The organism is Microbulbifer aggregans, assembly GCF_020524005.1.
Lineage (GTDB): Bacteria > Pseudomonadota > Gammaproteobacteria > Pseudomonadales > Cellvibrionaceae > Microbulbifer > Microbulbifer aggregans_A.
The window spans coordinates 1-57,671 of sequence record NZ_JAIVKK010000012.1; the positions used below are offsets into that span (position 1 = coordinate 1).

A 57,671-nucleotide genomic window follows, 5' to 3' on the forward strand; every position below is an offset into this window, starting at 1 on the left:
AAGCCAGTTGGCTGGGCGCTCTCGTTATCGCCCGATACCGCCCTAGTTAAAAAGGCGCTTACGATAGCCTACGAATCACGAGGGCAACCGGAAGGCATCATGTTCCACTCGGACCAGGGGTGCCAGTACACAAGTCTCGCATTCCGACAGCTACTGTGGCGCCACAGAATGACACAGAGCTTGAGCCGCCGCGGAAACTGCTGGGACAACGCACCGACAGAGCGCTTCTTCCGGAGCCTCAAGACAGAGTGGGTGCCGGAAACCGGCTACAACTCCTTCCCTGCGGCTAAACAAGGAATCACGAGTTACATCATTGGCTACTACAGCCAAATACGACCCCATCAGAAAAATGATGGGATGCCCCCAAATGCGGCGGAAGAGAAAAATTGGAATGCTCAGAGTTCGGTGGCCAAAAAGAGTTGACCACTACAACTCATATTAGGTGTCCACTTGTTGATAGGTGGACACCTAAATTACAGCGCAGATTTTAGTTGGGAAGACGGGTTTACCGGACGGTTACGACTGAGGTACATCCAAGCACAAGATGACGAGGTAAAAAATGGACAACGCATTAATGGTAATTTTCCCTTACCAATATGAAGGAACTTGGGTTTTTGATGATCCCGACGTTGATTTAGTTAAAGAACCCTTTGTCTTCGGCGTACCCGAGATGATAGACGATTTAGTCTCTAACATACCCGAGGCGCCAAAAGGATTTAAACTAATTTTTTCAAAGAAGGCTTTCCCTGGCCACAAACGTAAACTCAGTTGGGTTCGGGAAGAATGCGAAGGTAATTGGTACACTATCGACGGAGAAGAAGAAGGCTGGCTATGCCCAGCCTTATTTAAATACTTTGATAAAGCGCCACTAAATATTTTTGTAAAAGCTGAGAGCAAATAATTTGCTCTCACTCTCTTGGCTATGCTGTATCTTTTAACCTTAATGGGAACATTTTAAGAATACCCATAAGGGCAAATAACTCCGAACCTGCTGGAGCCCAAATAGATTTATTCACTTTATCCAAACAAAGGATAGTTGCGCTCTTTTTAATATCTTCAGAAAGCCCATCAGTTGAAACCACACTAACAGATTTATCAATTTCATCTAAGGCTGAGGATACTAACTGGCCTTCAAAGAAAGAGTAAATATGCAAAGCACATAAAACCGTCCATTTTTTTTCACTATCCCAGAAAACCAGAACAGGTTTTTCTATTCCAGGAACAGCCTCTTCAATAGCCGCTACGCGGCTATTATCCAGTTCGGAATATTTGATACATGACTTATCAAAAAGATTGTGTTGGTTTGCTCGCCACAATATTCGATCAGTGTACCAATCATCTTTATTCATCATACTAATCACAAATCAAAGTCTATTGTAAAATCAGAGTCTTTAGAGGTGCTGTTTCTGACAGTACCCCCATTAAAAGGCTTACCATCTTGAACTCGTCGACGTAAAAAGGCATCTAGTTTTTCGTTCGCAATAAACCCTGTATCTATCTCCGCTTTACTTGCTCCACGCCCTTTAAATACATCTTTAATCTTATTAATATCGCCTGGATCTAAACTCGAAGATAAATCAATTTTTGCGCGGCCTACGCCATTCGTAACTGAGATTTTATCTAAATCAACCCCAAGTCGTTTGGCTGCATCTGCTGCTCCCTTTGTAAATATATTTTTAGTTTTCTGCTTAACTCCAGACAATAGCACAGCGCCTTCGCCAGCAGTTGCCATTGCGGCCATAACCTCCGCTTGGACTATCGCCTCCTGCTGCCATTGCTGCCCTATAGCTTCGGCACCAGACCTGCTATACGGATCGACTCCCATTGCCTCTCCGGTAATTACGGCCATTTCCTGAGCGCCCAAGACCAACCAAGGGTCTCGTCCGTCTGGATCTATATACTTATACGGGTTGTCATTAGCGTAAGCAAACCGATTGAACATCATTGGATTGCTTTCCGTATGATCCAACGCCGCGGCCGGGTCCATCTGTATAAATCGTCCAAGATCTGGATCATAGGACCGGGCCTTCATATAGGTCAGGCCAGTTTTATTGTCTTGAGTGTGTCCCGTAAAACCTACTGCCGGACTTTTAGACTGTCCGTCAACATGCTTCCTACCATAGGGCAGGTAGCTTTTCCTCCACTGTAGATCCCCGTTCTCATCGGACGCTGCCACCACTGACCCCAATGCGTCTGTGTGTAGGTAGGTTACTGTGACCTCGGCCAGCGACACCGTCGAATAGGTGAGCACAAGAAGAGTGGAAAGTATGACTCTCGTTAGATTCATCATTTTTTAAAACCCAATTACTTGCTTACCGGATCATCGAGATTTCAGTAGTCAAAGAGAGTTGATTACCGCTGATATCGTAGTACTTACTACTCCTGTGATGCTGAATCCAGTAATCGGGTCTTGCATTGACTTCAGAGAGTTCCGAGATCAGAGCAATATCCAGCTCTGATAACTGCTCTTGGGTTAGCCCTTGTATTGCGGTTAGGAATACCCGAACTTCGCTGGTGCCGAACTCTGTGGTAGCCTGCTGCACATTGAAGCTCACATTCGCTGTACCAGGTAGCTTTCTTACTAAGGCCGCAGCAATCTCTTCGCCAGTAGTGGGGTCCACGCCCTTGCTGTGCGGGATAACGAATAAGTGTTCTACTGCTCCGAGCCTGTGTTCCGCTAATTGTCCAGTTACACGCGCCAGCGCCTGTGGCGCGGGCTCGATAACATCCGGCGCAAAGCTGAGCTCGCTTAAATCCTTCGGCGCCCCCAAACCCGGAACTATTTCAAGATTCACAACTTTGTCAGACTCGAAGTATCCAGGGGCACTCAATGTCAAGGTGGCAACACCACTGCTAAGTGCCGGCAGCTCCGATGAGATAGGGTCGACGAGATCGATTGCAGCCATCCACAATGCTGAGGATGCTGCGCTGTTCACTTTACTAGTCGGGTCAGCATAAACCTTGAACACATGCCGCACACGGGTTGCATACTGCTCTCCCGACTGATCTGTAATATGCGAGCTCAGGTATGCGCTGCGGACAATCGCAGTACTAGACAATCCCATTCCCTCGTCCAAGTCATCAGTACTTAACGATACGATCACCGTATCGCCAGTTCGTGCGGTAGCAGTGAGCGCCTCTTCCTTACATGCACCAAGCATAGAGGCTAGGACAGCTAAAGCTAAAACTTTCGCAAATAGAGTTTTCATTTCCTTATTCCCCACTTTCTTGCTTATTCTCTTCATGGCCCATTGCCAGTCGCTCGATAACCACCGCGTCACCCAAATCAATGATCCCATTGACGTTGATATCGCCATGTCCAGGCTCCAGCTGTTCGGGGGAAGCTTGCTCAAGCCCCACTACGATTCGCTTGACGATAACAACGTCCACCAAATCGACGACGCCATCGTTATTCATATCACCACGCAGGTAGTGTGGGTCAGTGCCCCTAGTTGACTCTTCTAGGTTACTGAGCCCATCGCTGTCACTATCTAGTGATGCATCCGCATCACTGTATGGATTGAGCTTGTAAGCGAGTTCATATGTATCCGACATACCGTCACCATCGGAGTCATCTGAACCAACCAATTGTATTTTCGAAGACATGGACGCGCCCTGCGTTGGAGCAGAAATGGTAATGATTCCATCTGTAACTGTATGAGGTATCACTTCGCCCCCGATAATCCCATCTGATAACGCCGCTAGTGGACTAAGCACATCTAAAGCAGCCAAGTTCAAAGTGGTATCTCCCGATTCGGCTAACAGCATGAAGGGAATGCTCGCAAAATGTACCAGTCCGGTTGGGGAATCTTCTGCGGTCTGTGTTGCCGAAATTACCAGCTTTCTTTGTGTTCCCGTGGTATCGATATAAGTCGCCTGGAGATCACTGAACTCTCCTGAACTTCCTCCAGGTATGAAGCCGTTTTCCACTATAGGAGATACCATGGTGTGGTCGTACGTTATCTCAACACGTACAGCTCCAATTGCGGCCGGTACTACGTTGGCATCCTTATCGGTATAGGTAACACCAGTTAGATCTACCCGAACAGGTACCGAAATCAGTGATTGAGACTCCCCTTGCAATCCGGACCCGAAATTGACGAAGGCGGTGCCGGTAAATGGCGATTGCTGCGCCATAGCAGTCATACTAGAAGACACTGCCAAGCAGATTCCCAACAGCTTTGTCCTTTTAAAGGTGTTCATTGGTTGGGTTCCTCCGGTATGTCACTGACAGATAAACTGCCAATCAAGTACTGCTTTAGCCGAATAAGGTCTTCCTGATTGATTTCCGGCGTCATTGATAAGCTATTCAGTCCCTGTTCTTTAAACAAATTGCAAAGTGGTGGATGAAACGCGATCTGTCGCTGGAATTCCGGCTCTGGATTATTATTTATCACCCAATTTAGAAGCAGCTGGTCATAGCTTGTAATCGAGCCACTGAGATTGCAGTCTCCCAAAGAAAAATCGTCCATCGCGATGACCTCACCGCTTCCGCTCACAGCTCCAATTCCTTTATAGGACGTTCTTTTACCGAGAGTCCCACGATAAAGGCGCACTAGGCTCGATTCACCAAAATTCCCTCTTTCAGCCACGTATGAAGAACCTTGAACTCTTAGCAGACTTCCTCCCATATCAGAGTAGAGGTTGTTTAAGTCAATGATCGCTTTCGGCGCCGCCACACCATCACCAACAAAAGCACTGACCGGGTGCTGCGAACCCTCGACAGCAACAATCACAAGGTCGCCCTCGATACCCGTTTCTGTGTCGATCACTAATTGATCATTGATGTACAACTGCGGATTACTACTACCATTTAGAAAAGTATGGAGACCACCTTTATTCGTGGTAACAGCGAGCGATTCTGGATCAACGTCATCACATAGTTCGCTACCCGCGTCTGGACATACAGTGACTTCTCCAGAATTCTGAGCGATGGCTTGCGGCCTTAAATAGTAGGTCGTTTCTGGTTCGAGCCCAGATGCGGAAATTTTCACGATTCCCCGACCTTTGGCGGAATTTACTATGCTCGCTTGGGAATGCTTTCGAAACTGCCCGCTAATACTTGGGTCACCTGTATGTACAGGATAGACATCCATTTCTACGCTAGGTACGGGAATGCTCGCTCCTTCGTCGGTGAAAATCTTCAGTCCTGGAGTCGCGGGCTCAGAAATCGTAAAAATCAGCGACATCGACCGGTCTGAAACATCCGTAACAATCACGTCTGAGATTCTAGTGGTTGCTGAAAAACACTCCGCAGGCATAACCAAAAGAGTAATAATCATATAAAGCGTTCGATTGACCTCTCCCCACTTCCAATAGGCTCTATTCATCATTCCGTGACCTCCACGCTAAGATCTCTGGTTTCCTCAACCAAGACAGCCTGACTTGAATCCTTAAAGGTATATGTTATTGAAAGGTCATAAACACCGGCACTTGCTGACGAGTTTACTGAGACATCAAATTCCAGTATCCACGTCAACTCACTGACCACCGGCGTTAAACTGAGGTTAGATAGCGTCAAGTTATTAATCGCCTGAGCACTCCCTGAATAGTTCAATCCTAGCCCCGCGACCGAGTAGAAATTACTCTGACTCATCACGAATGCTTCGGATGTTCTAACAGTCTCTCCTGGCGGCACAACTAGATCCCCGCCAGATGATTGCGAACTGAGGTTGAGAGTGATCTCATCCGTCGAAGTCAACTGACCTGCCGCTGTCGCTACAACCGAGATTAGGTTCCCACCTTCTGAAAGCGATATATCTGCACTGAAGATGCCTTCGTTGCCTGAAGAAGCGACTACTGTTGCAGGCTGACCATTGACAGTCACCATTGCACTAGCATCAGCGACAGTGCCCGATATCGTCACCATCGGAGTAGTTACTGCTTCCCCGTTGTTATGCGACTCGATCTCTACGGTAGGTGGACCTGGGTCTGAAAGCACCACCTCTATATAGATATCACGTGTGATGCTATGTATCACGCCAGAATCAGCATCAAGAAAATCAAACGTCACTGGTACTGTATAACTTCCCAAATTGGCATTTGTATCAACTTGAATTTCTAGATCCACCTTCCAGTTTAACGAAGCTATATCCTTACTTGACGAATAGTGAGAAATATATATTCCCGTTGGGAGCGATGAGGTTGGAGTTAGCTGAACGCTACTTACGCTATCAAATGTCGGAGAGTCGAGAGTGAAAGTCTCGCCTCTCAAGATCGAAGACCCGGGAATAGTAAAATTCTCATTTGTAACGACAAGATTTACGTTCACAACTTCATTGAATTTAGCATTCGAATCTGCATCCATAAATTCCATATTTATCGGAAAGCTATACGATCCTGCATCCGCTGAATAAGCGAGATCCATCTCCAGAGTCGCTACGATTCTGTTATTTGATAATTTCTCAATACCTACCCAGTCGGCACTTAAACCTGCAGGGGCTCCACTTCCATATGAATAATTTACTGACCATACGCTGGAATAGAGACTAGAGCTAACAGTGAACTCGTGACGGAAATATGCTTTTCCAGATTGTGCTACTGATACTTCTCGAGGTGGTTCACTGCTCTGATAGACCAGGTTCAACGTATGATTAGTAACTTTTCCGTGACTGCCAGGTCCTTTGGCTACGATTTCGATCGCATTACTACCATCAAAAAGATCGAGATGCTCAAATGTGTAGTTGCCTCCGTCTAGCTCAACGTCAAATCCATTTATGCTTAACGACTCTACAGGGTTAGCTACAGAACCAATCAGCACTATTGGACTATCCGTTACAACCTCGCCCTCACTGTGTGAAGACACTATCACAATGGGAGCAGGTGGAGGCATCAGCACTATGGTCCTAGTTGATACTGGCTCCATGTAACCAGGAACATATAGCTCTATTAGATTATTGCCCTCTTGAAGGAGAGGATTACTCCAACTGTAAGTGGTTCCATTTACATCAGGTGAAGATTGCTTGATACCATTCAGGTACATCGTCAGGCCAGGAATGGCTTCCTGCGATTGCACAATCACATCAACAGGATCCGAAGCAATTACTTCGCCCTCTGAATGAGAGGTGACATTTACCTCGGGAACTGGCTGCGAACTGACATTCAATGTGAATGTCTCACTGGATGACAACCCGTTCAAACCTACAGCTTCAACAATAATCGAGTTTGAGCCCTCGCTTAATTCAACAATCGCCGAATACGTGTGATCTGTGTATGGAATATTTCGTATCTCTTCAGCAACGGCTTGTACACCATTGATAGTAACTTCTGCTGCTGAATCATTACTCACTCGAACAGCTATACCCACCGTAGAGCTCGGCATTGTCTCGCCGTCCAGATGTGAATACAGTTCTATATGTGGTGGATCACGGCTTTCCAAAACGGTCAGCCTGATCGGAATGTGCATATATGGAGAGAAGCCACCCATAATTCCGGGCGCCCAATCAATATAGAAGTCATAAACTCCAGATGTGGGTTGATTATATTGAGATTCGCTCAGTTGAATTCCAAATCTATGTCTTAAAGTCTTATACGGAGTTGTAGATTCCGTCCCCAGACTCATACTTTGATTGTGCTGCTGCACGAAATTTGGAGCATTCCTGTACTTAATGTCGTAGGCAGTTATATACCCAACAGATTTTTCTGATGGGAAATTTATCGTTTCTACAGTCTCATTGGAGAAAATTTCACCTGGCGCAAGCGTGACCTCATAAACATGAGTGTTGAAGTTCACCCCTTTAAGAGTAGTCAAATCTGGATTTTCACCTACAGCTTCTACCCGAATGTTTCCGGATGTTAAATCAACGCTATGTGAGAAAATGCCATTTTCAAAGAATTTGGGAGACTCTCCGTTGATTTTAATTTCACTTACCGAATGCGAATAATGTCCGGAAACTAGCCCAGTTGAGTAGTAGATATCCTCCCCTTCAAAAGGCGAATCAATAGTGAACTCGGGAGGTGCGTTAGATACCGGAACCTCATATGTTACGAGCACGTCAACCGTATATAGCTCTAGACCATTTATATCGTAAAACCTTAAGTCGACTGTTCTATCATACCTCCCGGACATGGCGTTCACGACTTCAAAGTCTACAGATGTTTGAAGGTTATTACCTGAAATGGCGGGCATGGTATTCGTGGCGATAGTTCTACTTTCCAGCTGATAAGTTGATATATCTGTATAGCTGATTTGATACGAAGACACCTCGATAATTTTAGATGAGGGAAAAGTAATATTTTCGAGAGACTGAGAGACAACTCCTGGGTTAACCCCTGAAATCACTAAACGTTCGACATTCAAGTGGATCACTTGCGTATCCAGTAAATCCTCTCCGCTAAAGGCTTCTATTGTTAGAGTATGCTGACCAACGCCAAGGTCAAGTCTTTCCTTGTAATCTTTTGAATCACAGTGCGGGTCTTGCACCCCATACTTCGAGTAGCAGTAGAAGCCGAAGCGAAATGACCCACTCTCAAGAGTGGCTGGATCTCCATTAACCAGCACCTTATCAACTGTTGGATGCCGGCTACCGAAAATAATTGGATTACTTTGGCTCGTGGTCTGACCGTCAAAATGTGAAGTGACATTAATTGTTAACGGAGACTGAACGTCTAGAGTTATTTCTGATCTCGTAGTGAGGTTGTCTCTATTGGTTACGATTACTTCGACGCTTTGCATTCCACTTGACAACGGAATGTCGGCAGCAAAGTTCCCGTTTACAACAATAGCTTCAACCCCATTAACAATTACACTTACTGCATCCTGCTCGACTGACCCACTAATTGTAACAAGTGCTTTAAGGTCTCCTTCGATTCTGACTGGGTCTCCCTCCGCGACCTCTCCATTCGAGTGGGAAGTGACTAAGTGACCAGTATAATCCGTTGGCGATTCAACTACGGCTACATCCTGTATTGCATGGACAATAACGGCCTTGTTGTTACTCAGCGGGAAATCTACCCCTATCGGCTGCCCACTTTCCCAAGTAGCAGATTCATATCTACCTTTGGACTGATTGTATCGTTGAACACTGCTGACAACGCCTTCACCTCCGAGGTGTACTAGCAGATCAAATGCACTGAAACCACCCGAGATACATGAGAATCCGATTAAATTAATTCCCGGCTCAAGACTTGAATCTGGGCAAATAATATCTCCATCAGCAATATAACTACTGGGGTTCTCCATATGAACCACGTAGCCGTGTCCTGATTGAATCGAGAAGTCTTCTCCCTGGGGTATTCCATCTACATATTCTGCGGAAATGATAGTGCTACTGGAAGGTTCATATCGTTCGATCTTCAGTACGACGCCATCGCCACCTAACTGATCGAGTAGACCGAAGGCTGAAAGTCCATCCGGGATAGTGAAGGGGTAATGGATCAGGTTTACACCCGGCAAAAGCACTATTTCACTTTTGTAGGGATCAGATCCCTCTGCGACTTCCGCTGCGTTACTTACGCCGTCAAAATCGTAGTCTTCGTCTCCATCTAAAATTCCATCTCCATCTGAATCAGGCAGTGTGGTTTTTGAAGAAAAAGTTTCTTCATCGTTGTCAGCAATTCCATCACCGTCAGTATCGATATGGACTGGGGAAGTCCCAGATAGATACTCATCAAGATTCGAAAGGGTGTCGCCATCTGAGTCCTGCGCGGCATCTGCTCCATCATTATTATCTAGTCCAAATATAAATTCTGCACAGTCTGGAATTCCGTCGGCGTCACTATCTGCAACTGGATCATGGTGAATGTTTCCGTCTCGGCACACATTACCCGACCCATATCTATCTTTTGCAAACTTTGGCCAAGTCGATGCCGCTAAGCCACCATTATCTTCTACAAACGAGAGTATGCGGCCGTTTCTATCACCAATATACAGAGTTCCGTCAACATCTATTGAAGGGGGGCTAAGAAGAATATAACCATCTTCATAACGCCACTTTAGACTGCCATCCCCATTCAACGCGTAAAGATGACCATTTCCTGTACCAAAATAAACAGAGTTGTCAGATGCAATAACGGGAGTGAACGGCGTACCGAGGGGATCAAATATCCATAGTAATTGCCCGGCCTTATCGAGGGCAATTAATTCGCCCTTTGCGGTTCCGGTGTAAATAGTGTCATTTGAGCCTACCACTGGAGACCACCACCAAGAAGTGGTTGTCTCAAATCCGGTGTAATACTTCCACTTTAGTTCCCCTGCCTTGGTTAGAGAGTAAATAAATCCATCATCATCATAAAAATAGACATCCCCGTTTTGCCCAAGAGCAGGAGATGAATTGACACTATTCTCAGTTTGGTAACGCCATTTCACGGAACCATCTGGTGAAAATGCGATCAGATATGACTGATAGTACTCCCTTGTTCCCACATAGACAGTCCCATCGGAACCTATTGCTGGAGATGAAAGAAATCCGTCCCCATTACTCGCGGTATAGCTCCAGCGAAGACTTCCGTCTTCATTCAATGCGTATAATTTTCGATCGTAGGATGCTACATAAATAGTTCCGTCAGCCGCGATACTCGGTGAAGTCTGTATATCCCCATAAGTTTGGAAATGCCATTTTTCAGTGCCATCTGGATTTACGGCATATAGCTTATTATCGTCAGAACCTACATAAATAGTGCCGTCAACGCCAATTGCTGGAGTGGAAAGTACCTCATCCCCGGTTTGAAACTTCCATTTCAGACTGCCGTCCGGATAGTATGAATACAGATAACCATTTCGCGCTCCAACATATAGATTCCCAGTTGAATCGATACTAAGCGCCTTGTCGATAGTGCCAGATGTATCTGTATACCAAGCTAAATCACCGGATATGGGCTTGCCAACTCCTGAGGATAGATCAGACTTAGTTGCACTTTCTTGCCTATTACTAAACCCATCTCCATCTAGATCGAGAACTCCATCAGCAGGATTTAGCGCATCAAGACCAAACTCTATTTCATCTCCATCGTTGATGCCGTCGTGATCTGTATCAGATATAAGTATGTTAAGACCCTCAGAGATTTCTTCTCCGTCATTCAGGCCGTCATTATCTGAATCTGCGACGAGGGGGTCAGTTCCGTGTGTACCATGCTCATCTCCATCGGAAACGCCGTCTCCATCACTATCAATCAAGGATATAATTGTTCCAAGACTTACCTCTTCAGCATTGGTTAATCCATCACCATCTGTATCCAAAGCCGCATCTTGCGGATCGTTCGGATCTAAACCAAGCTGTGTTTCCAAGCAGTCCGAGATGTTATCAGCATCGGTGTCAAGACTCGGCAGGATTGCTTCATCTACTGATTGGGCCACCAATAGATTTCCCATACGGATATAGTTCGTAGTAGAGCACTTGTCGTATTCCTCTTCGAAGAGGAGCGCTCCAGCATTGGTATATACGCTAAAGTTATTCTGATAACTTCCTTTCAGATTTTCCAAGTAGCGATGGCCATTACCATCGTAGAAATATTGCTTGTGTGATCCTTCTGCCTCTGCCCCAATTAACCTGGAGGCATGATCATACCGAAACAACTTTTCCGAATTGCTGCTTACGTATCCACTCGGATCAAGTCCGTACTTGGCTTTCTTTGTCAAATTTCCGAATGAATCAAACTCCATTAGCTTTAGAGTTTCACTATTCTTTAACTTTTTCAATAAACCATTATCGTACACATAGTTTGAATTTACGCCATCAATGGTTTTCGAAGATATATCACCAAATGTGGTGTAACTATAATTTGATAACCCCCAGGGGCCAGACACCTGCCGAAGCCTGTTAACACTGTCATAGCTTTCCGCCTGATTCATAGTGACAGTGTTTGATGAGTTTATGGCGTCGACTATCGAAGTAACATTTCCAGCGCTATCGTAGCTATAGGTCAGATTGACCAGGCCATCTATGGATATAGATTCAGGAAACAATCGTTCATTTACAGCAAACTCTGCGAGCTTTCCATTTCCATACACTAGCGACTCAACTTGTCCTGACGGATGGTAAGTAACACTATTTGCAAAACTTCCAGCTTTGGTAGGACGCCCCAGGTTATTGGGGGCGTAATCAAGATAAAGAGAGTTCGGATAGTTTATACCGGATAGAAAATCTAAATCATTGTAGTCGTAATGAAAACTATAGTTACGGGAAATATTCGAACTTATCGTAAGCACTTCGTCCGTTAGGTTTCCATTATCATCGTAAATATAACTCCAGGCTGAATCGCCAGTTACAACATCTGTCACATTGCCATTTTCATCGTAAGAAAGATCGACATCGAAAGTACCTTCCGGGTAGTCAACAAAATCTAGACGATAAAGGTTGTCATAAACGAACTGTGATGCTTTCTGCCCGTCAATCGATGAAGACTTTAAGTTTCCAACGAGGTCATATGTATAGCTCGTCGTTCCTATTTCTGGCTCAATCTTAGACTCAAGGAAATACTTGCGATTGTATTCATACTCTCGCTTCATCCCACCATTAACACCATACTGATGTATTTCATATGGTTGATCGAGCAGGTTTCGTTTGAATACAGTAGTTATTGACTCCGGCTGCTCGATAGCATAAATGGCTGAACTGCCAAGACCTATGTTTCGATAGTGATAGGTGGTCGTATTACCACGTTCATCTACAACTTCCGTTGTTTCATCATCATAAATATTTGATACAAAAACACCGCCAGGAAATTTTTGTTCGGTCACTCTTCCCAAGGCATCAAATTTATAATTGACTCCACCTACTTCACTATCACTATACGGATATGATTCATATGTGACTCGCCCCAAGGAATCCAGTTCAAATCTCTGAGTGATCGACTCTCCCGTAGACGTATCGTTTCGGACTGTTTTCAACTTTCTACCGAGACTGTCAAACTCATCAATTTGCTGGAATCCGCCTCTCGTCAATGTCCGCTTATTGTTACTATAAGAAATTGAAACGGAAGCGTTAATTGGGAAATTGATCCCCGTTAACCGGTTCATATCATCGTAGGAAAAACTAGTTGTTTTTCCTCTGGCATCAGTTACAGATTCAAGTGTACCGGTTGAATTGACTACTCTGCTAATGGAAGTATCTTCTGGATGATTTTCTTCTTGTGCAATCCCACGCTTATAATTAGAGTAAGAAATTTTATTACCATTTGCATCGATTATACTTTCTACATCACCATTCTCAGTATACAAATAGTCAGTTGCAACTCCGTTTACTGTCTGCTTTTCCAGCTGTCCGAGATCATTGTAGATTTTAGTAATCAGTGACGTGTCTCCATCCATTAGGGATTCTTCTCTAGTAACGTTCCCTAGGATCCACTTGGCTGTATCGTATTCATATTCGTAGAAAGTAGTCTTTATATCGTCGTTTTCTGCGAAGTTATTAAACTCCTGAATTCTTTCTGGATTTCCGTATGCATCGTGCTCAAAGTACGAAACATTTCGAGATACTTTAATTTCTCCAGGCTCAGTAGTAGCTTCACTATCGTATCCATAGCTCTCTTCAACCAGTACGGGGGCATAAGTACCAAAATCAATCCACCAAGTTCGATAGCCACTTCCATGCCACATATTTTCATTGGATATTTTTCTATCTGCCCAATTCTGTAGCCTTGAGAAAAGTAGCTTTCCCTGCTTACTATATTTAAATTCTTTAACTAATAGTCCTACTGCGTAAGGTCGAATAAATTCATACTCTTCGAAAGATACTTGACGAAAATCTTTCCCAAAATGGTAATACTCAGTTACTGCGTCGGGTCCTGTTACTATGGTTTTGTCGTATCTAAGCGACTCCCCATCAATCGGGACACTATGGGGCTCAAATTGGTAAGTCCACTCTCCACTGACAATATTTTGTCCTGAAAGATATTTTGAATCTATTGCTGTTGTTCTTAAGCCGCTACCTTTATCAAACTGAACAAACTGGTATGTGTACTCTATTTCTGCGCCATCTGGATATTTTACTAACTGTAAAGAGTGGCTGCCGACTCCGTCTTCCTGGACCTCGTCATTAGGATCTGGATCTGATGCAATTCCATTGTAGGAATATTCCCAGTACTTATTGTCAGGCCTAATTACCTTTTTAAGGTGGTAAGCGGGAAACATATATCCAGGAATCTCTTCAAATTCATATTTCCACTCCTGACCATTAGCAGTAATCGTACTCAGCAACCAAAGTCCGTCTTCTGTTACCTCGTAGCCAAATACAACTACAGGGGTATTTTCACCTTCCTCACTACGGTAGATCTCTTTTATGTAGCTTGCGCCATTCTCTGCCTCTTCGTAGGAAATAGTGATCCAGTTACCGTTTACATCTTCAATACGTGTCGTATGCCAACTTGGCTCACCCTCGAAGAAGTCGAAGTGATCCATTGTGTACTTGGTTCCATTTGGAGCACTGACCACCATACCCGGCTGACCAGTTACACATTCTGCCCGCCAATTGCTTCTTGTGATTAAACTTCCATCGCTCAATATGGAGTTAAGCGCTAGCAGTTCTCGGCCACCATCAGGCAACTCTAAGGAGGGGTTGTCGCTGGTATTGATTTGCCAAACACCTTGCGCACAAATTTTATCCTGATCACCATTCGGCGCGACTATACGGCCAAAGTTCATTACCCAGCCTACGCCATAGGCTGTACGAATCGGATACTCATTAGTTTGCAGACTGGTATATACACGGTTGACATTGATATCCATTCCGCCATTACCGGGTATCTGGATATCTGTATACTTGAGCTGAAGCGTTCCTGAAAATGGGTCGATGTGCTCATGAAAGTTCTGGTTGATGGCTTCCTTAAATGGGTTTAACCCTGGCTCGGCATAGTAATCCCTAATCTCTTCAGCGAATGACCAAGTCGCAGCAAGCACAAACCCCAGTGCCAAACATATCCTTCCAGCAACTAACCCCATTTTCCACCCCTAGAAAATAAATCGATGATTTGAATGAATAAATTACTTATTGCTGCTTTGCGTAGAGCCCACTTTGTAGCGCCTCACTGCAGATGACTGGACTTTAAATTCAGCCATTTTCGCTATACCTGTGTCCTTTTCCGAGATGGACTTTCGAATTCCAACTGTCTCTTCGCCACCCGCTATGGTCTGCTTTCTGATTTTTACCGACTTGGCATCTACAGCGATGCTTACTTTTCGCTCCATAGCACCTTCAGCTTCTAACAACCCATCGTGGCTATGACTCCGCACGTTTTTTTCACTTGTCGCTTGCTCAGTATTTGAATGGGAATCTCGTGCCGAATTCAGGCCATCGCTCATATGTGGCACGCTTGTAGCAAATGGATAATTAATTAAAAATGCTATACATAGACCAGCACACAAAAAAGTGAGAAAAATTACATATTTATTTCTGATCACCGCCGCCCCCAAATTTATTTATAAGAGATAATCCAAATCCCACAGCCTCACGCCAAGGCAAAGTGTCGATTCCTGAAAACAGGATTCGCAGACAATCTCACGCTTTACCATCATCAAGCAAGCGACATAATGTGACCAATTCGATATTTATTAGAATTTTTTCCCACAATAAATTGCGTAAAATAGGATAAAATCTTCGGCGATCTAAATTATCTAGCCGGAAGTCAATTACACTGAAATACACTCTATTACAGCGCTTCGGCACCTGGCCGATTGATAGTAAATGGGACAAGATCACTGCGGGGCGACACTCTAGATATTCCGAGGACGTGCTTCATTTTGTTGAAAGGGACAATGCTAGTGGCTCGAACAGACATTTGCCCGCCTGCGCTACTGTTTATTCAATAGTACGCAAGTAAGGGAATCACGCCACGCAAGGGAGTTTTAAGGATAGCTCGCAAATAGCGATGATGCTCATTAGGCTATTTAGACATTGACGACTTTTCCTTAGCCAGCAACTCACTATATTAGGAATATCGAATACCAATGAAGCCAGCTTCAGTAGCTAACTAAAGTATTCTTTTTCCGAAGATCGAGGCAAACTTGAACGCGCCAACATTCTCGTTGGGATAAACGGGTCTCTGCGGATGTTGCTTCCGCAAAACCGACAGCTCTCATACCGATGGATGTTGTACTCTTTGCGATTCATCGAATGATGGTGTTTGACTATATGGTGACAGGCATTTATCCACGATCATCATGGTTAGACATTGAATTGTCGGGAATATATGTCGATGCATAGATTCACAAACTCGGCCTATGAGTCTTAGCCACATCAACAGCCAGATTTGAATTTTCCTAGACGCTGATGGGAGACCAACAGGATTGGATGCAGAGCAACTCCATCTTAAAAGGTCGATTCAGAGCGAGAAATAGAAGAAGTCCGGGGTAAGGATATGCAACCATTGGCCCCAAAAAATCCAAAGACCAAAAATCAAAAATCAAAAATCAAAAATCAAAAATCGTTATTTTTCAATTCTTATAAATAAAATGCTAATTCGTTCCCTCTTTAGCCAAATTTTGCTTTCAATCAGCGACTAATCTAAGGGTGAATGATTACAAGGAGTTTCGGTTCTCAACTCAATTGTCCGGGTTTCCTAGCGTAGTCAAGTGAAGCACAAGCCTCAGCTCAATGCTCAAAACTTCTCAGTCGAGATTGAGGGTGTTAGGCATATCCTTTTAGCATTCCTAGTAGTGCAAGTTTTGTGTGCCACTACAAAACGGTGAAAAGGCATGAACGCCTCCCCTATCAAGGGCCATCACTCGATGACCCGCGAAGAACGCGCCCTAATACTCAAGGAAGCTGGGTCGATATTGAAGGAATGCTATTCCTGGTAGCGAAAGATAATGCGGCTCGCCATAGCGCTATCGCGACAGTTCCCGTTCGTACGGACAAGCTAGGGGAGCTGGAACTCGGAGGGGGGGGGGGGGGCGGAAAAAGCTACGCTGACAGAAATGGCCGCCGCGGGCATACTGGCGTAAGTAGATTACCAGCGTATCCTAGACTCCGCATTATCGGATTGCTGAAGCCGCCGAGCGCCCTCACGGAGGCCTATCCAGAGCATCCTTGCTCAAACTATAAGCCAGTTTATAGGGTTCTCTAAAAATTACCTATAAGATAGTCCTATAAATTTATAAGCTTTTCCTAAAGTCGGCAAATTAACTGACTTCTGCGAGATTACCTTTGCTTTCCAGCCACTGCTTGCGGTCGCCAGCGCGTTTTTTGGCGAGCAACATATCCAGTAACTGATTGCTGTCATCTCCAGCATCAATATATAGCTGCACCAGACGGCGGGTATTCGGATCCATGGTGGTTTCCCGCAACTGCAGCGGATTCATTTCACCCAGGCCCTTGAATCGGGTCACCTGGATTTTGCCTTTCTTTTTCTCCGCCGCGATGCGATCCATGATGCCCTGGCGTTCCGCGTCGTCGAGTGCGTAGTAAACGTCCTTGCCAATATCGATACGGAACAGCGGTGGCATGGCGACGTATACGTGGCCATTGGTTACCAGCGGACGGAAGTGACGCAGGAAAAGCGCACACAAGAGTGTGGCGATATGCAGGCCATCGGAGTCCGCATCCGCGAGAATGCAGATTTTGTTGTAGCGCAACCCCTCGAGGTTGTCGCTACCGGGATCCACCCCGATGGCTACGGCAATATCGTGGACTTCCTGGCTCGCGAGAATTTCATTGGAATCCACTTCCCAGGTATTCAGGATTTTTCCGCGCAGGGGCATGATGGCCTGAAACTCGCGATCGCGGGCCTGCTTGGCCGATCCACCGGCGGAGTCACCCTCCACCAGAAACAGTTCCGAACGGCTGGCATCACCACTTGAACAGTCGGCCAGTTTGCCCGGGAGCGCTGGTCCCTGAGTAACCTTTTTACGTGCAACTTTTTTCGCCGAGCGCAAACGCTTTTGTGCATTGTTGATGCACAGCTCGGCCAACTTGTCGCCCTCTTCCGTGTGCTGGTTGAGCCATAAACCAAATGCATCTTTGGCCACGCCGGAAATAAATGCCGTGGCCTCGCGGGAACTCAGGCGCTCTTTGGTCTGACCGGAAAATTGCGGGTCGGCCAGCTTGGCGGACAGTACATAGGAACACTGACCCCAGATATCTTCCGGCCCCAGTTTCACGCCGCGCGGCAGCAGGTTGCGGATCTCGCAGTATTCACGCATGGCGTCGAGCAAACCTGCACGCAGGCCATTTACGTGAGTACCACCCTGCGCGGTAGGAATCAGGTTTACGTAGGACTCCGCGGTAACTTCGCCACCTTCCGGCAACCATTGTACGGCCCAGTCCGCGGCTTCTGTCTGTGCCGAAAAGTTGCCCACAAAGGGCTCTGCCGGTAAAACTTCCCAGCCCTGATTGGCGGCCGCCAGATAGTCCTTCAGACCGTCCTCATAAAACCACTGGTCGGATTCGCCATCCAGCTCATTAATAAAGGTAACCGTCAGCCCCGGGCACAGTACCGCTTTGGCTCGAAGCAGGTGACGCAGGCGCGGTACGGAGAATTTTGCGGAATCGAAATACTTTGGGTCCGGCAGGAAGCGCACGCTGGTTCCGGTCGTGCGCTTGCCACACTCACCGATCACTTCCAGATCAGATGCCTTTTCACCATCCTGGAAACCGATGCGATGCACTTTCGCATCGCGTTGGATGGTGACTTCAAGCACCTTGGACAAGGCGTTCACCACAGAAACACCCACGCCATGCAGACCACCGGAGAACTGGTAGTTCTGATTGGAGAACTTGCCCCCCGCATGCAGGGTGGACAGGATTACCTCCACACCCGGACGCCCCTGCTCAGGGTGAATGTCCACCGGCATACCGCGGCCATCATCACTGACTGTCAGCGATTGATCTTTGTGCAGTACCACTTCAATTTTTTTCGCATGGCCAGCCAGGGCTTCGTCGACACTGTTGTCGATCACTTCCTGTGCCAGGTGATTCGGGCGGACGGTGTCGGTGTACATCCCCGGACGCTTTCGCACCGGGTCGAGGCCCGTCAATACTTCAATATCTTCTGCGGAATAATTGGCCATAGCATCTGTTCGCCGGCTACCGGCGCCTACTGCAATTTATTTAGATGTTGTTATTCGGGAACAGGAAATCTACCAGTGCCGCACTATAGCGAGCAAATCCCTGGAAACTGTGATCACCACCATCCTCAACGGTCTGGCGCTGTCCGGCGTAAAACGCTTCAGCCTCGGCGCAGTCCAGGGTTTCATCGCCCCGCTGCGCCAGTAACCAGTAGCGCCCCTGCAGCTCATCGGGAATGGAGCCTTCCAGCGCCCGCATAGTATCCACATCTTTCACCTGCAGGCGATAGATCTGGGATTCTCCGCTGTAGGGCTGCAGATCCTGGCCCACATACTTGGGCATAAAGCGTGCGGGGCGAACCGCCGGATTTACCAGCACTGCCGGCAACCGGTGCTGTTCGGCCAGCCAGGTACACCAGAATCCGCCCATGGAGCTGCCCACCAGCCCAATCGGTCCCCGATGCGTATTCAGGAATTCATCCAGCATACCACCCAGCGCCGTAGCGGCTTCACCGGGGTAAGGCGAAACCAGCGGGGCATAGAAGATGATTTCCGGATGATTGTCCCGCAACCAGTCTTTCAGCAACTGGCACTTGAAGGACTGCGGGGACGACAGGAATCCGTGCAGGTATATCAGCAGCGGGCGTTCATTTGATGAAGAAGTTAAGTCTGGCATGGGCGGGGATTATAGCGAGGCAGCCGGCGGTTGTACCGGCCGCATCGCTATCTGGCCAAGATATCGGGCTACTGCAGTGACTTGTCCAGGCTGGTGAAAGCGCGCCGCATGTCCACTTTCATATCGGCCCAAAAAGTAACACTGGTAAAACGTTCGTAGCGGCCTACGGTGCCGAGACTGCCAAAATTTTCACCGATATCGCGGCGGTCACTGAAGCGCATGATCGGATTGCCACTGCTGTCCTTGAGCTCGCCGGCCAGTGTGCCGTAGGCACTCTGGTCCGTGTATACCCGCCAGATCCACGGAGAAGGATCCAGCGGTGCTCCGAGCGCAAAGCGCTTCAGATCCAGCTGCATAACATAGTCGGCGTCGGCCTTGTTTGCTACCAGTTCACTGTGCCGGGGGGTGAGGAAGCGTTCCGATAACGTCGTGCCCATCAGCTCCTGCAACTTGACCATGTCTTTATCATCCAGCTCATAGTCTTTATCACGCAGCGGCGAGCCAACACTGCGGTAGCGCTTGCGGTACTCCACATTGATGGGCTCCAGATACACCTTCGCCCCGCTCATATCAAAGGCATAGGCGGCGCTGACACTATCGAGGCCGGTTTTGCGTGGCACAAGACCATCATTCGTGGCGGGAGTCTGCGCGGATGCACTGCCACCCTGCTCTGCTCCCTGCTGCGCACAGCCTGCAACCAATGCTGCCGGCAGTAGCAGAGTCATCAGGAATTTATTGATTTTGCGATGTTGCATAGTGACCTCAGGCTCCGTTTTCCAGGATCTTTCTAAGACCTTTCCAGGATTTTTCCAGCATATTCCAGCGTGTGCGCGGATTCTTGCCATTGCGAGGATGACTCCGGCACCATTCTAGGATGCTGGGTCACAAATAAAAGAGGGGCTTGCAAATTTATCGTCAGACAAGGCATCAGGACAAGATCCCCAACCCCAGGCCGAAGGAGCTGATAAAGTCAGTACCCGGAAGAGGCGAGATCCACGCTGTACTCGGAAATATGTACACGCTCCACACCGGTTTCGTAGCTGCCATCGTCATTGAGTTCAAACCAGCGATAGCCCGGCATCTCAGTGTCGACAGAAAAGGGGCCACTGCCGGGGGTAAATTGCACGGATGTGGATGGTGTCGCGTGCAGGCCGATATCCCCCAAGTGCTCATCAAACTGCTGGTGCACGTGTCCCCAGGCAATTGCACGCACCTGCTTGCTCGCCTTGACCAGTTCGATAAAGCGCTCGCGGCCTTCGCGCAGCATATGCCCATCAATCCAGTTGCTACCCACGGGCACAGGCTGGTGGTGCATCATCAGCAGCAACGGGTGATCCGCATACTGATCGAGCAATACCTCGATGCGCTCCAGCTCCCGCTCATCAAAGCCACCACAAATCTGCCCGCGCACACTGGTATCCAGCAGCAGCAACCGCCAATTGCCAATACTGGCAACTTCCGGGCGCCGCCGCGCAGCCAATTGATCCATACGTTCGGGATTGTCGTGGTTTCCTGGAAGCCAGAACCAGGGGATGGGGAAAGCCTGGATTTTGCGCAGGTAGCGGAGATAGGCATCTTCGGAGCCGTTAGCAGACACATCGCCGGTCACCACCATCAACTCGGCGTTGCGCGGTTCCGCTGCCACCATGTTGAGCACTTCATCAAAAGTGTGGCCGGTATCCAAACCCAGCAACTGGTAATCCGGCCGACCGCCAATATGGGGGTCGGTAATCTGGATCAGTCTGTGTTTGGATGTGATTGCCTCAGTAGTCACTATCTCACCTTGCCGATACGTCCCTGTGTGCCTGGAGCACTCAGAAGCGCTGACCTCCCAATTGAAATTCAGCTTCAGCGCGACCATTTGCCAGGCAGTGCGCCAACCATTCGCTTAGGTAGCGATTGACCTGCTGACGCTCGTCTTCGTTGTGCATAGCCGGATTCGGGTAACGGAAGTTCACACCATCACCGCCTACCGGCCCCTGACCATCCACCGATACTACTTCTGCCATGCGCGCATCGTGGTAGAGGCGCACGGTAATCGGGGGCGGAGTCAGCCATTGCTCAGAGCCCTGGCGACCGGTCTTATCGACCGATGCCTGCAGACTGACTTCTGTTGTGTACCTGCTGCGATCAACCACTGCGACTTCCAGGGTGCACTCCGGCATCCGGTAGCGCCAACTGTGGTTGCTGGCCAGTTCCGGCATCAGCTTGCACAGGCGCAGATAGTTGGCATCGCAGTCGGCATGATAGCTGGGCAGATCCACCTGATAGCGTGGTTTACCCTGCCGGCCAGTCGCGCTCGCGCTCCCCTTCGGGGATTGCAAAACTGCGTTCCGGTTCGTGTTTACCGGTACTGCCATTATCGACACTCCTGTTGAGTTCGCGCCGTGATTAATCTCTCAGTTTGCCCGCAGGGTCGCGCACATTCATCGCAGATAACCGGCCGCTCATCTTGCATCTAACAGTGACACTATCTGCAGGCAATTGCCATTTGGTAAAATCTATTACCTTCTGTGCAGGTTTTCACGGTTAAGTTGCAGCCACTGCAGGGCGATTATCGTCGCCGCGTTATCAATGACCGCCGAGCCATCATCAAGTGCGGCGAGCACCGTATCCAATGGCAAAACGCACAAGCGAATATCTTCGTGCTCATCCGCCAGCCCAAAGTACCCGCCAACGTCACTCAGGTTAGCTGTTGCACAGAAGAGGTGCATGCGCTCGCTTGAGCCGCCCGGGCTCGGCAAGTAGCTGCGAATAGTGTGCAACTCTGCAACCTCCAGCCCGGCTTCTTCCTGGAGTTCACGACGGGCGACCTCTTCAAGGGACTCTCCCTTTTCCACCATCCCGGCCACCAGCTCCAGGCACCATGGGCCATAATCCCGATCCAGGGCGCCAATCCGAAACTGCTCCGTGAGGGCGACGGTTTTCCGCTCGGGGTCGTACAACAGGACCCCCACCGCATCGCCACGCACAAACAGCTCCCGCTCCATCTCCGCACTCCAGCCACCCCGATACAAACGGTGGCGCAGGCGCAACTTGTGCATTTTGAAGAAGCCGTCGTAAGCCACTTTGCGTGACACCACATCAACCGCACCGCGGGTAAAGGGCGGCTTCAAATCCGTTTCGTTACTACTCATAAAGTTCCTGACTGCAATCCTTTGAACAATACCCGGTTAGTCATATCCCACATCATTGTAAGGAGGGAAGCGACCAATGATCAGCCCCGCCTCTTCATTGAGCTGCTGCAACTGATACTCGGGTTCTTCGTAACGCGATGCGTGCGAAGGCAGGCTACCGCGCCATAGGGGGGCGTTGTCCTGGGCCAGAACATCAACAACCAGGTTGGACTCTCGATACTGCCGTACACGCAGTGGTGCACGCCAGCCAAAACCGAAGTAGCGGTAGCCACCATAGATACTGAACGGGTCTTCATAGACCGCCACTTTGTCAGTACTGAGCAACTGTACCCGCACCAGAAAATCCGCAGCCTCCGGACTTTCTGCCTTGCTGTAGCGACCGCGAAGCTGATTGTCCACCGCCTGGCTGGCCCGCTTGATCTCGAATGGGGATACCGTGCCGGTGGCCTGCGGATCCAGCAGGTAATAGCTTCGTAGGTTAGCGAATTTGAATCCCGGGTCGTAATCCACAGCGACCGGATTAGGTGTTGCGCACCCACTGAGCCACAGGCCCAGCAGTGCAATACTGACGATTCTCAGCAGTGAAGCCATAAGTTCTCCCATACATGCATTGAGAGTACCGGCGTCCCTGCCGAATACGCTTGAAGTTAGATCGGAAAATTACGCGGTAATTGCCGCTGTCCGCAATCCTTAGCGGGCAGGGGGCAGGTTTTCGAGGATTTCCGCGACCGCCCTATCCAGGATACGCTGCCGCTCGGCTTTGTCTTCGGGCCGCGTGATCAGTTTGGTCGCCCTGCCACCCCAAATGGGTGCACCATTTTCCGGACCAATTCCTACCCCAAGAATCACTCTCGGGGCACCGGTGCGCGTCGGCAGCTCCACCACATTGGATGGGGCATTGCTGTCAAACTGGGCGTCCCAGCTTTCATTTTGGGGATCACCGGCAAACTCTTCCTCGATAATCGCAACCTGATAATCGACCACCATATCGGCATTGGCCCGATTGTCCAGTTGGCGGTATCCCCTTGCCGCCATCAATGCTCCGACCACCTGACGCAGCTCCGCATCGAGCTCCACCAGCTGCGCGGAAGACTCGGACGTCGCACTCAGTGCTTCGGTGCCCCAGGCGTAAGTAGAAAAGGCGACAGGCGCGCTGCGCGGTTGGATTTTTTCGACTTGAGCTGACGAGCAGCCGGCGAGGCCAGCCAGGGCCAGCAGTGCGGCCATCAGGCCGGCAAATGGAATACGCATCCGTTCTCCCTTTTCCGCATTTGGATTCTTGTGTGTTCTATGGGTGTTCCAACGCTTTATTTAAAGCCGTCTTCAATATTCGGGTACAACTCTATTTTAGGACTCCACAGCAACCACTCCTGCCTGGCCTTGCCATACAACGGGTAGTGGCTCCCGGATTCGACCTCAAGTCCCATCTCTGCATTGTCTGGTGTTGCGAACGCAATGCCGCCGGCCAGCAGGGCCTGGGTCGATTCAGTGTGCACATCGAGTCCCGTTTTCAGCCCGAAGTTCACATCCACACCACTGGCATTCCAGAAGACGCTGTGCTCACGCACCAGAGTGCGAAACTCCGGGTCAATATACACATAGATATAAACCCGGTCCGCCAGTTCCCCCAGTTGGTAGCCGGTTACCTGCCCCACCTGAACCTGCCGATAGTAGACCGGACTGCCGCGTTTGAGCGATCCCCTCCGCGGCGCGTCCAGAATCAACGCCAATCCCGGCTTCATCATGTAATCCGCCAAATCCAGTTCCGGCTTTGCCGGCAGCGCGGCAAACTCCACCTGCGGCTCGCCCTCACCGGGCTCCAGTTCAAGGTAGGGACCGGTAATCAGGGTATCCAGGTTATCCACGCCACCGAGGCCAATTTTAGGTCCCACGACCCAGAATCGGGTACCGTCACGGGCGAACCGCTCTGCACGTTTGTACAGCCTCGCCCGGGCGCGCACACCGTCCAGTTCGCGGTTCAGATACATACGGGTAATTTCGCCCACCTGAATCCCGCGGTAACGCAACGGAGCCCCCACTTTCAGGCCCTCGTCTCCGCTCAGGGCGAGATAGATGGTGATTCCCTCTTCCAACGCATCGTCGCGGCTGGCATACAGGCGGAAACTGTCCCCGTTTTGCGCGAGATCGGCGATTTTGGACGCTCTCGGCCCGCTGCCAAATGCGATACCTCCACGCACGATCGACAACAGAGAGTCCGCTTCCACCTCTATTCCCTGCAAGCTGGCATTGGCGCGCAACCCACTCACATTCCAGAAGCGGCTCTCCGAATTGACCAGGTGCGCGTATTCCGGCTCGATCACTACATAGACTTCAACACCGGAGCCATCGCCCTTCAGCTCCATTCCCTGTACCCGACCTACCGGCACGCGCCGATAGTAAACCGAGGCCCCGCGCTGCAGCGAACCGGTATTCCTCGCCGTCAACTGCAGGTGCAGGCCAGGCGCGCGCGGGTCTTTCGCCGGCGGCTTGGATTTCGCGCTGTAGCTGCGCAGGGAGCGCGATCCCCTGCGCAGGTCCACTTCAATCCGGTTCCCCTCCAGCAGGTCGTTCACCCCGGAGGAAAAATCCAGCGTCGGCGGCGCCAGCCAGAAGCGGGTATTTTCACTCAGCAGGTCGTCGGTACTCGGGTCCATCAGCACCTCGACCTCCATACCATCGATACTGCGATTGGCCTTAACCCTGCTCACCTGCCCGACCTGAATCCCCTGATACAGGACCTGCGTGCTGCCAGCCGTAAGACTCACGCCGCGGTCGAACTGCAGCGTTACCGGGATGCCCGCATCGGCCGCGGCGAAGCTTTTGTACAGTTTGAACTCGGAACCATCCACCGCCAGTGGCGACTGTTGCTGGGACTCCGGGGTATAGAAACTGACGCCACCCGCGATCAGCGAGGCGAGGGATTCCAGCTCGACATTCACGCCACTGATTCCGCCCTGCACGGATATCCCCGACGCATTCCAGAACTTACTGCCGCGATGTACCAGGTCCGCATATTCGCGACGGATAAACAGCTCGACTTCAACCTTGCTGTCATCTTCCGAAAGCCGGTAATTCTCCACCTGTCCCACTTCCAGTTGACGGTAGTACACCGGCGAGCCGCGATTGAGCGACCCCAGGCGCGGCGAGGTCACCTTCACCCGCAAGCCGTCGCCACGCACGTAAACCGGGGGTTCCGATACTGCGATAAAGTGTTTTTGCGGCTCGCCACTGCCCGGGTCGACCGCGATATAGTTGCCGGACACCAGGGTCTCCAGCCCACGCACCCCCGTAAGCGAGACCTGGGGTTTGACCAGCCAGAACTTGCTGCCTTTGGTCAGCAGGAAAGCGGCGCTGCGATTAAAGCGCACTTCCGCCAGAACACCGTCTTCACCGTTCAGGTCCTTGGCGTTTGGCATCAAGCGAAAATCTTCCACCACCCCGATATCGACACCAGAGTATTTCACTGCCGTCTTGCCGCGCACCAGGCCATCGCCGGTGGGAAACAGAATGGTCGCCTTGATATCCCCCTGGGTAAAATCCCGATAGAGCAGCCACGCGGCAATGATCGCGGCCACAAGCGGCAACAGCCATACCAGAGACAGGCCGCGGCTGCGCCGCGCCAGCCCCTCGGGCTGCGCCTGATACTCCGTTTGTGGCTCGCTCATCCATTCTCCCTATCGCTATATCCGTCGTTGTCTTGCGTTTCTATTCGCTGCGCGAGTTCCGCCGCTTCGACCTCGCGCTGCTCGTACATATCCCAGATCAAACGAGGGTCAAACGCGCGCACCGCAAACATGGTCACCACGACAACCGTGGCAAAGGCGGTGCTCCCCGGGCCCGCCTGCACTTCGGCAATGGCGCCCATATCAACTAATGCCACCAGGATCGAGATCATAAACAGGTCGAGGAGCGACCACCGTCCGATGGCGTTAACTACCCGGTATACGCGCATTGCCTGGCGCGGCGATACATCCAGCCGCCACTGCACAATCAGGCACAGCATCGCCAGCCCCACCAGTTTCATCACCGGCACCGCAATACTGGCAACGAACACAATCAGCGCGATGCCCCACAACCCGGCCTGATACAGTTCCAGCGCGCCGCCAATGATCGTGCTGGGCTCACCGGAGCCCAGATAAATGACGGTCATCACCGGCAGGATATTCGCCGGTATCAACAGCAGCGCACCGGTTATCGACAACGCCCAGGTCAGCATAATGCTGCTCTCGATCCGTGCGTGTACCCGCGCCCCGCAGCGGGGACAGATACAGCTTCTGGCGCCTTGTGGCGGCTCGATCAGTTGCCGGCAACCGAGACAGACCCACAACCCTTCCGACAGGGCACGCGCCGGGCGGTTCACCCTTCCACCTCAGAATCTATTCCGCCTGTTTTCCGCTTCCGCGCCTGCCGCTCTTTACGGGCAAGGCGTGCCCACACGGTTTCAGGATCAAACGAAACCTGCGCCGCACTCGCCGCCACCATCATGGCCACAAAGCAGTACAGACCCGGTTTGACTTCCATCTTGCCAAGGTCGGCCATCTTCACCAACGCTACCAGAATGCCCAGCATATAAACGTCGAGCATCCCCCACTCCTGCAAGTGCTCATACCAGCGCAGCGTGCGGGCCACAGATTTCCGCAGCCGCGCCCAGGCACTGCCCCAACAGATATATGCCAACATCACGAATTTCCCCAGTGGGGCGATTACGCTGCAAAACAATACGATCGACGCCAGCCACAGGTAACCCGCCGCAAACAGCGCCTGCACACCATTCATCAGGGTATTTTTTGCACCAAAGGTAAACAGGGAGAATTCCAGCAGGGGCAAGGTAGCGGTAGGGATAAAAAGCAGTATCCCGCTGATACTGAGCGACAGGGTATGGGCGATGCTGCGCTCCATATTGCGGTGTTGGGTCGCGCCACAGCGCGGACAGACGAGCTTACACCCCATGGGTGCGGTCAGGCGGGTGAGCAACAGGTCGCACTGATGGCAGGCCCGCCGCCAGCGCGCTGGCGAACTGCCAGCTCCAGGCTGCAACGGTTGTGACAACTGCCCCATGTATCGCCCCTGTTCGGATGACATCAAATTCCGTCCCAACTCGTACACGGACCCGGTTCAGACCTGGAAATGCACCGAACCCGCATCCGATTGGGCAACTCGCGGCGTCTGTTTCAATACCTGGGCCGACACCAAAGCCTTACCGCTGGCACACATGTGCTTTTCGCCGACGGAAAAAGCTCTATGGTTACCCCAAGCGCGAACGACCACCTACTATTTGCTACTGAACGCACATTCGCGTCAATTTAACGAAGATATACCAAATTGCGGTGTCCGTCGCCTCGACGCTCTCGCAGCCGGGAGGTACACTTTCGCGACCGTCGGCCCTATCGCGTTCTGCGCGTAATTAAAAGATACAAACCGGGCCAAGCCAGCACCGCCTCAAGAGCACTAATTACAGACTGGCACCATGGTTTACAGGAAAAGCAGGCGTCTGCCTGCGGTGGCCCTCGCCACCCGACCCGGCCACTGCGCCGGAAACTTGAAGACCGTAGCCGTCACAGGAACTCAATAGTAATGACAAGAAGTGCTAAACAGCGCACTCTGCGCCCGCTTAAATCCCTGCTCGCCGCCGCATTAATGGGCTTTGGCGCCATGCAGGCTCAGGCCGACACCCTGTGGGAAATCTACCTGCAGGCTCTGGATAACGATCCCCAGCTGGCTGCGGATCGCGCCGCCTATCGCGCCGGTCTTGAGGCTGAAAACCTGGGCCGCTCTGCCCTGCTGCCACAGGTCAATGCATTCGCAGAATTAAGTAAAACCAAAACCGACTACTCCTCGGCTGGCGTGCAATTCGACAGCACCAGGGGCCAATTACTCGACTCCGTTACTTCTGGGGAGCGAGACATCGACTCCACCACTTATGGGGCGAGCCTCAACCAGGCCCTGTTCGATCTGCCCGCATGGTTCGGTTTCAAGCAGGGAAAAAAGGTCAGTGAGCAGGCTGCGGCAGAATTCAGCGCCAACCAGCAGGACATGATGGTTCGCGTAGCCAGCGCCTACTTCGATGTGCTGCGCGCCCATGACGTACTCGAGGCCGCCCGCGCGGAAGAAGAAGCCCTGGCCAAGCAGCTGGAGCAAACCCAACAGCGTTTTGAGGTCGGCCTGACCGCCATTACCGATGTATACGATTCCCGCTCCGCTTATGACAGCGCCCGCGCCCGCCGCCTCACCGCGCAGGACGACCTGCTGAGCAATTTTGACGCCCTGTCTGTACTGACCGGCAAGCACCACGACACCGTCGCCCCGCTGGTAGAAAGTTTTTCGGTAGCGCCACCAAATCCGGCCGATCGCGCGTCCTGGGTCAACTTTGCCCTGGCCAACAACTTCAGCCTCAAAGCGGCGCGCCTGAACTCCGATGCGGCCCGCATGGGTGCCCGTGCGTCGGCGGCAGAGCACCTGCCAACCCTTAGCGGCTCTATTTCCTATCAGACCAGTGACGACGACGGCAGCAACAATGCCGTCACGCGTGTACCTGCCTTGAATGGAGAAATCGCTTCGGAGGTGGATGTCGATGACAGTACCGACGTCACGATGGCTGCAATCACCCTGAACATGCCGCTCTACACCGGCGGCCGCCTCAGCGCCAGCCGTCGCGAAGCCCGCAACCTCGCCTTCCAGGCCGAGGACGTGCGCAACCTGACCGAGCGCAATACCATCCAGAACACCCGCACTCTGCACCGCGCGGTTACTACCGACTCCTCCCGTGTAGAAGCCCGCCAACAGGCAGTCGTTTCTGCCAAGAGCGCCCTGGATGCTACCCAGGCCGGTTACGAGGTCGGCACCCGCAACATCGTTGACGTATTGCTGGCCCAGCGCACCCTGGCACAGTCCCAGACCGACTACGCCAACGCACTGTACGACTACGTCCTGAATACCCTGAACCTCAAGCTGGTGGCGGGTCTGTTGGCACCACAGGACCTGCAGGAGCTGGACACCAGCCTCAACCCCGGCGACCCGGTTTCCCGCGCCCACATCCTGGATACCGGTGCGGTACCGTTCAGCAAATAAGCGCTAGCAATACCGCAGAAAAAAAAGGCCGGCACTGCTATAGTGCCGGCCTTTTTTGTAAGGGCCTGGTTTTACGCGGCGCCCAATCGCCGCGGGCTACAATATTGAAGCCCTCTGCCAGCCCCGTTTTGCCATCTACAGCAGTGACCAAAGGTCGTCCATGAAGTGTCTTGTAACCGGAAATGCAGGCTTTATCGGTTTCCACGTCGCCAGAACCCTGCTTGAGCGCGGGGATTCCGTGGTCGGAATCGACAATGTAAACGACTATTACGACACCAGCCTCAAAGAAAGCCGCCTGCGCGAGCTGGACGCTGTCGCCGGCAAGCAAGGCGCCGAAGTCGAGTACCAGTTTTATCGGGGCAATATCGCCGACAGGGCATTGCTCGACCGCTGCTTCAGTGAACACAAGTTTGATCGCGTCATCCACCTGGCCGCGCAGGCGGGTGTCCGCCATTCGATCGAGCACCCGGAAGCCTACGTCGAAAGCAACCTGATCGGCTTCGCCAATCTACTCGAAGCCTGCCGGCACGCCTCAAGCCCGCACCTGACCTACGCCAGCACCAGCAGCGTGTACGGCGGCAATACCACCATGCCATTTAGCGAAGATCACAGCGCCGACCACCCGCTGCAGTTTTATGCTGCAACCAAGCGCGCCAACGAGCTGATGGCACACAGCTACAGCCACCTGTTCAGACTGCCCACCACCGGTCTGCGCTTTTTTACCGTGTATGGCCCCTGGGGCCGCCCCGATATGGCGCTGTTCAAATTTACCCAGCTGATCCTCGAGGAAAAGCCGATCCCCGTATTCAATCATGGGCATCACAGCCGCGACTTCACCTATATCGACGACATCGTCGAAGGTGTGATCAAATCCAGCGACCAGATCGCTACGGAAGACAGCAACTGGTCGAGCGCAGCGCCGACACCCTCGAGCAGTAATGCGCCTTACCGAATTTTCAATATCGGCAACGGCGACCCTGCGCAACTGTCAGAATATATCGAGGCGCTGGAAGAGGCCCTGGGGAAAAAGGCCATCAAAGAATTGCTGCCGATGCAGAAGGGCGATATTCCCGATACCCACGCCGACACCCGCAAGCTGCAGCAGGCGATCGGCTACAAACCCGGTACCGGAGTCAGGGAAGGTGTAGAAAACTTCGTGGAGTGGTACCGGAGTTACTATTCCGTGTGAAGGACCTGTTCGAACGACAGGACCCGGCCGGCTCAGCCGGCCATTTTCTCGCGATACCCTTCTTCGAGGGCGGCCCAATTGCTATCGTCGAAATGAAACACCGGGTGACGCCCCATTAGCTTGTCCAGGGAGCGCCGGAAGCGGGATAGGTTGGCGTCCGCTTCCTGCCTTGAAGGGGCATTGCGAATGGTGCCCTTATCGAAGTCAATCAGGTAGAGGTCGTCTGTGCCAGTCAGCAGGATATTGCTGGCATTGAGATCCGGATGGTAAATATTGTGCTGATGAAAAAGCGCGATCAACCCACCAAGCTTCGCCCACAGTGCATTATCCACGGGCTTGCTGCACAGAGCTTCAGTAAGATTCTCTGAGTCCGGCACCCGCTCGGTGATAAGCGCACCGCGGTATGCCAACGGCGGAACACTGACGCAGCGCGCCGCCACCGGGCGCGGCACCGGCAGGCCGAGCTTGCGCATGCTCCGCAGCATATTGAACTCCCGCCACACCCGGGTATTTGCCAGCCGGCTGTACAAATAGGACTTTTCCACCAGCCGCCCTGCCAGACCGCCCCGGTGGTACTGCTTGAATACCAGCTCCACGCCCTTGTACTCAAACATTACTGCCTTGCCGCGCTCTACCTGAGCGCAGTCGCTATTCGCTCGCAGCCACTCGCGGTTAAACAGCTTTTCGCAATCGGCGCCGACGATTTCATCGTCGTAGATCACTCTCGCCAATTTACTCCTGAATTGTCGGTACCCCACGAGCACTCCCCTCTCTGACGCCAGCCGGCGCCGTGATAACCTTTACACCAAGAATAATCAAGCACCAGGTACCCCCGGCGCCCCTGCCTCAGGAAAAGAGACCGCGCAGTTTGCGCTCAATGCGGTCCAGCACCTTGAGCCACCCGGCTCCCTGCATGGGGTCATAGGCCCAAGGCTTTTTAACCCGCAAGTTACCGCGAACTTTCAGACAATCTTCGGCTACCGGCAGCTTCGGCGACTGCCCCGCCTGTAAAGCGTCAACCTCTGCGGCCGTCATAATTTCCAGAGGATAAAGTCCACAACGCCGTGACCATTCACCAAAACGCAGCGCCAGCGACTTCTGTTTACCGCGATAGGCTCGCCCGTTGGGCAGCCACATGGAGAAAGGTGCGCGCATGCGTGCCATACGGCAGAAGAGCTCCGCCGCTTTCCGGTTGTTTACCGACTCACCGACCTCGAAATCCCAACCCACCTGACGGAGCCGCGCGGTATTTGCGATCAGCAGCGCGGAAAACCAGGTTCCAGTCGAACGCTTGCCCGGATACCAGAACCAGAAACCGCGCTCCTGATCAAAACGAAAATCGCGGTTGGCCGGCTTTCTCAGCGAAAAGCCACGCACGAAGGCCGGAGAGATAAATCCCAGGTCAGGCTGCTGCTCGAAGCTTTCGCGCAGAGCCTGAATGTCCGCCTCACTGAGGTGACGCACCATTTGTGTGTCGTCCTGAAGGAAACAGATCAGCTCGTCGTCACCCGCCATTTCATAAGCAGCCTGCATATTGGCGTAGAGCCCGCCCAGCTTGTGACCTGTCTCTGCCGTTTTATCGATGACCTGGTGTCGGGTGGCAACGTCAGCCAGCACACGCCGCGTCTCAGGGTCGTCACTGCCATCGTCAATCACCGTCAACCGGCAATGCGGCGCACAGGTTTCGATCGACTGGATGCAGTTCTCCAAAAACGGGCCACGATTATACGAAAAGACAAAAACGTGCATCTTTCTCTGTCCAAAAAATTTCGCGCAGCATACCAGAACCCCGATACTCAGTCGCAAACCAGTGAACGGAGTCGCGGATTGACGGTCGAACCTTTAAACGCCATGGCATGGATAGACGCCATTGAAAGCATTCCACAATGATATGAGCGATGTGACCCGCAGCAGGCCCAAAACCGCTAAACCAGACGAAGTCAGCCATCGCAGAAACCGCAGAATATAACGGATATCAATTCTGAACACTGAGTCCGCGGCGGGTTCGCTTTACCAAATGGCTTGGTATATCCTCCCCCGGCTCCAGATTCCGCTAGCCAAACAGACAACCGCAGAATACCCATGAAATTGTCCGTTATCATGACAACCTACAACTCCCCGACCTGGCTCGAAAAGGTCCTGTGGGGATACAGCTGCCAGACTGAGCAGCCACTGGAAGTCATTGTTGCCGATGACGGCTCTACCGATGAAACGGCGGAGCTGGTGGTGCGTATGCGCGAAGAAACGGGCCTGGATATTCGCCATGTCTGGCAAAAAGATGACGGCTTCCGCAAGTGCCGGATTCTCAACAAAGCCATTTTACACGCGCGCGGTGACTATGTGGTATTCACCGACGGCGACTGTATTCCGCGGGCGGATTTCCTCGCTGTACACAAGCGCCGTGCTGAACCGGGTTACTTCCTCTCGGGCAGCTACTTCAAGCTGCCCATGAGCACCAGTGAAGCCATCACCAAAGATGACATCCTGACCGGCCGCTGTTTCGACTACGCCTGGCTCAAGAACAATGGTCTCAAAACCAAGCGCAAGACGATGAAACTGCGCGCCAGCGAACGCTGGGCACCGCTATTGAACAGGCTCACCCCCACAGCCTGTAACCTGAAAGGTTCCAACGCCTCCGCATGGCTAAAGGACATCCTCACGGTCAACGGTTTCGAAGAGCGTATGGCCTGGGGCGGACTGGACCGTGAGTTTGGTGTGCGCCTGGAAAATGCCGGCATCAAACCCCGCCACGTGCGCTTCGATGCCGTCTGCATCCACCTGGATCATCCCCGCGGCTACGCCGACCGGGAAATCGTCGCCCGCAACAAGGCGATGCGCCTACGCGTTGCCAAAGAGGGCATCATCGAAACCCCGCAGGGAATCCGCCAGCTGACCGAAAGCGGTTACCGGCCCGAGTAATTCCGGCGTTCAGGCCACATCAACCTGGCCGACGCCCTACAAATCCAAGCCAATATGAATAGCAACATTCCCAAAAAGCACTGGTCCGATCCGATCGTCGAACTTTTCCTGCGCGCAGCCGCCAGCGGCTGGGTGCCCGCCTCGATGTTCCAGAAACCACTGCCTGTGAAAGAAGCCCGTGCAGCGCGTACCGGCCAACTGGATATCGAGATTGTGAGCCACTGCTGGCAGTATTCCCATTTCCTGATTTATCAGCTGAGCTCCCTGGCACTGTACCCGCCCACCAAGGCCACGGTGACCATGACCGTGTATTACAACAGTGAAGATACGCGCACCGCTGCGGTGCTGGACTACTTTGGCAAGCAACAGGTGCCCGGGATAACCTGGAACTGGCGCGAACTCCCGAAACACAGCCTGTTCCGGCGTGCCATTGGCCGCAATGAAGCGGCACTGGCCACCAAGGCCGACTGGATCTGGTTTACCGACTGCGACCTGATGTTCCGCGAGAACTGTATCGACCAGCTCGCAGAACTGCTGCAGGGCCGCACCGACAGCCTGGTGTTTCCATCCCGCGAGCGCATAACTTCCCTGCTGGCGGATGACGACCCCATGCTCAACTTCGACCCGAAAGATCTGCGGGTAATCGACATAGACGACTCCCGCTTTATCGAACAAACGCGAGACCGCGCCACCGGTCCCCTGCAAATCGCCCACGGCGATATCGCCCGTGCCGGCGGCTACTGCAATAGCCTCAGCTACTACCAAAAGCCGGCCGAGGGCTGGTGCAAAGCCCACGAAGACCGGGCTTTCCGCTGGCTACTGGGCTCCCAGGGCGTTCCGCTGGAAATTCCAGGCGTTTACCGTATTCGCCACGTCAGCAAGGGCCGCTACACAGGCAGCAAACTGAATACGCAGATTCGCAGCAACGTACGAAAGGCCACTGATAAACACTGACCGATCCGGCTCTGTTCGACTGTTTTGCAACAAAAAAAAGGCCTGGCACCTCTCGGTGCCAGGCCTTTTTTGATACGCCCACGACGGCGACCCTGCACTAACCCTGCATGACGGATTCCACTTCCACCACCGTACGCGCCAGTGCTCCACTGTTCTGGCCGGCCACTTCCCGCGCCCGAGCTCCAGCGACAACGCGGCTGTCACTGTCTGCCAGCCAGGCACCTACCTGCTGTGCCATTTGCTCGGCAGAATCCACCACGACAAGTCCACCGGCCTCCTCGAGAAGGCCTGATACCACACTAAAATTGTGCAAATGCGGACCACAAACCACCGGAACACTCCAGGCTGCCGGCTCAATCATATTGTGCCCACCCACTGGCACCAGACTGCCGCCAACAAAGGCCACGTCACAAGCGCCATAGAAACGCAACAACTCACCCATGGTGTCCCCGAGTACTACCTGATCGGAAGCTGCCGGCGCAGTGCCATCACTGCGCCGCACCACACCAAGCTTTCGCTCCCGACACATACGCGCCACACTGTCGAACCGCACCGGGTGTCGCGGCACCAATACCAGCAGTAAATCCGGAAACTGCTCACGCAGTTGCTGGTATGCATCGAGTACGACCTCATCCTCACCACCGTGGGTACTGGCTGCCAGCCACACCGGGCGCCGCGTCCTTCCACGCCATTGATGTGACAGCGCCTGCGCCTCGCTCACAAGGCCTGTGCCAATATGCAGATCAAACTTGATATTGCCTACCGAGATCACTTTCTCCGGCGGCATACCCAGCGCCACAAAACGCTCGGCATCCGCCTGATACTGGGCAACAACCTTGGTGAACTGACTGAGCATATCCCTGCTCAGACGGGGAAAATGCCCGTAACCTCTTGCCGACTTCGCGCTCAGACGGCCGTTGACCAGTACCGCCGGTATCTCCCGGCTTGCGCAGACGGACAGAAGATTGGGCCAGAGTTCTGTTTCCATGCTCACCAGCATATTTGGCCGCAGCGCCTGCACAAATGGCATCAGGCACTCCGGCAGATCAAACGGCAGGTAATAGTGCAACAGGCGGCCGTTAAGGATGGGCTCCAAGGCATCGTACACACTCTGGGAGCCGGTCGGGGTAGTGGTCGTCACCAGCCACTGCCAGCGCGGGTGACGGGCGGCAAGCTCCCGGATCAATGGGGTCGCCGCCAGGGTTTCACCAACGGAGACTGAATGAATCCAGATCAAAGGCGCACGGCTCGCGCGATCCGGGACCACGCCAAAACGTTCTCGCCAGCGGCGACGCCCGCCGGGTCTGGAAGGAACCAGGCCGAAGCGCTCACTCCAGCGTTTGCGATAGGCTGGGTCTGCCCGGCCGCGCCACCAAAGGTGCAGCAGCATGAGCGGAAGAGAAAGCCTGAATAACCAGGTATAAAGGTGGCGCATCAAATTTGAAACGGGAACTCGTTGACTAATTAGCGGGGAACAATTTCCGTGGAATTGCCGCCAGCGTTTGGTAGCATTCTACCCCATCTCCGCGCCACGCTGGTGCGATATGCATCACCAAGTGTCCCGCAGTGACGATCTCTGCTGTATTTGAGTCAACCGCCCAATGAATATATTGATGGTCAGCAACGAATTCCCACCCAGTGTCGGAGGTGTGCAGACCCATGTATTCGAGCTTTCCCGGGCACTGGTTGGGCTGGGGCACAGGGTGCGGGTACTTTGCCGCCACCGCAACAAATCGACAGCCGTCTTTGAGCGGCTGCACGGCATCGAGGTTGAGCGGCTGGCGCTGCCCGACAATCACCTGATTTACGACTGGCTACTCGGGCGAAGACTCAGGCAGCTGATTGAGCGCGACGGCTTTGAGCTCACCCATGTCCACGGCATGCGCCCGCTGCGGGCCTGCTCAAAACAGAAAGTACCGACACTGTTCACCAATCACACATCGTCATTTGTGCGTAGGGCTGAGCAAAGCGCACGTACACGCGACAAGATGTACAGGCTTCTGGCGCCCGTCTCCACTGTACTGACGCCCAGTGAAATACTTGCAGAAAAAACCCGCTCTATTGGTTACACCGGGCCGGTGGCCTTTATTCCCAACGGCGTGGACAATATCCAGTTCAGCCCCGGCACTTCCGACCTGAGAGCCCGACTGGGCATTCCCGACGATGCATTCGTGATCGCCATTGCCTGCCGGCTGGTACCCGTCAAAGGTGTGCGCTACCTTGCCCAGGCCGTGGCGGAAATAGATGACCCACGCCTGCATCTGGTGATTGCGGGCGATGGCGATGAGCGCGCGGATATCGAACACATATTGCAGCAAAAGCGCCAAAGCGGTCATGCCCATTTGCTGGGTGCAGTCGACAATACCGAGATGCCAGCGATCTATCGCGCCGCCAACGCCAGTGCCCTCCCGTCGCTGATGGAGGCCACCAGCATCGCAGGTCTCGAGGCCATGGCCTGCGGTCTGCCAATGATCGGCTCCAATGTGGGGGGCATTCCGTATATCGTCCAGCACGAGTCTACCGGACTCCTGGTGGAACCCGAGAGCTCAAGTCAGCTCAAAACTGCTATCGAACGGCTGCTGAGCCAGCCGGATAATTGCATAACGATGGGACAGCTAGCCATGGGCCGGGTCGCCGCCGAATTTACCTGGCGACACGTAGCCGAAAAGGTGCAGCTGCATTACAAAAAGATTTGCCCATGAACCCAGGCCCTGAAGCACTCACCACTGCCAAACCAGCATCCGCAGTACAAAAACAATACTTCCTGCCCGGTCTGTCCCAGTGGCAGCCAAACCGCTTACTGCAAGCGCGCCCGTGGCTACAGGTGACCGGAATTGGTGCACTGCTGGTATTCGGGTTCTTTGGTATCAGCCTCGACTCGATACCGGAAAAAGCCGCCACATTGGCCAATCTCTGCGGGCTCATCATGCTGGCCAAATACGGTAAACCGGTCGACGGCGTCTCCCTGCGCCGATCCGCCGTCGTGTGGCTGGCCATCGCTGCCATTGGTGTCGCACTGGTTTCCTGGGTCGCCTCCTGGATCTTGCACCCCCAGTGGGCGGAGTCTTCGTTCAAGGTACACCGGCTGACTGCCTGGTTTGCCATGATTCCCGTCGCAGTGATTCTCGGCGGACAAGCGCGCAACGCCCATATTCTCTGGATCGTAGCACTCGCGGGACTATTGTTTTCACCATGGATTTCAGGCGGTGGTCTGCAGGAGTGGCAACAGGGCTTTGCCGGACAGCGGATCGACTTCGGCCTGCACAACGCCCAGCATACAGCAATGCTGTTTGGCACCGCTGCACTCGGGCTGCTCGCCTTCGCGCCGGCCATTTTACGCAATCGCAAATATGCCTGGGGGCTTCGGCTGGGGTGGCTACTCGCGCTCGCGATCAGCGTTACGGTCGTCATTCTGACCCAGACCCGCGGGGTGTGGGCAGGTTTTCTGGCGGCACTGCCAATCCTGATCGTTGCCAGTGGTGTCAATCTGAGCAGGCATTTCAAACGCCTCCGCCGCTATTTAGCTATAGGTATTGCTGCGACCGCTTGCTCGACGATCCTCATAGGTTACCTTTCGCTCGGCGATATCGTCAGCCAGCGCCTGGAAGCGGAGCAGGAAACCCTGGCACTTGTACAGCAAGGCGACCTGGAAAAGATCCCCTATACCAGTAGTGGGATCCGCCTCCATACCTGGGCCGAGGCCACCCTCTGGATTGCCAGGCATCCTCTGGTGGGCTGGGGCGGCAATGGCCGCAGCCTGATCTTCGAGCACTCAACCGCGCTGCCGCAAGAAATCAAGCAGCGCTTTGGCCACCTGCACAACAGTTATCTGGACCTGCTGGTCAGCTTCGGCTTACTCGGGGGACTCCTGCTGGCAGCCATGGCCTACTGGATTATCAGCCGCTGCATCCGCTATTACCGCAGAGGACTAGTTTCCGGCGGCGACCTGACGTTTGCGCTCTCGTTCGGGGTATTTTTCGCCATCATCAACTGCTTTGAATCCTATCTGTTCTTCGACAGCGGTCGGCTGCTTCTGGCGATCATTGGTGGAGGACTCCTGACCCAGCTCTGGGCCGCCAAACGCCAGCAGGCTGCCGACGCAGCCGCGAATTCAGAAAGGGACTGAGTGTGCAGCCGGCACGGACTGCGCCGGCACATTCCCCTATAATCCGCGCCTGACACTCATTCCAAGGCGGGGGAATCTCTCAGTGAAAGTTATCCAGTTACTGCCCGCTCTCAATTCCGGCGGGGTTGAACGCGGCACCCTGGATTTGGCCCGTGCACTGGTAAGTGCCGGACACGAGTCGATCGTCATATCCAATGGCGGACGGCTGGTTCCGCAGCTGGAGAGTGAAGGCAGCCGGCATATCGCACTGCCCGTACACAAAAAATCCCTGGCCAGTTTGCGCCAGGTGCGCCCCCTGCGCCGACTGATCCGGGAACTGCAACCTGACATCCTCCATGTCCGCTCCCGCGTTCCCGCCTGGCTCACCTATCTCGCATGGAAAAAGCTCGATCCCAAAACCCGTCCGCGCCTGGTAAGCACCGCGCACGGCCTTTACTCGATCAACCGCTACAGCGCGATCATGGCCAGAGCCGATCAGGTCATCGCCATTTCTGACTGTGTAAACACCTACCTGCAGAAAAACTACAAGGACTACCTGCGCGCAGAGCCGGAAACCATTTATCGGGGTGTAGATACCAACGAGTTTTCCCCCGGGATTCCATCGCCATCGGGCTGGCTCGACAACACCCTGCAGGAGTTTCCGGCTCTGCGCGATAAACACTGGCTATTGCTGCCCGGGCGATTAACCCGCTGGAAAGGACAGGAAGATTTCATTTACCTGATTTCCGAGCTATCAAAATCCCGCAGTGATATCCACGGTGTCATTCTCGGCGGAGCGGAACAGAACAAGGAACACTTTACCGAAGAGTTGCAGGCCCTGACCCAAAAGCTCGGCGTAGCACACCTGGTATCTTTTGTCGGTCACCGCAGTGATATTCGCGAGTGGTACCGGCACTCCGCGCTGGTATACAACCTGTCGAAGAAACCCGAACCCTTCGGACGCACCGTCATAGAAGCCGTAGCGATGGGCACGCCCACCATTGGTTATGACATTGGCGGCCCGGCAGAATCCCTGCATCGCTGCTTCCCGGTGGGTCTGGTGGAAAATGGCAACCCGAAGCAGCTGCTTGAGACCAGTAACCGCCTACTGGAAAGTAGGGAAAAACCGGCCCTCGACCCGACATTTACCCTGGCGGAACAGGCCCGGCACACGATTGCGGTTTATGAAAAACTACTCAGCACAAATGCGGGGGGAAGCGGGGCAATATGCGGAGAGAAAAAGTGATCGACCTGAGCCAGTCCCAGCCTTTCGCTTCCGGAGGCAACCGCCACTGCTATCGCCACCCGCAGTACCCCGATCGCTGCATTAAGGTCATGCTGCCGGGCCGGATTATGCAATTGCGCAAGCGCGCCCCCTGGTACAAAGCATTTTTCAGTGATGATCAATTTGATGACAATGTCCGGGAAATAGAAGGATACCGTCAGGCAGCCCTGGAGAACGTCCCGACAAACAGCCCGGTTTGGCAGCACTTGCCCCGCTGGTATGGCACGGAAGAAACTACAGATGGTACCGGCACAGTATCAGAATTGATCCTCGACCGAGATGGCAATCCGGCGATCACCCTGGAACACTATCTACAGGAGCACGGGCTCGATGAAAGTATCCAGCGCGCGCTGGACCGATTCGCCCAGTGGCTGAGATCCACCCGGGTTATGACCAAAAACATCCTGCCCCACAACCTGGTGATTCGCGAATCACAAGGATTGCCACAGCTGGTTCTGATCGACGGTCTGGGGCGCGGGGCCTTTCTGCCTTCCGCGGTGCTGTTCGACCGATCCGGCGCCCGCTATATAGAACGCCGTATCCAGCGCATGTGGGCACGGGTGGAATGGGAAGTCTCCGATCGGAGCCTGACCTGGAAACAGGCGGAAAAGCTCAGCCGCCGGCGTTGATATCAGGCTCGCGCTGAAGGGCCGCAAGATAAACCTGCCAGGTTTCACTGGCCATCGCGTCCAGGGTCAGGCGGGCGCGGGCGCGGGCAAAATACGGGCTGTAGCTGTCCCGTAAGGCTTCCCGGTCTCCCACGGCCGCCGTCAGCAACACGGCCAGCCCTTGCTCGTCTTCCACCTCAGTCAGGTATTGCGCGGGAATGTTTTCGGCCACATAGCCCACATTTGTCGACACCACCGGACAACCGGCCAGCAGCGCTTCCGCCACCGTATAGGGACCGCCCTCATAGCGGGATGCGATCACCATCAAATCCGCCGCTGTATACCAGTCGGCAACCTGTGGCTGGTAACCGGTAAACCTTACCCGGTCCCCCAGGTCCAGTTTGTCAGCGAGCTGCTGCAATTCCGCACGCAATGGTCCGTCACCCAGAAGGTAGAGCACAGCGTCCCCAACCTCCGCCTTTGCCCAGGCACGCAGCAGGATATCGAGCCCTTTCGCAGGCACTAAACGCGCAACGGTTATGACCGCCGCCCTGCCTGTATCCAGGTGTTCACGGTAACTCTGCCCGGGCTCCGGCAGTGTTGTGCCATTGGGAATCACCCTCCACTCCAGAGCGGAATCGGAGACGGCCCGGTGACTCACCGCGATGCGATAGGAGAAGTGCTTCGCCAGACTGTCGCGGGGGTGCGGAATATTGTGGCGGGTTATGATCACTTGCGAGTGGATCCAGCGTTGCAACCACCGCATCAGGTGCGTCGGTTTGCCAGCGTGGGCATGGATCAGGTCGAACTGATAGCGGCGCATCAAGCGCAACAGCTGAAGGCTCAGCAGCGGGTTGCGGCGGCTACGATCAGTATCCACTCCCAGGAAATGTATTCCCTCGGGAAACATGTCCCGATAGCGAGGGTGGGCGATCACATAGACTTCGGCACCCGTATTGTGCCGCTGCCAGATGCACTGCTCTCGCACATGCTTCTCCAGGCCTCCAACCTCCTGACTGGAAAACAGATGGCAAACCCTCAGCGGCCGTGCAGCCTGGCCTCTGTACGTCGTCTTGTCGCGGGCGGTCGATCCAGTCACCGCTTCACTCACAGATCTGTTCCTCTACCACAGGAAAACCCGCCCTCAGCAGCAGGGCACGCGCGCAGGACACCTGTTGGTTAAACGGCGCACGCGCAGCCGGTTGTGTGCAACCGAATGCAATATCCTCAGTGACCAACCCCTGGTCGAGCAAGCGCTGAACCGCACTGCGAATCTTGTTGCGGGGATTGCGGCTGGGCAAAGAGATGATCCCGACGCGGGCCCGACTCTGCAGCGCTTCGAAAATCATGGAAACACTATCCCCGGTCACCCAGATGTGCCCCGCACGTGCCATCTGCTCCGCCAACCAGCCCGGAGGGCACTGTTGCCAGGAATGCAGCTCAGCACCGCTGTCGGCAAAGTGGTCCAGCGTTCCTTCCGGGGTGCGGCGGCTATCTGACACGGTCCACTGCAAAGGCTGCTGCAACAGCCGTTCGGCGTTCGACAGCACTTTCTGCGCGTCCCAGTGGAAATGCTTGCTCGGGCCGCCGAACAGCAGAAGCCCGCGGCTCGCCTCAGTCGGCAGATCAGGCAGGGGCTCGGTCAAAGCTCCCTGCGTCAAAATCACATTCTCAAGCGGGGACGGCCGGTCATGTTCCGGGACAATGGCAAAATCAAACCAGTCGATTGGCAGGCTCGGCGCCATGATGACGACACTGCGACCACCAAAGCAGCGGCGAGCACGCAATACCGCCCAGTGGCTGTGATGACCGGCACCGATAATGAAATCCGGCTTGGGCAACTGGTACAGAGCCTCGGGCAACCTCCCCCAAATGGGCATCGGCACTTCATTACAGGGCAAATCCCGGCAATCCACCCGATCGTGGCCCAGACAGCTGCGTAGCCCACTGACCAGTGCGGCACTCTGCTTTTCGTGAGCGCGATTGCCGTCCAGAAAACGCCAGATTGTCAGCACCGCCGGCCTCCCGTGATCTCGCCTGGAAACAAAGCGCGCATGCTACCCCAGCTGCCAGCGTGAATACAGCGGCCGGGACAATAGCGAACGCGGGGTATACTTGCCGACCAGTTCAATTGAACCCAAAGACCCCGCCAGTATAATGCTCGACAACTGACCAATTTAGCCCAAACTGGCTTCATATCCCGCCTCCCAAAGGCATACCGTCACTGCTGGCCTCTCATATCTATGCGCATTCTCCACATCGACAACCACCAGCAACGCAAATATGGGCACCTTCGGGTCAGTTGGGCACTCAAGCTGTACACAGGTCTCGTTCGGGCCGGACACAACGTACTGGCATTCAGTGATCGGGACGTTGCCGCGTATGAAGCACCGCTCGGCATTCGCGAGCTCGGCAAGAAAAAAACCAACCTGCGACTGCTGCAGACGGTAGAAGCGTTTGAGCCCGAGCTTATCGTTTTCGGTCATTGTGACCTGATTGAAAACAGTACCTTTGCCGAGATCCGCAGGCGGCACCCCGATATCGCCATCGCAGCCTGTAACAACGATCCGCTGTTCGTTCCCAGAAATGCAGCCAATATTGCCACCCGTTGTGAAGTGGCCGATGCCATGTTTGTCTCCACCGGCCGCGAAGCACTGGATATTTTCGCTGGCAAGCGGGCCAGCCTGTGGCATATGCCAAACCCCGTGGACCCCAGTGTAGACAGCGCGGATACCAGCCAGTTAACCACCGATGATCCGAGGCTGGAAGCAGACTTGCTGTTCTGCAGCAAATCGAAACAACACACAGAACGGGGCCAGTTGGTATCCAAATTGCAAAAATCCCTGCCCGAGGACTTTCGTTTCCACACCCCGGGTATGCAGGAGCAACCCACACTGTGGGGAAGAGATTACGAGCGCAAACTGGCACGCAGCAAAATGGGGCTAAATCTCAACCGCCAGGAAGGTTACCAGTGGTACTCCTCGGCGCGTATCGCGCAAATGGCCGGAAACGGCCTGCTGGTATTTACCCACGCCGCCGCTCGCTTTGATGAGTTCATGCCCGAGGAAACCCTTGCCTACTTCCGCGACGAATCCGAATTGCAGAAACTCGTGGCGGAGTTTCACCAGGACGACGCAAAGCGGCAACACTGGGCGTCCAGATGCCGGGCGTTTTTCCACCGGGAAATCAACAATACCCTGTACGCCCAATACATTGTCGAGGCCGCAACCGGGGTACCATTTACGCACGATTACGTCTGGGCACTGGGACAGTGATCCCCCAGGGTATAACAGGCTCGCCTTACGCTTGAGGCAGCTGTCATAATTACACTTTAAAATACGCGTTTATATGCCAGGTCAGCGGCAATAGGCGGCCAGAATATGGAGAGCACACCCCATGAACGTGACCGTTTTTGGTACCGGATACGTAGGACTTGTACAGGCCGCAGTACTTGCGGAAGCGGGCCATCGCGTCACCTGTATCGATATCGATGAAAACAAGATCGAGCGCCTGAAGCAGGGGCATATCCCCATTTTCGAGCCTGGCCTTGAACCCATCGTCAAGCGCAACAACGAATCCGGAAACCTCTCCTTCTCCACAGACGCCGCCGCCGGTGTCGATCACGGCGAGTTGATTTTCATTGCGGTAGGCACCCCGCCCGATGAAGACGGGTCCGCAGATTTGCGCTACGTACTGACCGTGGCCCGCACCATCGCCGAACACATGAACGGCAAAAAATACATCATCAACAAGTCCACCGTTCCCGTTGGTACCGCCGACAAGGTGCGCGAGGAAGTGACCCGCACCCTGGCGGAGCGCAATGCGCTGAACCTGGAATTCGATGTGATCTCCAACCCGGAATTCCTCAAGGAAGGCTCCGCGGTTGCCGACTGCATGAAACCGGACCGCATCATTATCGGCACCTCGGAAAATGCCTCCGAGCAGAAGATGCGCCAGCTGTATGCCCCGTTTAACCGCAATCACGACAAAGTGATTGTGATGGATGTGCGCAGTGCGGAACTGGCCAAGTATGCGGCCAACTGCATGCTCGCCACCAAGATCAGCTTTATGAACGAAATGGCGGTGATCGCCGACCGGGTTGGGGCAGATATTGAGGCTGTGCGCCAGGGAATCGGCTCCGACCCACGCATCGGTTATCACTTCATCTACCCGGGAATCGGCTATGGCGGCTCCTGCTTCCCCAAGGATGTACAGGCCCTGAAAACCACCGCCGCGCAACTGGGTATCGAGCCACAAGTCCTGAACGCAGTGGAAGACCGTAATGCCAGCCAGAAACACTACCTGCTGGACAAAATTGTACAGCGCTACGGCAGTGACCTCAGTGGCAAAACATTTGCGCTGTGGGGCCTCGCATTCAAACCAAATACCGACGATATGCGCGAAGCACCCAGCCGGGTCCTGATGGAAAAACTGTGGGAGATGGGTGCCAAGGTGCGCGCCTTTGACCCGGAAGCCATGCAGGAATGCGAGCGCATTTACGGTAGCCGCGACGACTTGCAGCTGTGCGGCACCCGCGACAGCGCCCTGGCCGGGGCCGATGCGCTGATCATCGCCACCGAATGGCAACTGTTCAAAACCCTCGACTTCGGTACCGTGCGCGATTCACTGAGCGAGCCGGTCGTATTCGATGGCCGCAACCTCTACCATCCGCTGGATATGGCGGAAGCCGGTTTCGAATATTTCTGTGTGGGCCGCCCGCAGGTCGCGCGCGCTCAGTAAACACAGTCCAAACAAATCCGCTCACAACCCCCTCTTACTGACACTCGATAGCAAGAGGGGGATTGCCCACTATCAAAATGCCCACCGTGAAATCATCCCAGCAATTCGTATAAGCCGTAATGGTTAAACACATCGCGGAGCTTGGTGTCATTGCCACCTGTCTTACGCCAGTTTTCCCGTTTCAATGCCACAGCCTGCGTGCCACCCACCGTAAAAAAACGCTCAGACCATTCCCGGGGATCAGGCAATCGGGCGCAGGGCGTCCCCTGTAAGAGGCTCATCGCCTTAAGCCATACGTCGTCCGCTCTGGGGCAAAGTTCCAGGAATTTTTCTTTATCAAACGCATCGGGATGCAGTGAGCCGGGAAAATACAACACGCCCCCCACGCCGGTAGGAAAAACCCGTGGTGAAGGTGTCCCACTCGAATCTTTCCAGCCCCTGTCAGACTTCCAGCTATGGTAGGGCAATAACTCACCCCGCCTGTCCACTCCCATCAGATGGGCACGGTGGCAGTGAATGTAATCAGGGTTATCCAGATAGGCACGGTAAAGCTGATCGATCATATCTGCCGGGTACAGAGTATCGTCATCGACCGTAATGATCAGACTGTCGGGATATTCGCTAAACGCGTAAAAGTACTTGGTATACGGGCCCAGATCTTCCACAAAGCGCACCTGTAAACCGCGCTGCTGCATTCTGACCAGGCTTTCGGGCAGCGCCCTGTCTGCATACTCCTCGGCGGAGAGCCACAACACTACAGCGTCGGCCTTGACCCATTGCTGGAACAGGCTCTCGACCGTAACACTGACATCATCAATTCGCGGGCCAAAGGAAGTGAGGGAAACGACGATGTTGTGTGCCTTGTCATTCCCAATGCCGGAAGAACAATTATTGAGCGATTGCTGTTGCAAAAGTTGCACACGCAGAATGGACTCAAGCTTGCGATTATTGATTGCATCGTGCTTGCGCAAGCGTTTTTTCAGGAAGTAATGGAACACCTGGAGATACCTTTCTTGCCCGGAAGAATCTGATTACCGCGGTCAATTACATCTCAACGACAGTGTACGAGATAAAGCTCGTGGGCTCTAGCAACCGCCGTGCACCAGTTTCCTGAGTGCTGTCCAGCAAGATTATTCCCAATAAAAAAGGGCGGAGACCCGCAGGTTTCCGCCCTTTTTTACGAGACCTGAACGATCAGGCCGACGCGGCCTGGATCTGCGGACAGGTCTCATGGACATCGCTCAACCAGCCCATATGTGCCACGCTCTTGCCCTGTACCGCATCAAAATACATCTGCTGCAGTCGCTTGGTGATCGGGCCGCGACGACCTGCACCAATGGTACGACCATCCAGTATGCGGATCGGCAATACTTCCGCCGCGGTGCCGGTAAAGAAGGCTTCGTCGGCAATATAGACTTCATCGCGGGTAATGCGTTTTTCCACAACTTTGTAACCACACTCTTCGGCCAACTGGATAACCGACTTGCGAGTGATACCGTCAAGACAGGAGGTCAGTTCCGGCGTGTAGATGATGCCATCGCTGACCAGGAAAAAGTTCTCGCCACTGCCCTCGGCAACATAGCCTTCCGGATCCAGTAACAGCGCCTCTTCACAGCCGTTGCGAATCGCTTCCTGCAGCGCCAGCATGGAGTTGATGTAGTTGCCATTGGCCTTCGCCTTACACATGGCGATATTCACATGGTGGCGGGTGTAGGAAGAGGTATTTACCTTGATACCCAGTTCGCGGGCTTCCGGGCTCATGTAGCTCGGCCATTCCCAGGCCGCCACGATGATGTGAGCCTGCAACTGGTCTGCGCGCAACCCCATACCTTCCGATCCGTAAAATACCATCGGGCGCAGGTAGGCCTCCTTGAGGCCATTTTCGCGCACCACAAGACGCTGAGCTTCGTTCAGCTGTTCCTCGTCGAAGGGCATTGGCATGTTCATGATCTTGGCAGAGCGGAACAGCCTGCGGGTGTGATCCTGCAAGCGGAAGATGCTGGTACCGCCATCCGCCGTCTCGTACGCGCGCACACCTTCGAACACGCCCATTCCATAATGCAGTGTATGGGTGAGGACATGCACCCGGGCATCGCGCCAGGGGACCAGCTCACCATCAAACCAGATAACGCCGTCTCGATCGGCAAAAGACATGGGAAACTCCTACAAGAATTCTAATTCGCACTCTGTAGGAGCGGCCTGGGGGAAGGAGCGGACGGTGTACACCGGATCGAGCCTGTTCGCCTGCAGGCAGGCTCCTACAGCACAGAGCCTGGTGAAAAACAGTTTAATAGGGCAGCAGGAACCAGCCGGGGAGCGACGACGATCATGCGCTTCGCTCAACCCAGAATCTGCTGCCAAGTTGTTTCAACGGTCTTTCTTTCCGCTTCGAATTGGTCACCGGATACAACCCCTGGCTGCTGTTGTAATGCCAGGCGATGACCTTCAGATCGGTAGGCTTTGTAGGCGTCGATCAAATGTCCGGCTTGGTGGGCCGGCATCAGGCCCGCCTCGGTGAGGCTTTCAAGGATGCGAATATTATCGGTATATCGCACGATGGATGGCGCACTTTGCGCCCAGGCCAGTGCTGCATATTGAACCAAAAATTCAATATCGACAATACCACCCGGTCCGTGCTTTAGGTCAAATTGCTGATCATTGCTCTTATCGAGATGCGCACGCATTTTTTCGCGCATGGCGACCACTTCTTCACGCAGTTTTTGCTCATCTCTCGGCTCGCAAAGCAATTCGAGCCTGAGGGCTTCAAAGTCTTTGCCGAGGCGCTCGCTACCCGCCACCGTGCGCGTACGTACCAGGGCCTGATGCTCCCAGGTCCAGGCACTCTCGCGCTGGTATTTTTCAAACGCGGTCAGCGACGTCACCAGTAATCCGGAATTGCCGGACGGACGCAGTCGGGTATCCACTTCGTACAGCGGGCCGCTGAGCGTGCGGGTCTGCAGGATATGGATCAGGCGCTGGGCGAGGCGGGTATAAAAACTCAGGTTGTCGATGGAACGCTCACCGTCCGTGTACTGCTGCGGCTCGGCGTCGTGCACAAAGACGATATCGAGATCAGAGCCGTGGCCCAGTTCGAGCCCGCCCAATTTTCCGTAGGCGACGATGGCGAAACGCATATCGTCGGCGCTCGCGTCTCTGGGCATACCATGTTTTTCTGTCACTTGCTCCCACGCCAGTGCCAGAGACTGTTGCAGGATTGCCTCAGCCAGCCAGGTGAGCGAGTCGCTCACTTTCATCAACGGCAGCGCTCCGGTGACCTCCTGCGCGGCAATGCGCAGGCTCTGCCCCTGCTTGAACAGGCGCAGGGCTTCCATCTGTGCTTCGAGATCGCCTTCATCCACCCGCAACATTTCCTGGCGCAGGTCATCGGCGATGTCCTGCGCAGTCGACGGCTCCAGCAACCGACGCTGATCGAGCATCTCGTCGAGCAGGATCGGGTGGCGCGCCAGCTGCTCCGCAATCCACGGCGAGGCGCTGCACAGACGCAGCAATTGTGCCAATACCGGCGGGTTTTCATTGATCAGGACCAGGTAAGCGCTGCGGCGCAAAATGGAACGCAGCAGCGGCGTCACCCGCTCAAGTGCAAGTAAGGACTCACCGACCTCTGAAGCGGCGCCCAACAATAACGGCATGGTCTGATCCAGGCGTTCGCGCCCGGATGCCGGCAGAGCATTCACAATCCGGTCACTGCGCAAATTTACCAGCGCTTCCAGAGCCTTGGCGGCAGGCTGGAAGCCGGCTTCGTGCAGCTGTTCAAGCCAGCTATCGCGGTCATCGGCACGCTCGCACCCCGCCCATAACAATTGCCAGCGATCGGTTGCGGTTATTTCCACACTCTCTTCCGGTGGCGCGATGACTTCATCGAATTCCCGTTCAATCGCAATACGTGCCGCAACCAGTTCACTTTCGAGCGCGGGCCAGTCGCAATAGCCCAGTGCAAAAGCCAGACGCTGACGACGCTCGATTTCCGGTGGCAGGGTCTGGGTCTGCTGGTCGCGCTCCGCCTGCAGGCCGTGCTCCACCCGCCGCAGTAGCAGATAGGCTTCGCGTAATTCCGCTGCCGCGCCCGCAGGCAGGTGTCCACCCTGCTCCAGCTGCGGCAGTATTTTCAGGATATTGCGCTCCCGCAGTGCCGGCTCGCGCCCGCCGCGGATCAACTGGAAGGCCTGCGCGATAAATTCCACTTCACGGATACCGCCGCGTCCCAATTTGAGGTTGTCGATCAGGCCGCGCGCGCGCACCTGACGCTGGATCAGGGTTTTCATTTCCCGCAGCGCTTCGATCACACTGAAGTCGATGTAGCGGCGGTAGGTAAATGGCCGCAGCAACTCCATCAATTCTTCCGCGGCTTCTGCGGCGCCCTCACCGGCCATGGCTACCGGGCGCGCCTTGATCATCGCGTAGCGCTCCCATTCCCGCCCCTGGGTCTGGTAGTAGTCCTCCAGCGCGGCGTAGTGGCTCACCAGCGGGCCACTGTCCCCGTAGGGGCGCAGGCGCATATCCACGCGAAACACAAAACCGTCGGCAGTGGCCGCGTCGAGGGATTTGATCAGCCGCTGGCCCAGGCGCTGAAAGTACGCCTGGTTTTCCAGCGGCTTGTCTCCGTCGCTCTGGCCGGGCTCGGGATAGGCAAAAATCAGGTCGATATCGGACGAGAGATTCAGCTCCCGGGCCCCCAGCTTGCCCATACCAAGCACAATCATCGGCTGTACGACACCTGCGCGATCGCGGGGCTCACCATGGCGCTCAACCATTCTTTGCCGGTGCCAATCCAGCGCCGCCTGAATCGTGACCTCGGCCAGAGCGGTCAGCCGCGCGCACACCGTCGGGATATCCCACTGGCCGGCAAAATCCCGCCAGATGGCTTCCGCATTTACCCGGTTGCGCAAATGTCGCAGCGCGGAGTCCAGCTCCGCTTCCGTATCCAGCGCAGAGATATCGGGACACTCGAGCCCGAGGTCATCCACAGACAGCAGCTGACCCAACAGTTCCGGATTGCGCCGGCACTGCTGCAGCAGGAAGTCGGAGCCCACAAGGGTCCGCGCCACCAGCTGTTGCGCGCCCGCGTCACTGGCCAGCCGTTGCTGCATGGCTAAAGCATTAGCCTCTCCCACCTGGTCACACCAACTGCGCCACTGCTGTTGCACGCAGGGCTGCAAATGTTCGGGGCAGACAGATTCAGGGAACAACGACACGGCGGGATCCTTTTGCGTGGGGATGAAAGTGAGCGTAAATGAGGCAAGTATAAAAAGGCGAAGGCCGGGTCAGAAGACCTGGCCCGGCAGTTGAATCAGAATGCAATATCCGGCGGCGGTGCCACCCGCAGCACTTCCTGCACGGTGGTGATCCCCGCGGCGACCTTCCGGGCGCCAGACAAACGCAGGCTGTTCATGCCTTCGCGCATCCCCTGGCGCCGCACCAGCTGCAGATCGCACTCACTGGTGACCAGCGCCTGGATCCCCTCGGTAAACGGCAGGATTTCATAGATGCCCTGGCGGCCGCGATAGCCGGTATTGCGGCATTCGAGGCAGCCTTCCGGCTGATACACCACTTCGGGCTTGGGCGCTTTCCAGGGCCTGACCAGCGCCTGCCAGTCTTCATCGCTGATTTCCGCTTTGCCCTTGCAGTTGGGACAGAGGGTACGCACAAGGCGCTGGGCCATCACGCCCAGTACGCTGGATTTCAGCAGGTAGTGCGGCAGCCCCAGGTCCAGCAGGCGCGTCACCGCCGTGGGCGCATCGTTGGTATGCAGGGTGGAAATCACCAGGTGACCGGTGAGCGCCGCCTGCACGGCCATCTGTGCGGTTTCCAGGTCGCGGATTTCCCCCACCATGATGATGTCCGGGTCCTGACGCATCAGGGTGCGGATACCGGCGGCAAAATCCAGCCCGATACTGTGATGCACCTGAGTCTGGTTGAAACTCTCTTCCACCATCTCGATCGGATCTTCGATGGTGGAGACGTTGACCTCACTGGAGGCCAGTTGCTTGAGCGCGGTATACAGGGTGGTGGTTTTCCCGGAGCCGGTAGGGCCGGTGACCAGCACGATGCCATTGGGCCGCTCGAGCATTTTCTGCCAGCGGGCCAGATCTTCACCGCCCAGCCCCAGGTCGTGATAGGAGCGCGCCAGTACTTCCGGATCGAAAATCCGCATCACCAGCTTCTCGCCAAAGGCGGTCGGCAGGGTGGACAGTCGCAGCTCCACCTCACTGCCATCCGGGCGTTTGGTTTTGATCCGGCCGTCCTGGGGTTTGCGTTTCTCCGCCACGTTCATCCGCCCGAGAATTTTCAGGCGGCTGGTAACGGCGGCGTTGACCTGGTCCGGCAGCTCGTGAATCGGGTGCAGTACGCCATCGATGCGGAAGCGGATACGCCCGATTTCCCGACGCGGCTCGATATGAATATCACTGGCGCGCTGGTCGAACGCGTGCTGCAGAAGCCAGTCAACAATATTGACGATGTGCTGGTCGTTGGCTTCCGGGTCCTTGAGGTTACCCAGCTCCAGTAACTGCTCAAAGTTGTTTGCCCCGGAGCTGCCCTTAAGGCCACTGGCGCCGGAAATGGAATTGGCCAGGGAGTAAAACTCGGTGGCATAGCGCTTGATATCGGCCGGGTCGGCAACCACCCGCCGCACGCTGCGACCGCTGGTGTGTTCCAGCTGCTCTTCCCAGCCGCTGGTATAAGGCTGTGCAGTAGCGACAAGCAGTGACTCCTTGCTCGCTTCCACACACAGGATCTGGTGACGCTTGGAGAACTGGAAGCTCATCACTTCCGTCACCGCCGCCACGTTCACTTTCAGAGGGTCAATATGGTAAAGGCCGTGGGAGGAGGTATCCGCCAGCCACTGGGTCAGAGTTTCCGCCTCCAGCAGCTTGCCCGGCGTTTTCTGGTTTTCCAGCTCGCAACTGGCGATATAGGTGAGCGGGTGCATCTGCGCCTGCTCTGCCGTGCGCGGGGTACCGTTCAGGCGGTTCGCATCCAGCCGGCTCACATAGCCCTGGGCCACCAGGTCTTCCAGAAGTCCGGATAGGTCGAGTACCCGATCCGCCAGTCTGCTCGCCATACGCTGTCCCCGTTTTTGCTGCGGTCTTGATTCGCCGTCTAGGCTTAGAGTGAAGGCGCATTGTAGCTCTATTGGCCAATGGAGAAAGTACAGGGTTAACGGCTGCATCAAATGGTTACTGTGACCTTCGCACAGCTTGGGGTACCATGCCGCCACCCGGCCGCCTTAGCGGTCAAAATTCAACCTGTCAGGACCGGAAAAAAGGAACAGACCATGCCCCTGTCCAACATCGCCAACCTGTTCGGCCGCTCGCCGATCAAGCCGATCAAGGAACACATGGCGACTGCCCACGAAGCGTCAGCGGATCTGGTGCCCTTCTTTGACGCCCTCATGAAGGGCGACTTCAACACGGCCAAAACTGTCCAGCAACGCATTTCCGCCAGCGAGAACCGCGCTGACGACATCAAGCGGGACTTGCGCCTGCACTTGCCAGACAGCCTGTTCATGCCAGTCTCCCGCACCGACCTGCTGGAACTACTGCACGCCCAGGATGAAGTGGCGAACACGGCGCAAGACATCGCCGGTCTCGCCATCGGCCGTCAGATGCAGGTGCCTGAATCCATGCAGGCGCAAATGCAGATCTTTGTAGAGAGCGCCGTAGCCGCCTCCGCACAGGCTCTGACGGCCATCAACGAGCTCGACGAACTGCTGGAAACCGGCTTTGCCGGCCGCGAGGTAGATATCGCCCAGCGCATGACCGAAGAACTGGACGAGCTCGAGCGCAAATCCGACAGGCTCGAGGTGGAAATCCGCTCCTCACTGTTCCAGATCGAAAAAACACTGCCTCCGGTGGATGTGATCTTCCTCTACCGTGTCATCGAATGGGTGGGCGACCTCGCGGATCGCGCCCACGCCGTGGGTAACCGCCTGCAGTTGCTACTGGCGCGTTAAAGAGGAGAGCACAATGGAAATAATTACCCAGTACGGCCACATTTTCCTGATTCTGGCCTGCGTATTCGGCTTTTTCATGGCCTGGGGTGTAGGCGCGAATGACGTCGCCAACGCCATGGGCACCTCCGTGGGCTCCCGCGCGCTGACGATCAAACAGGCGATTGTCATCGCCATGATCTTCGAATTTGCCGGTGCCTATCTCGCCGGTGGCGAAGTAACCGCCACCATCCGCAAGGGCATTATTTCACCGGATATCTTCACCGACAGCCCCGAGTTGCTGGTGTACGGCATGCTCTCGGCACTGCTGGCCGCAGGTACCTGGCTGATGATTGCCAGTATCCTGGGCTGGCCGGTATCCACCACCCACTCGATCGTGGGCGCCATCGTCGGTTTCTCCGCCGTGGGCATCTCTGTTGATGCCGTTGCCTGGGGCAAGGTGGGTAGCATCGTTGCCAGCTGGGTGGTGTCACCCGTGCTCGCCGGCACCATCTCCTTCATGCTGTTCCGCAGCGTGCAGCGGCTGATTCTCAACACCGAGGATCCGTTCACCAACGCCAAGCGCTATATCCCGCTCTACATGTTTGCCGTGGGCTGGATGATTGCCATGGTGACCCTCACCAAGGGCCTGAAGCACGTACTCAAGGATGCCAATATCACGCTTAGCTTCTGGCAGGATGCACTGATCGCCGGTGTTGCCGGGCTGGTTGTGATGGCAATTGGTATTGCGATGCTGAAACGCATCAAGCGCGATCCGGAGCGCGAGCGCGAAAACCGTTTCGCCAACGTAGAACGCGTATTTGCCATCCTGATGGTATTCACCGCCTGTGCCATGGCCTTCGCGCACGGCTCCAACGACGTAGCCAACGCAGTTGGCCCGCTGGCAGCAGTAGTAAATACCGTGCAGATGGGTGCGGTGACCGCCAAAGCCTCCATGCCATCCTGGATTCTGCTGCTCGGGGGCGCGGGTATCGTTGTCGGTCTGGCAACCTACGGCTTCAAGGTGATGGCCACCATCGGCCGCAAGATTACCGAGCTCACCCCGAGCCGCGGTTTTGCCGCCGAGCTGGGTGCGGCCTCCACCGTGGTTGTCGCCTCTGGTACCGGCCTGCCGATTTCCACCACCCACACCCTCGTTGGTGCGGTACTTGGTGTAGGTCTCGCCCGCGGTATCGGCGCCCTGAACCTGCGCATGATCACCACCATCGTCGCTTCCTGGGTAGTCACCCTGCCCGCGGGTGCCGGCCTGGCGATCCTGTTCTTCTTTTTCTTCAAGGGCGTATTTGGATGGTAACCGTCGGCGGGCATTAGAAGCCGCCGTCCACATCTGTTAAAAAAGGGAGCTTCACGCTCCCTTTTTTATTGGTCATTTCCACTGACCTGATTCACCCCGAGAGAAGGAAACTCCCATGCAATTGCCTATCTATCAGGCCGACGCCTTCACATCCGAGCTGTTCAAAGGCAACCCCGCCGCCTATGTGCCCCTGAGCCAGTGGCTGGAAGATGCGCTGATGCAGCAGATTGCCGCGGAGAACAATCTCGCGGAAACGGCGTTTACGGTTCCCCGGGGCAAGGAGTTCGAATTGCGCTGGTTTACACCGGGTGAGGAAGTCCCCATGTGCGGCCACGCCACCCTGGTGACCGCCCACCTGCTGTGGACAGAATTGGGCTTCAGCGAACCGGAAATCCACTTCCATACCCGCAGTGGTGAGTTGGTCGTACGTAAAGACGATGACTTGCTGGCCCTGGACTTCCCCGCTCAGCACAATCAGGAAATAGCCCTTACCTCGAATTACGCACAGGCGCTGGGCGCACAGCCATTGCAGGCACTGGAAGTGAAGGGTTCTGATGACCAGCTGCTGCTGGAATTTGCCAGCGCCGCTGAAGTGGCAAGCCTGCAACCGGATATGCGCGCGCTGCTGAAGCTGCCCTATAAAGGCCTGATCTGTACTGCGCCGGGCGATGGGTATGACTGCGACTTTGTCAGCCGCTTTTTCGCCCCGGCCATCGGTATCGATGAAGATCCGGTAACGGGGTCAGCGCATACCCGGCTGGTACCGTTCTGGGCCAGCAAACTGGATAAAACCCGTCTCAAAGCCAAACAGATCTCCCCTCGCGGCGGCGAGCTCGACTGTGAACTATCCGGCGAGCGGGTATTGATGCGCGGGCGGGCGGTGACCTACCTGCGCGGAGAGATCGCCCTGTAATGGAAGCGGTGCAGGCGCGACCCGCCTGCACCAAGAGACTTATGCCAGACGCCCCAGAGGGCTGGCGATACTCTCCGGCGGCAACGTAAACCAGGCCGGTCCGTCTTCGGTCATATACAGGCAATCTTCGAGGCGCACACCAAATTCTCCCGGCAGATAGAGGCCCGGCTCATTGGAGAAACACATACCCGGTGCCAGCCTGGTACTTTCCCCGCGTACAAAGTTCACCGGCTCATGCCCTTCCATACCAATGCCGTGGCCGGTGCGATGGGAAAGCCCCGGCAAGCGGTAGTCCGGCCCAAAGCCATTCTTGAGGTAGAACGCACGTACCGCATCATCGACACTACCGGCAGGCGCGTCCAGTTTGGCGGCGGCAAACGCCACATCCTGCCCGTCGCGCACCAGTTGCCAGATCTTCTGCTGCTGCTTGTTCGGCTCACCATAGACAAAAGTGCGGGAAATATCCGACTGGTAACCTTCTACGCTACATCCACAGTCCATCAAGACGATCTGCCCCTCACGGATTTCTTGCGGCTGGTCGGTGCCGTGGGGATAGGCGCTGCCTTCGCCAAACAGCGCCATGGTCCACACGCCCTGGCCGCCCAGGTTGGTCTGAGCTTCGCGCATCAGCTGGTTGACATCCGCCGGCGTCATGCCCCGACGCAGCTGCTCGTGCACCATGCCATAGGCCGCGAGAGTGATTTCATTGGCCTTTTTCATCAGCGCCAGTTCCGCCGGGCTTTTGATCATCCGGCAGCCGCGGGTAACCGGGTCGGCGCTCTCCAGCTTGAAAGGCGGCAACGCATGGCGAATGCCATCGGCGACAAACCAGCGCACCGTGGCTTCCAGGCCGATAACCCCTGACTTGAGGCCACGGTCTTTCAGTACCCCTGCGACGCGCTCAAACGGGCTCTCATGCTCATTCCAGGTGCGCACATCCTCCCCAAAGGTCATGGACTCACGCACCGAAGGCTCCTCGAAAAACGGAGTCACTACCGCCAGCTCCCCCCGTTTCGGGATTACCACGCACGTCAGGCGCTCGGAGCGCCACCAGCGGATGCCAGTGAAATACAGCATGGCTGCGCCCGGTTCGAGCACAATGGCATCGATGCCGGACTTCTGCATCAACTCCTGGGCACGGGCGACCCGCGCCTGACGCTCTGCCACACTGATTGGCTGTATACCAGCAAGCATGGATTCCGGTTTTTTAGCGGTACCGGCCGTTTTCTCTTCGGCCATTGCGCGCAGTGGCAACCCGGGTGTAACTGCAAGTAGTGCAGCAGCTTTCAGTAATTGGCGTTTCGTCGGCATATCAGGTTCTCCCCCGCTCCCTGTCTGTAGCTTTTGGGCTGAGTATTATTTGTTGGCGCGAAAAGCCGCGCTATTTTTCAAACAGACGAGGGTAGCGCGTTTTGGCGGGAAACAGGATGCGTTTGAACGCCCGTATTGCCCCCTCTACCGCAGCCTGCGAAATTTATCTGTGGGGATTGGAGACTTCAGAGCGCGTCAGGCCCGCTAAAGAGAGGCTACCAGTAGTGATAATGCAGCCGCTCATTTTTGCGTGGCCCGTGGATCTGCCAGATCAGCTCAATCTCATCATTGTGTAACAGCAATTCAGCGGTGTAAGTATCATCACCACACAGGTGTGGCGCCTGGTGGCGGAAACCGTGTTCGGTAACCGGTACCAGGTTGAACAGTAGAACAGGCTCTTCCCGGCGCAGGTGTTCGAGGCGCACAAAGTCCGGGCAACGGGTCCAGCGATAGCGGTTTTCCAACGCGACCTTGTTGCCATCGGCATCGGTAAACTCTGCCTGCTCGGCAAACTCAATGTGTGCACCCCGGCTGGTAACCTCGACGTCTCCACGTCCATGGCCGCG

At 54.4% G+C, this 57,671-nt stretch carries 44 protein-coding genes (1 of these 44 running past the window's edge); 15 read left to right on the forward strand and 29 right to left on the reverse strand.

The window, feature by feature from the left end:
* Together LC093_RS17915 and LC093_RS17920 are read left to right on the forward strand one after the other, a co-directional pair.
* Nucleotides 1–423 (forward strand): DDE-type integrase/transposase/recombinase (locus LC093_RS17915; protein WP_226668064.1); only part of this gene is annotated, 423 nt, incomplete at its 5' end.
* A gap of 136 nt (nucleotides 424–559) precedes the next feature.
* Nucleotides 560–901, forward strand: a complete 342-nt coding sequence (locus LC093_RS17920) for a DUF6717 family protein (protein WP_226668066.1) — start codon at nucleotides 560–562, stop codon at nucleotides 899–901.
* Nucleotides 902–920: 19 nt separating this feature from the next.
* On the opposite strand, the gene LC093_RS17925 is transcribed toward LC093_RS17920, so the two are convergent.
* The 18 genes from LC093_RS17925 to LC093_RS18010 form a co-directional block, all read right to left on the reverse strand.
* Nucleotides 921–1,352: a hypothetical protein gene (locus tag LC093_RS17925; protein ID WP_226668068.1), complete on the reverse strand. Its 432-nt coding sequence runs from the start codon at nucleotides 1,350–1,352 to the stop codon at nucleotides 921–923.
* A gap of 5 nt (nucleotides 1,353–1,357) precedes the next feature.
* Nucleotides 1,358–2,290: an RHS repeat domain-containing protein gene (locus LC093_RS17930; protein WP_226668070.1), complete on the reverse strand. Its 933-nt coding sequence runs from the start codon at nucleotides 2,288–2,290 to the stop codon at nucleotides 1,358–1,360.
* 22 nt (nucleotides 2,291–2,312) lie between these two features.
* Nucleotides 2,313–3,245, reverse strand: coding sequence for a hypothetical protein (locus LC093_RS17935; RefSeq protein WP_226668344.1), 933 nt, complete (start codon nucleotides 3,243–3,245; stop codon nucleotides 2,313–2,315).
* Nucleotides 3,214–4,203: a hypothetical protein gene (locus LC093_RS17940; protein WP_226668071.1), complete on the reverse strand. Its 990-nt coding sequence runs from the start codon at nucleotides 4,201–4,203 to the stop codon at nucleotides 3,214–3,216. The genes LC093_RS17935 and LC093_RS17940 overlap by 32 nt, the downstream gene beginning before the upstream one ends.
* Nucleotides 4,200–5,333 carry a hypothetical protein gene (locus LC093_RS17945; protein WP_226668073.1) on the reverse strand — a complete coding sequence of 378 codons (1,134 nt, stop codon included), beginning with the start codon at nucleotides 5,331–5,333 and terminating at the stop codon, nucleotides 4,200–4,202. Before LC093_RS17945 ends, LC093_RS17940 begins: the two co-directional genes overlap by 4 nt.
* On the reverse strand, nucleotides 5,330–14,875 hold the full coding sequence (locus tag LC093_RS17950) for a PQQ-binding-like beta-propeller repeat protein (RefSeq protein ID WP_226668074.1): 9,546 nt from the start codon (nucleotides 14,873–14,875) through the stop codon (nucleotides 5,330–5,332). Before LC093_RS17950 ends, LC093_RS17945 begins: the two co-directional genes overlap by 4 nt.
* Nucleotides 14,876–14,917: 42 nt before the next feature.
* Nucleotides 14,918–15,334: a hypothetical protein gene (locus LC093_RS17955; RefSeq protein ID WP_226668077.1), complete on the reverse strand. Its 417-nt coding sequence runs from the start codon at nucleotides 15,332–15,334 to the stop codon at nucleotides 14,918–14,920.
* Nucleotides 15,335–17,053: 1,719 nt separating this feature from the next.
* Nucleotides 17,054–18,940, reverse strand: coding sequence for a DNA topoisomerase IV subunit B (gene parE, locus LC093_RS17960; protein WP_226668079.1), 1,887 nt, complete (start codon nucleotides 18,938–18,940; stop codon nucleotides 17,054–17,056).
* A gap of 40 nt (nucleotides 18,941–18,980) precedes the next feature.
* Nucleotides 18,981–19,613 (reverse strand): YqiA/YcfP family alpha/beta fold hydrolase, encoded by a 633-nt coding sequence (locus LC093_RS17965; protein ID WP_226668081.1) that lies wholly within the window; start codon nucleotides 19,611–19,613, stop codon nucleotides 18,981–18,983.
* A gap of 68 nt (nucleotides 19,614–19,681) precedes the next feature.
* Entirely contained in the window at nucleotides 19,682–20,368 is a 687-nt protein-coding gene (locus LC093_RS17970) for a hypothetical protein (protein WP_226668082.1), read from the reverse strand.
* A 215-nt stretch (nucleotides 20,369–20,583) separates the two neighbouring features.
* The gene (locus LC093_RS17975) at nucleotides 20,584–21,387 is read right to left on the reverse strand and encodes a metallophosphoesterase (RefSeq protein WP_226668085.1); all 804 of its coding nucleotides are present in this window, start codon (nucleotides 21,385–21,387) and stop codon (nucleotides 20,584–20,586) included.
* A 40-nt stretch (nucleotides 21,388–21,427) separates the two neighbouring features.
* Complete coding sequence (locus tag LC093_RS17980; protein WP_226668086.1) at nucleotides 21,428–21,973, reverse strand: DUF1249 domain-containing protein; 546 nt, start codon at nucleotides 21,971–21,973, stop codon at nucleotides 21,428–21,430.
* 144 nt (nucleotides 21,974–22,117) lie between these two features.
* Nucleotides 22,118–22,750, reverse strand: a complete 633-nt coding sequence (locus tag LC093_RS17985) for an NUDIX domain-containing protein (protein WP_226668088.1) — start codon at nucleotides 22,748–22,750, stop codon at nucleotides 22,118–22,120.
* 36 nt (nucleotides 22,751–22,786) lie between these two features.
* Nucleotides 22,787–23,341, reverse strand: a complete 555-nt coding sequence (locus tag LC093_RS17990; RefSeq protein WP_226668090.1) for a DUF4136 domain-containing protein — start codon at nucleotides 23,339–23,341, stop codon at nucleotides 22,787–22,789.
* Nucleotides 23,342–23,440: 99 nt separating this feature from the next.
* Complete coding sequence (locus LC093_RS17995) at nucleotides 23,441–24,001, reverse strand: DUF4136 domain-containing protein (protein ID WP_226668091.1); 561 nt, start codon at nucleotides 23,999–24,001, stop codon at nucleotides 23,441–23,443.
* A 56-nt stretch (nucleotides 24,002–24,057) separates the two neighbouring features.
* Nucleotides 24,058–26,415 (reverse strand): PqiB family protein, encoded by a 2,358-nt coding sequence (locus LC093_RS18000; protein WP_226668092.1) that lies wholly within the window; start codon nucleotides 26,413–26,415, stop codon nucleotides 24,058–24,060.
* Entirely contained in the window at nucleotides 26,412–27,110 is a 699-nt protein-coding gene (locus LC093_RS18005) for a paraquat-inducible protein A (RefSeq protein ID WP_226668093.1), read from the reverse strand. The genes LC093_RS18000 and LC093_RS18005 overlap by 4 nt, the downstream gene beginning before the upstream one ends.
* The gene (locus LC093_RS18010; RefSeq protein WP_226668094.1) at nucleotides 27,107–27,832 is read right to left on the reverse strand and encodes a paraquat-inducible protein A; all 726 of its coding nucleotides are present in this window, start codon (nucleotides 27,830–27,832) and stop codon (nucleotides 27,107–27,109) included. Before LC093_RS18010 ends, LC093_RS18005 begins: the two co-directional genes overlap by 4 nt.
* A 492-nt stretch (nucleotides 27,833–28,324) precedes the next feature.
* Here LC093_RS18010 and LC093_RS18015 point away from each other — a divergent pair, with 492 nt between their 5' ends.
* Complete coding sequence (locus LC093_RS18015; RefSeq protein WP_226668097.1) at nucleotides 28,325–29,818, forward strand: TolC family outer membrane protein; 1,494 nt, start codon at nucleotides 28,325–28,327, stop codon at nucleotides 29,816–29,818.
* Between the two features lie 160 nt (nucleotides 29,819–29,978).
* A complete protein-coding gene (locus LC093_RS18020; RefSeq protein WP_226668101.1) occupies nucleotides 29,979–31,007 on the forward strand; it encodes an NAD-dependent epimerase in 1,029 nt (342 codons plus the stop codon).
* A 32-nt stretch (nucleotides 31,008–31,039) separates the two neighbouring features.
* On the opposite strand, the gene LC093_RS18025 is transcribed toward LC093_RS18020, so the two are convergent.
* Entirely contained in the window at nucleotides 31,040–31,771 is a 732-nt protein-coding gene (locus LC093_RS18025) for a 3-deoxy-D-manno-octulosonic acid kinase (protein WP_319004948.1), read from the reverse strand.
* Between the two features lie 82 nt (nucleotides 31,772–31,853).
* Entirely contained in the window at nucleotides 31,854–32,756 is a 903-nt protein-coding gene (locus tag LC093_RS18030; protein ID WP_226668108.1) for a glycosyltransferase family 2 protein, read from the reverse strand.
* Between the two features lie 333 nt (nucleotides 32,757–33,089).
* Here LC093_RS18030 and LC093_RS18035 point away from each other — a divergent pair, with 333 nt between their 5' ends.
* Both LC093_RS18035 and LC093_RS18040 read left to right on the forward strand, forming a co-directional pair.
* Entirely contained in the window at nucleotides 33,090–33,926 is an 837-nt protein-coding gene (locus LC093_RS18035; RefSeq protein ID WP_226668110.1) for a glycosyltransferase family 2 protein, read from the forward strand.
* Between the two features lie 54 nt (nucleotides 33,927–33,980).
* Nucleotides 33,981–34,880: a glycosyltransferase family A protein gene (locus tag LC093_RS18040; protein WP_226668113.1), complete on the forward strand. Its 900-nt coding sequence runs from the start codon at nucleotides 33,981–33,983 to the stop codon at nucleotides 34,878–34,880.
* Between the two features lie 97 nt (nucleotides 34,881–34,977).
* Here LC093_RS18040 and waaA read toward each other — a convergent pair whose 3' ends face one another.
* On the reverse strand, nucleotides 34,978–36,270 hold the full coding sequence (gene waaA / locus LC093_RS18045) for a lipid IV(A) 3-deoxy-D-manno-octulosonic acid transferase (RefSeq protein WP_226668115.1): 1,293 nt from the start codon (nucleotides 36,268–36,270) through the stop codon (nucleotides 34,978–34,980).
* A 211-nt stretch (nucleotides 36,271–36,481) separates the two neighbouring features.
* Here waaA and LC093_RS18050 point away from each other — a divergent pair, with 211 nt between their 5' ends.
* The 4 genes from LC093_RS18050 to LC093_RS18065 all read left to right on the forward strand — a co-directional run bounded on the left by LC093_RS18050 (nucleotide 36,482) and on the right by LC093_RS18065 (nucleotide 40,899).
* Nucleotides 36,482–37,582: a glycosyltransferase family 4 protein gene (locus tag LC093_RS18050; protein WP_226668119.1), complete on the forward strand. Its 1,101-nt coding sequence runs from the start codon at nucleotides 36,482–36,484 to the stop codon at nucleotides 37,580–37,582.
* A complete protein-coding gene (locus LC093_RS18055) occupies nucleotides 37,579–39,006 on the forward strand; it encodes an O-antigen ligase family protein (RefSeq protein WP_226668122.1) in 1,428 nt (475 codons plus the stop codon). Before LC093_RS18050 ends, LC093_RS18055 begins: the two co-directional genes overlap by 4 nt.
* 82 nt (nucleotides 39,007–39,088) lie before the next feature.
* A complete protein-coding gene (locus LC093_RS18060) occupies nucleotides 39,089–40,231 on the forward strand; it encodes a glycosyltransferase family 4 protein (protein ID WP_226668125.1) in 1,143 nt (380 codons plus the stop codon).
* A complete protein-coding gene (locus tag LC093_RS18065; protein ID WP_226668128.1) occupies nucleotides 40,213–40,899 on the forward strand; it encodes a YrbL family protein in 687 nt (228 codons plus the stop codon). Before LC093_RS18060 ends, LC093_RS18065 begins: the two co-directional genes overlap by 19 nt.
* Here the strand turns inward: LC093_RS18065 and LC093_RS18070 are convergent.
* Together LC093_RS18070 and LC093_RS18075 are read right to left on the reverse strand one after the other, a co-directional pair.
* Nucleotides 40,883–41,989: a glycosyltransferase gene (locus tag LC093_RS18070; RefSeq protein ID WP_226668131.1), complete on the reverse strand. Its 1,107-nt coding sequence runs from the start codon at nucleotides 41,987–41,989 to the stop codon at nucleotides 40,883–40,885. The two genes, LC093_RS18065 and LC093_RS18070, sit on opposite strands and share 17 nt — an antisense overlap.
* Nucleotides 41,982–42,893, reverse strand: a complete 912-nt coding sequence (locus LC093_RS18075; protein WP_226668133.1) for a mitochondrial fission ELM1 family protein — start codon at nucleotides 42,891–42,893, stop codon at nucleotides 41,982–41,984. The genes LC093_RS18070 and LC093_RS18075 overlap by 8 nt, the downstream gene beginning before the upstream one ends.
* A gap of 228 nt (nucleotides 42,894–43,121) precedes the next feature.
* Here LC093_RS18075 and LC093_RS18080 point away from each other — a divergent pair, with 228 nt between their 5' ends.
* Both LC093_RS18080 and LC093_RS18085 read left to right on the forward strand, forming a co-directional pair.
* Nucleotides 43,122–44,153: a glycosyltransferase gene (locus LC093_RS18080; RefSeq protein WP_226668135.1), complete on the forward strand. Its 1,032-nt coding sequence runs from the start codon at nucleotides 43,122–43,124 to the stop codon at nucleotides 44,151–44,153.
* Between the two features lie 121 nt (nucleotides 44,154–44,274).
* Nucleotides 44,275–45,618 carry a UDP-glucose dehydrogenase family protein gene (locus LC093_RS18085; RefSeq protein ID WP_226668138.1) on the forward strand — a complete coding sequence of 448 codons (1,344 nt, stop codon included), beginning with the start codon at nucleotides 44,275–44,277 and terminating at the stop codon, nucleotides 45,616–45,618.
* 92 nt (nucleotides 45,619–45,710) lie between these two features.
* Here the strand turns inward: LC093_RS18085 and LC093_RS18090 are convergent, their stop codons facing one another.
* The 4 genes from LC093_RS18090 to LC093_RS18105 all read right to left on the reverse strand — a co-directional run bounded on the left by LC093_RS18090 (nucleotide 45,711) and on the right by LC093_RS18105 (nucleotide 52,699).
* Nucleotides 45,711–46,616: a hypothetical protein gene (locus LC093_RS18090; protein ID WP_226668141.1), complete on the reverse strand. Its 906-nt coding sequence runs from the start codon at nucleotides 46,614–46,616 to the stop codon at nucleotides 45,711–45,713.
* Between the two features lie 196 nt (nucleotides 46,617–46,812).
* On the reverse strand, nucleotides 46,813–47,772 hold the full coding sequence (locus LC093_RS18095) for a branched-chain amino acid transaminase (protein ID WP_226668146.1): 960 nt from the start codon (nucleotides 47,770–47,772) through the stop codon (nucleotides 46,813–46,815).
* Between the two features lie 185 nt (nucleotides 47,773–47,957).
* On the reverse strand, nucleotides 47,958–50,831 hold the full coding sequence (glnE, locus tag LC093_RS18100; RefSeq protein WP_226668148.1) for a bifunctional [glutamate--ammonia ligase]-adenylyl-L-tyrosine phosphorylase/[glutamate--ammonia-ligase] adenylyltransferase: 2,874 nt from the start codon (nucleotides 50,829–50,831) through the stop codon (nucleotides 47,958–47,960).
* Nucleotides 50,832–50,926: 95 nt separating this feature from the next.
* On the reverse strand, nucleotides 50,927–52,699 hold the full coding sequence (locus tag LC093_RS18105; RefSeq protein ID WP_226668152.1) for a GspE/PulE family protein: 1,773 nt from the start codon (nucleotides 52,697–52,699) through the stop codon (nucleotides 50,927–50,929).
* A gap of 213 nt (nucleotides 52,700–52,912) precedes the next feature.
* Between LC093_RS18105 and LC093_RS18110 the strand changes: the two genes are divergently transcribed.
* From LC093_RS18110 to LC093_RS18120, 3 genes are all read left to right on the forward strand, one after another.
* Nucleotides 52,913–53,590 (forward strand): TIGR00153 family protein, encoded by a 678-nt coding sequence (locus LC093_RS18110; RefSeq protein ID WP_226668156.1) that lies wholly within the window; start codon nucleotides 52,913–52,915, stop codon nucleotides 53,588–53,590.
* Between the two features lie 13 nt (nucleotides 53,591–53,603).
* Nucleotides 53,604–54,881 carry an inorganic phosphate transporter gene (locus LC093_RS18115; RefSeq protein WP_226668159.1) on the forward strand — a complete coding sequence of 426 codons (1,278 nt, stop codon included), beginning with the start codon at nucleotides 53,604–53,606 and terminating at the stop codon, nucleotides 54,879–54,881.
* 115 nt (nucleotides 54,882–54,996) lie between these two features.
* The gene (locus tag LC093_RS18120; RefSeq protein WP_226668161.1) at nucleotides 54,997–55,794 is read left to right on the forward strand and encodes a PhzF family phenazine biosynthesis protein; all 798 of its coding nucleotides are present in this window, start codon (nucleotides 54,997–54,999) and stop codon (nucleotides 55,792–55,794) included.
* 39 nt (nucleotides 55,795–55,833) lie between these two features.
* Here LC093_RS18120 and LC093_RS18125 read toward each other — a convergent pair whose 3' ends face one another.
* Nucleotides 55,834–57,105, reverse strand: a complete 1,272-nt coding sequence (locus LC093_RS18125) for a M24 family metallopeptidase (protein WP_226668166.1) — start codon at nucleotides 57,103–57,105, stop codon at nucleotides 55,834–55,836.
* A gap of 215 nt (nucleotides 57,106–57,320) precedes the next feature.
* On the reverse strand, nucleotides 57,321–57,671 hold the 3' portion of the coding sequence (locus LC093_RS18130) for a DUF6314 family protein (protein WP_226668168.1). It continues 126 nt past the right edge of the window; only the last 351 of its 477 coding nucleotides appear in the window; the start codon falls outside the window, past its right edge; the stop codon is at nucleotides 57,321–57,323.

Coding starts and splice junctions, on each gene's coding strand:
- LC093_RS17920 (WP_226668066.1), top strand. CDS start 560: ATGGACAACGCATTAATGGTAATTTTCCCTTACCAATATGAAGGAACT.
- LC093_RS17925 (WP_226668068.1), bottom strand. CDS start 1,352: ATGATGAATAAAGATGATTGGTACACTGATCGAATATTGTGGCGAGCA.
- LC093_RS17930 (WP_226668070.1), bottom strand. CDS start 2,290: ATGATGAATCTAACGAGAGTCATACTTTCCACTCTTCTTGTGCTCACC.
- LC093_RS17935 (WP_226668344.1), bottom strand. CDS start 3,245: ATGAAGAGAATAAGCAAGAAAGTGGGGAATAAGGAAATGAAAACTCTA.
- LC093_RS17940 (WP_226668071.1), bottom strand. CDS start 4,203: ATGAACACCTTTAAAAGGACAAAGCTGTTGGGAATCTGCTTGGCAGTG.
- LC093_RS17945 (WP_226668073.1), bottom strand. CDS start 5,333: ATGATGAATAGAGCCTATTGGAAGTGGGGAGAGGTCAATCGAACGCTT.
- LC093_RS17950 (WP_226668074.1), bottom strand. CDS start 14,875: ATGGGGTTAGTTGCTGGAAGGATATGTTTGGCACTGGGGTTTGTGCTT.
- parE (WP_226668079.1), bottom strand. CDS start 18,940: ATGGCCAATTATTCCGCAGAAGATATTGAAGTATTGACGGGCCTCGAC.
- LC093_RS17965 (WP_226668081.1), bottom strand. CDS start 19,613: ATGCCAGACTTAACTTCTTCATCAAATGAACGCCCGCTGCTGATATAC.
- LC093_RS17970 (WP_226668082.1), bottom strand. CDS start 20,368: ATGCAACATCGCAAAATCAATAAATTCCTGATGACTCTGCTACTGCCG.
- LC093_RS17980 (WP_226668086.1), bottom strand. CDS start 21,973: ATGGCAGTACCGGTAAACACGAACCGGAACGCAGTTTTGCAATCCCCG.
- LC093_RS17985 (WP_226668088.1), bottom strand. CDS start 22,750: ATGAGTAGTAACGAAACGGATTTGAAGCCGCCCTTTACCCGCGGTGCG.
- LC093_RS17990 (WP_226668090.1), bottom strand. CDS start 23,341: ATGGCTTCACTGCTGAGAATCGTCAGTATTGCACTGCTGGGCCTGTGG.
- LC093_RS17995 (WP_226668091.1), bottom strand. CDS start 24,001: ATGCGTATTCCATTTGCCGGCCTGATGGCCGCACTGCTGGCCCTGGCT.
- LC093_RS18000 (WP_226668092.1), bottom strand. CDS start 26,415: ATGAGCGAGCCACAAACGGAGTATCAGGCGCAGCCCGAGGGGCTGGCG.
- LC093_RS18010 (WP_226668094.1), bottom strand. CDS start 27,832: ATGTCATCCGAACAGGGGCGATACATGGGGCAGTTGTCACAACCGTTG.
- LC093_RS18015 (WP_226668097.1), top strand. CDS start 28,325: ATGACAAGAAGTGCTAAACAGCGCACTCTGCGCCCGCTTAAATCCCTG.
- LC093_RS18020 (WP_226668101.1), top strand. CDS start 29,979: ATGAAGTGTCTTGTAACCGGAAATGCAGGCTTTATCGGTTTCCACGTC.
- LC093_RS18030 (WP_226668108.1), bottom strand. CDS start 32,756: ATGCACGTTTTTGTCTTTTCGTATAATCGTGGCCCGTTTTTGGAGAAC.
- LC093_RS18035 (WP_226668110.1), top strand. CDS start 33,090: ATGAAATTGTCCGTTATCATGACAACCTACAACTCCCCGACCTGGCTC.
- LC093_RS18040 (WP_226668113.1), top strand. CDS start 33,981: ATGAATAGCAACATTCCCAAAAAGCACTGGTCCGATCCGATCGTCGAA.
- waaA (WP_226668115.1), bottom strand. CDS start 36,270: ATGCTGCTGCACCTTTGGTGGCGCGGCCGGGCAGACCCAGCCTATCGC.
- LC093_RS18050 (WP_226668119.1), top strand. CDS start 36,482: ATGAATATATTGATGGTCAGCAACGAATTCCCACCCAGTGTCGGAGGT.
- LC093_RS18055 (WP_226668122.1), top strand. CDS start 37,579: ATGAACCCAGGCCCTGAAGCACTCACCACTGCCAAACCAGCATCCGCA.
- LC093_RS18065 (WP_226668128.1), top strand. CDS start 40,213: ATGCGGAGAGAAAAAGTGATCGACCTGAGCCAGTCCCAGCCTTTCGCT.
- LC093_RS18080 (WP_226668135.1), top strand. CDS start 43,122: ATGCGCATTCTCCACATCGACAACCACCAGCAACGCAAATATGGGCAC.
- LC093_RS18085 (WP_226668138.1), top strand. CDS start 44,275: ATGAACGTGACCGTTTTTGGTACCGGATACGTAGGACTTGTACAGGCC.
- LC093_RS18095 (WP_226668146.1), bottom strand. CDS start 47,772: ATGTCTTTTGCCGATCGAGACGGCGTTATCTGGTTTGATGGTGAGCTG.
- LC093_RS18105 (WP_226668152.1), bottom strand. CDS start 52,699: ATGGCGAGCAGACTGGCGGATCGGGTACTCGACCTATCCGGACTTCTG.
- LC093_RS18110 (WP_226668156.1), top strand. CDS start 52,913: ATGCCCCTGTCCAACATCGCCAACCTGTTCGGCCGCTCGCCGATCAAG.
- LC093_RS18115 (WP_226668159.1), top strand. CDS start 53,604: ATGGAAATAATTACCCAGTACGGCCACATTTTCCTGATTCTGGCCTGC.
- LC093_RS18120 (WP_226668161.1), top strand. CDS start 54,997: ATGCAATTGCCTATCTATCAGGCCGACGCCTTCACATCCGAGCTGTTC.
- LC093_RS18125 (WP_226668166.1), bottom strand. CDS start 57,105: ATGCCGACGAAACGCCAATTACTGAAAGCTGCTGCACTACTTGCAGTT.